Below are 46,520 nucleotides of genomic sequence, written 5' to 3'. Positions count from 1 at the left end.
ACGTGAACCGCCCCTGTCCCACCCACAGGGGCGGTTCACGTCACCCCACGGAAGGGCCACGCCTCGATGTCGCGGTAGCGGATCGGGCCGGGTCCGCGGCCGTAGTTGCTGCCGACCAGGTGCAGACGTTCGGCCTGCCATGTGCGGCCGGTGAACGCGGACAGCCCTGCGGCGGCCTCTACCGCGCTGGAAGCGTCGTCACGGCGGGATCGGGCGAGCGTCAGGTGGGGGTTCAGTGGCCGGTCCATGAAGGTGACGCCGTGTTCCTTGACCAGCGCCCGCACCTCGTCGGCGAGCAGCCGCAGTCCTTCGACGTCCCCGCCGATCCCACTCCACAGCACTCGCCTGTCGAAGTGCCCGCTGCCGCGCAAGGTCAGGTGCAGAGGGTGGCGCCCCGCCGCGAGTTCCGCGAGTGGCGGCTGCAGAAGCGAAACGGCCTGCGTCGGCAGCTCACCGAGGAACGCCAGGGTGATGTGCCAGTCCTCGATACGGTTCCACCGCATGCGCGGGTAGGCGTCATAGGCGGGCCGCAGCGCCCGCGCCAGTTCCTCCTTGGCGCTGTCGGGCGGGGCGAGGGCTATGAAGACGCGGACGGTTGCGGCCTGGTTCTGTTCGTCGTGCATGAAGGACTTCGTACACCACCGACACCTGCGGCTGTCGCACGCGGCCGGCTGTTGGGCCATCCCCGCTTGAGCCGGCAGCTGCGTGGTCGCCGAGGCCGACTGGCGACTTTCGCTGAGCCCTCGGGATGACCTACCGCCTCGAGCACACGCAGATGACCTATTGCCTCCAGCGCATCCACGAGCTCACGGGCGCCGACCCGGACGACTGGCCCGGAGCGGTCCACCCTGCGCACATCGTCGGCACCACAACCTCGCCTGCCCCGTACAACCCTTCAGGCTCACCAGAGGTCATCTCCAAGCCGCACGTGTGTCCTGGAGGAGAGAAACCCATGTCCCGGTCCCATCACAAGCGCTCCCGGCGTCCCGTCGTCCTGGGCGCCACCGCCGTCGCGGCTGCCCTGGCCGGTGGCCTGCTCATCGCCCTGCCCGGTGGCGCGAGTGCCGCCCCGTCGGGCCTCGCCGACGACTTCAACGGCGACGGCTACCGCGATCTGGCGACCGGCGCCCCGGGTGCGGTCGTGGGCGGGAAGGCGAAGGCGGGTGCCGTGGTCGTCAACTACGGTTCGTCGAGCGGTGTCAGCGCCGCGCGCCACAAGACCGCATCGCAGAACTCCTCCGGCGTACCGGGTGCCTCGGAGACCTCCGACCGCTTCGGCACCGAACTCGCGCACGGCGACCTCAACAACGACGGCTACGGCGATCTCGTCGTGGGCACACCGCTGGAGGACATCAGCGGCGATGTCGACGGCGGTTCGGTCACGATCCTGTGGGGCGGCTCGTCCGGCCTGTCAGGCGGCACGACGATCAGCGACCCGAACGCGTCGGGCCACGACCGGTTCGGCCAGTCCCTCGCGGTCGGCGACTTCACCGATGACGGGAAGGCCGATCTGGCGGTCGGTTCCACCGGCAAGGACGTGTGGATCTTCAAGGGCGGCTTCACCAAGTCCGGCGGCGCGGCCGGGAAGCTGCGCTTCGATGGGCAGATCGAGTCCGGCGCGTACCCGAACGGCGCCGTCGATCTGGCCGCCGGCGACTTCGACGACGACGGCGCGGACGACGTGGTGGTGGGCTCCTTCGCCGGCGCCTTCGTCCACCGGGGCTCCTCGGCCGGGCTCACACTGCAGACCCAGGTGAGCGACGACAACCCCGCCTCGCTCACCGCGGCCGACTTCGACAAGGACGGCCACGACGACCTCGTCATCGGTACCGACGACGACCCGATCGGGGACCAGACGGCGCTCGGCGGTTACGTCACCGTGTACTACGGCGCCGCGGCCGGCGTCGACACCTCCCGCACCGGCGTCTTCAGCCAGGCCACTGAGGGCGTGCCGGGCGCGGACGAGTCGTGGGACCTGTTCGGCAGCACGCTCGCCGCGGGCGACACCAACGGCGACGGCTACCCGGACCTCGCCGTCGGCGCCCCCTTCGAATCCATCGGATCCGCAGACCACGCCGGCAACGTCTGGGTGCTGCGCGGCGGCGCCTCCGGTCTGACGGCAACCGGTGCCCAGTCCTTCAACCAGGGCACCTCGGGCGTCCCGGGCGCCAACGAGTCGTCGGACCTGTTCGGCGACGCCATCCACCTCGCCGACCACAACAAGGACGGCCGCGCCGATCTGTCGGTGGGCGCGGGCGGTGAGAACAGCGACGACGGCGCAGTGTGGGTCCTGCGCGGCTCCACCACAGGCGTCACGGCCACCGGCGCGGTGAGCTTCGGTGCGTCGTCCATGGGCATCGGGAACTCGGGTGAGGACCCCATGTTCGGGGACGCCATATCGGGCTCCTGAGCACGTAGCCAGACAGCCTGAAGGGGCGGCGCCGGAATCCTCCGGTGCCGCCCCTTCCGCTGTGCTGACGTATGACTCTGCAATCGTGTTCGTGGCCACGTCAGGTTGCACGGGGCAGCAGTTGCCCGCTGCGTCGTTCGGGCCCTTGGGGGCGACGGCACATCGGCGCTTTGCCGAGTGGACGGAGGCCAGGGTGTGGGCCAAGCTGCACTCCGCCGCCTTCCGAAGGGGGATGCGCTCGTTACTGGGCCGCCTGGCCCCCGCCGCAAGCCTGGCCGGCCTCGCCCGCCTCGCCGGAGACATCGCCTGAAGAGCGTGTCTCACGTGGTGCTGTGAAGGTGCTGCTCCCGGCGTCGCGTCATACGGTGCGCCGCTATGCTTGCCGCGTGGGCGAGATCGTGGTGGTGCGCGATGGCGCTGGGCCGGAAGTCCTGCTTGTGCACGGCGGTGCCGGCCCGCGGACGACGTGGGGCGCTTTCGCTCCGCTGGCCGATCGGTGGACGCTGGCATATGTGCATCGCCGTGGCTATCCGCCGAGTCCACCACCACGGGAGGGCCAGGACTTCGAGGTGGACGCCGTTGACCTGGCGCCGTTGCTTGTTGGCCGCCCGCACGTTGTCGCCCACTCCTACGGCGTCCTGGGGACGTTGATAGCGGCCGCTGCGGCACCGGGCAGCGTGCGCTCGCTCACCCTGATCGAGCCGCCGCTCACCTGCCTTGTCCCTGACGATCCGGAGGTGGCGCGGCTCGAGCGCATCGGCCGTGCGGTCCTCACCCAGGGGATGGATACCGACCCGATCGAGCTGCGCGAGTTCCTCCGTCTCGCGGGCGCGCCCATCGGCGACGGCCCGCTCCCCGAGGAAGTGGTCGCGGGCGTTCGGCGGGCGCACGGTGGCCGGCCGCCCAGCGAGGCGCGCCCGCGACTTGACGCGATCCGTGACGCCGGCGTCCCAGTGCTCGTCGCGTCCGGAGACCATGCGGCCGCGCTCGAGCGGATCTGCGACGCTCTCGCGGAGGCGCTCAGCGGCGAGCGCAGCGTGCACCCGGGCGCCGGTCACTTCGTCGCCGAAGCACCTGGCTTCGCCGAACAGCTCGAGACCTTCCTGCGCAAGAGCGCCACATAGCGAGCTCCCCGCGACAGGTGAGCGTGCCGGCGAGGACGAGGACCGCTCACATCACTCGGGGCCAGAAGGGCCCGCAGGCGGAGGACATCACGTCGGTTTGATCCCATAGGCGAGCGCAACAGCCATGCCGAGTTGGGCACGCAGTCGCGCCGGGTAGCGGCTCGATCGAGGTGGGCCCTGTGAGCGCCGCAGCACCCGCGATCGGTCACGTACGGCAGACAGGGTCACTGCGCTCGAGGGCCCCAGCCCCGCGGACGGTCTGCACGGCAAGCACCGGGCCTGTGGGCGGTACCAGCTTTCCGGTGGCGACTGTTACAAGGTGTGCCAGAGCATCGCCGTTGTTGTTCAAGACGCTCACCCGCGCGGCCGCCAACCTTCCCGAGCGCCTGCGTCTGCCGCGCGGTGAAGTCTCCGCAGGACCTCCCGGTACGCATCGGCGGCTGACCGCACGGCCCCCTGCGTGCCGCATGCCGCAGGTGGACGGCATCGTCCGGCGATGAAGTCGGATCGACGCGGCTACGACCGCTGCGCGTCCCCCTACGAACAGGCCGTCGGCTGAGATGACTGTCACCCGTTAACGCAGGCGAGCTGCAGGGAGTTGGACCGCTGCCTGATGGGCACGCCATCTGCCGGGGAGGTCACCGCCACTCCGTGGACGGTCGCGGACCCATTCTCCGTATCAGGCAACAGCCTGATCCCGGCCTGGTGACGAACGAGATCCGGCCACTGACCTTCGGTACCGGCCCGCGCTACGTTGACGCCAGACACCAACGGCGGCCGGTGAGCGGTGCCTTGTCAAAAGGAGATAGGACCATGCGCGGAGGCGGCGGAACCCCCGAGGCCCTCAGACGGTCGCTGGCTGTGCTGATCCTCTGCGCGGCCCTGGCCCTGACCGGATGCAAGGCGAAGGACGGCGCCGCGCCGAGCGTCGACGACGGGACGCCTTCCGCCTCGGCCACTCCTGTCACCCCCGCCCCGGGAGCGAGCGCTGCCGCCCCGGGCACCGCGCCGGCCGCGAAACCCTCCAAGGCCGCCAAGCCCACGCTGGCCGGGGGCTCAGCAACCATGCGGGCTGTGGAGAAGCCCAAGCCGCCTGCGCCGAGCACCACGAGCACCTGCGACCACAAGATGCCCATCTCGCCGGACGAGATCGCCGTCTACCGCTACACCCCCGAGGGCGGCTTCCACAGCCTCATCGTCAAGCACGGCAACTGGGGCTGCGGTGCGCCCGACACAGACGGCGCACCCTTCGAGACAGTCGGTGTGGAGACTTTCATCCCTATCGCGGAGGACGCGAAGATCACGGCCGTCACCCCGATCGTCGAGAGCACCGAGAACGAGAAAGTCACTCTCCAGCAGCTGATCGACTGGCTCGTCTCCCACCCCGACCAGGGGCTCGTGTTCCGCTACCACCTCGGCCCGGGCGCGGAGATCGACACCCTGGACCAGGTCTTCACCCCCTGAACGAACCGGCCGGCCCGCCCTCGCAACTGCGCGCGTACCGAGTCCGTGCTGCGGTCGACGCAGGCTGGGCACACCCCTTGAGGTGCATCGGCGCAGTCCGTTGTGCCTGCCTCCGCCCACGTCGAGTGCGCCTTCGTGTGCGTGGTGGAGCAGCCTGCGCCGCACAGCTGTTGGCGAAGGCCCAGGGGGAGTGGGTCAGTGCGTCCAACCGGCGTACTGCCCAACGAACGGACAGCGAGGGCGGATCGGGGGCACGACGGCGTGTGCGAGAGCGAGTTCTGCCGACAGAGGGACTCGTACGTCTTGCCGCCTACCCGCCGCCCCGAGAAGCGCCTCGACCTGGTGACGACCGAGCCGGCCCGGTGGGCTGGGGCACCGGTGGGTCGGTCCGCATGGCGGTCGGCTCGTGGCTGTGCTCCGTCGCATCAGCAAGCCGGTCAATACAGTTGGCCGCAAGGCCGGCCAGGATCGCGGAGGCGATGACTTGGTTCCCCCGGTCACCCCGTACACCACAGGGGTCTCAGGGTCGGTGGCGGTCCATGAGCCATGACTGGGTAAGGTCACCGTTCGTGACGAAGATCAATCTCGCCCGGGCGGCGACCACGACCGCAACCACCCTCGCCCTCCTCGGCGCCACAGCCCCGGTACCCGCTCTCGCGGACGGCGGCACGTCCGCCCCTGCGGTGACGACCGGTGCCCTGTTCAACGACCCCACCAGCCCCGACTCCGCACGGACCGACGCGATACCCACGCACCTCGCCCGGCTCATCGACGGCGCGGTGCCCGGGTCCGACATCATCATCTCCACGTACGTGTTCGGCTCCAAATGGGTGGTGGAGCGGCTGAACGCGGCGCACCTGCGCGGGGTGAACGTTCAGGTGATTCTCGACAGTGAGACCCGCCGGCACTGGGAGGGCGGTCCGACGTACGACCTGCTCGCCGCCGGACTCGCGAAGAAGCCGGCCGGCTCGGGCGACTCCTGGGTGCGGCTGTGCGCCGACAAGCAGGCATGCCTGGCGAAGGACCCGAACCCGGCGGACGGCTGGCCCAGCGTCAACCACAACAAGTTCTACCTGTTCTCCAGGACCACGGGCAGCGCCACCGCCACCGTGCCGGTGGACAACGTCGTCGTGCAGTCCTCCGCGAACATGACCACCTGGGACCGGCGGAAGTCCTGGAACGACGCCCTGACGGTGGTCGACAACCAAGCCCTGTACGGCGCCTACGCCGCCTACTTCAAGCGTCAGGCCGAGGCGCAGGCGGACCCGTCCAAGCAGGTGTCGGATGTGCTGATGGACACCCAGGCGGGCCGCGCCAAGGCCTACTTCTTTCCCCGGGCGACGACGGACGTCATCGTCAACATCCTCAGCACGGTGGACGACCCGGTTGACGGCAAGCCGGCCTGCCACGGCAACGACACCGGCCACGGAACCACCGACGGCCGCACCGTGATTCGCGTCGCGATGCACGGCATCACCCGTCCTGAGGTCGCGCGGAAGTTGTGGGAGCTGGACGATGCCGGCTGCTACGTGGACATCGTGTACCGCGAGCTCGACGGCTCGGTCGAGCAGATCCTCAACACGCCCACCCGGTACGGCGGTATCGCACAGCACAAGTTGGACGACGAGGCGGGCGGTACGCACACCGCCACCCACACCAAGTACCTTCTCGTCGAGGGCACGTACAAGGGCAAGAACAACCAGAAGATGGTCTTCACCGGCAGCCACCCCTACACGAAGTCTGCCCTGATCGGTAACGACGAGGCGCTCCTGAAGTGGGACGACTCCACGGATGCTGGGCACCCCACTGCCTCGGTGTACGACGCCTACCGGGAGAACTTCCGCTCCCAGCGTGCGGTCGCCGATGCGCAGAACACACAGCCGTAGCGGTCAAGCGACCGGGCCGGGGTGGCCGAAGGCGGAAGTCACCTCGGCGAACAGGGTTGGCAGCTCATCGGCGGCCACCGGCCGCGGCCGCCCAGGCAGCCGCGAGCCCTGGACGTCGGCGTGACCCGGCCGCGGACCGGCCTCGCACCACCCACTCGACACCCTGGCCTCCCGCGACAGGCTCGCTCTCCGTGCCGGCATCGGCAAGGCGGCTGCCAGCCCGGGCCTGGGTGAACGCGGCGGCCCGGGGGCGCGGCCAGGGTGCGCAGGCCACGCCGCGGAGGGTGTTGGCTACACGGGCGCCGACACAGTGGAATCTGCCTGCGCCACGATTCCGGCGGCCTCTCGGAAGGCCGGCGCGGACCGATCCGCACGTGCGCGAGCAGTCAGGCACGTACTTGCCCTACCGGCAGGGCGCGCGAACGGGCGCCAGAAAACGAGCGGGGACAGCGTCGTCCGGCCCACTCCGCGGCAGGAGTCGGAAGGGCGTACCGCCCGGGACATGCCCTGCGCCCGGCAGGTCGCCCCTCAGCCGGACACGGTGAACTGGCCGGTCCCCACGACCGCGAGGAGGGCGAGGCGTTCGGCGGTGTCGCTTCCGGCGGGCGGGGTGCACAGGACCACGCGCTGGTCTCCCGCCGGGGCGAGCAGCACCTGGCAGTCCAGGTCGACCGGGCCGATCAGCGGGTGCAGGACGCGCATGCGCGAGGCCCGGCGTACAGCGACCTCATGCAGCTCCCACAGGGCGGTGAACTCCTCGCTGACCTCTTTCAGCCGCTCCACCAGGCGGGTCGCGGCAGGGTCCCCGGCGCGTCGGCCCACGGCCGCCCGCAGGTCCGCCACGTGCAACCGGCTGTAGTACGCGTGCTCCTCCGGCGGGTACGCGGTGCGCTGCGCGGGGTCGGCGAACCAGCGCCAGACCACGTTGCGTCCGTGCTCCGACACCGAGCACACCCCGCCCAGCAGCGCCTCGGCCAGCGCGTTCTGGGCCAGGACGTCGCCAAGGTCGCTGAGCACCTGGACTGGCGTGGCCGGCAACTGGTCCAGCAGGTGCAGCACCCCCGGGCTGACGTGGTCGCCCGAGCTGCCGGCGGCGGGTGGGCGCCGGCCGGCCAGGAGATGGAGGTGGTCCCGTTCGTCGTCGGACAGGCGCAGGGCGCGGGCCAGAGCGGCCAGCATCTCCGGCGAAGGGCTGCGGGCCGCGGGCCTGTTCAAGGCGGATGTAGTAGTCGGCCGACATGCCCGTGAGCTGGGCGACCTCCTCGCGGCGCAGACCCGGCGTGCGTCGCCGGGGGCCGATGGGCAGGCCGACGTCCTGCGGGCTCAGCCGTTCGCGGGAGCGACGGAGGAAATCGGCGAGTGCCTCACGGTCGATCTTCATGCGGTCATCATGCCGGACGGTCCGGGCCCCAACCAGGGACTGCCGATCCCAGGGTCGGTACGGCTCTCCCGGCCCTTGCGCGGTGGCGGCAGTGTGGGTCGAGCCGGAGCAGGAACGCCCCGGTCCATCACACGGCACAAGCACACGAGCAGGGAGCATGCCATGGCCACCGTCACCGTCAGCGGCGCACAGGTCCACTACGAGAAGACCGGCGCGGGCCCCACCCTGGTCCTGGTTCACGGCACCGGATCGGCAGGCGCCGCCGTCAACTGGGGGCAGACCATACCCCGGTTCACCTCCCGCCACACGGTGATCACCCCCGACCTGTCCGGCACCGAGGCAACCGTCGACGACGGCGCCCCGCTCACCGCCGAAGGACTCGCCGCACAGGTCATCGCCGTCATCGAGGACGCGGCGGACGGGCCGGTCGATCTGCTGGGCTTCTCCATGGGCGCCACCGTCGCCGCCACTGTCGCCGCACTCCGGCCGGACCTGGTGCGGCGACTGGTCCTCGTCGCCGGCTGGGCCCACACCGACAGCGACGCATACGTGCGCAGCCTCTTCACTCTCTGGCAGGATCTCGGCACCTCCGACCCGGCCTCCTTCGGCCGGGCGGTGGCGACGACCGGCTTCAGTCGCGGGTTCCTCAACTCCATCGGACGCGCCCAGTTCGAGGAGCTCATCACCAACATGCCGCCCACGCAGGGCACTCTGAGCCACATCGCGTACGACCTGCGGGTGGACATCCGGCCTCTGCTGGCCCTCATCGAGGCACCCACCCTCGTGATCGGAGGCACCCAGGACATCACGGTCCCGGTCGAGCACAGCCGCGCCCTCCATGCCGCGATCAGGGACAGCTCCTACGCGGAGATCGACGCGGGTCACGTCATGTTCATCGAGCAGCAGGACGCCTTCACCAAGCTGGTGACCGAGTTCATCGAACTCCCCGCTGCGATCGGCGCGTGAGCGGAGACCGTCCGACAACACCATCGGGTCCGACAGGACTCGGTCCACGTACAAGCACGATTTCAGCGGCCGTCTTGAAACTGAGCCCCCTGGTCAGCTTCATCGCCGACCCTGACGACCAGTACGACGCCCGGGAGCCGCTGGGCATCGCGGACCGGCCACCCAGCGGTTCGATACAGTGATCACGGGCCGCGCGACCTGTGAGCCGGGCTGGAAGCCGGAGACCAGCCCGTTCGCCGCCCTCAGGCAGTACGTCGTCTCCCGTGGCCCCCGCCCGCCATGGGAACCTTCGACTCCGGCATTGGTACCGGCACCTTCTCGAAGGTGCTGCCTTGAGCCAACGAGCAGAGCTGAGGGTCCCGTTGACGACTTACCCGGCGCCGAGGGCGCCCGCGAACTGACGTGGACACGATGACCGCCGCTGCTTCGCACACCAGGTACGCCCCGGGTGCCTTCCGAGTGGCGGACCGCACCATCGTCGGCCGAGGCCGGCATTCACAGAAATGAGTCATGGAAATGCGTGTGTTGTTGATGGTGTACGGGTCGCGCGGGGACATCGAACCGCTGGCGGGACTCGCTGTGGAACTGAAAACGCTTGGCGCGGAGGTGCGGGTGTGCGCGCCGCCGGACGAGGACTTCGCCCAGCGGTTGGCCGGGATCGGCGTGCCGATGGTGCCGGTCGGCCCGTCGGCCCGCGCTCTGATGAAGGCAGGGGCGCAGCCGTCGTCCCTGCCCCGGCGCGCAGCCGAGATCATCGCCAGCCAGTTCGAGGCGGGCGCCGCGGCGGCCGAGGGGTGCGACGTACTGCTGGCCACCGGCGCGATGCCGGCCGCGGCCGGAGCCCGGTCGGTGGCCGAGAAGCTGGGCATCCCTTCCGTCTCCGTCACTTTCCAGCAGCTGACCCTGCCGTCGCCGGCGCGCCCGCCGCTGGCGTACCCGGGGCGGCCGTTCCCGTCGGAGGTGACCGACAACCGGGTGCTGTGGGATCTGGACGCCCGGAGCATCAACGCTCTGTTCGGCGACGCGCTCAACTCGAACCGGGCGTCGTTCGGGCTGCCGCCGGTGGAGAACGTGCGTGACTACGTCTTCGGCGACCGGCCGTGGCTGGCGACGGACCCGGTCCTCGATCCGGCGCAGGAGGCGCTGGGCTTCGACATCGTCCAGACCGGTGCGTGGATCGTCCCCGACCCCAATCCGCTCCCGGCCGAGCTGGTGGCGTTCCTGGAAGCCGGTACGCCGCCGGTCTACGTGGGCTTCGGCAGCATGCCCCTGCACGGGTCGGCGGACGCCGCCCACGTGGTCATCGAGGCGGTCCGGGCGCAGGGGCGCCGCGTGATCGTGGCCAGTGGCTGGGCCGGCCTCGCCCTGACCGACGACCGGGACGACTGCTTCGTCGTCGGCGAGGTCAACCAGCAGGCGCTGTTCCCCCGGACGGCCGCCGTCGTGCACCACGGCGGTGCGGGCACCACGACGACGGCCACCCGGGCCGGCGCACCGCAAGTGGTGGTGCCCCAGATGGCGGACCAGCCCTACTGGGCAGGTCGGGTGGCCGAGTTGGGCATCGGCGTGGCACACGACGGTCCCACCCCGACCTCCGATTCTCTGTCGGCCGCGCTCAGGACGGCGCTGACCCCCGAGACCCGCGCGCGAGCGCAGGCCGTGGCAGGCACGATCCGCTCCGACGGGACGACGGTGGCCGCGAAACTGCTGCTCGACATGGTCAGTCAAGGAAGGCCGTCAGTATCGGCTCTGTCCGAAGAGTGATCACCACCGGGCAGCCCCGTGCCGTGCCCCGGATCAACGGCTTTGCCTCGCCGCACTCATCATGTGGCTACGTGCCCGACCGTGAGCATTCGGCAGACGCCTCCTAGGTGAGAGGGGGTGTGCGCAGCGCGATCATGGCGACGTCGTCGTCGTTGTCGTTGGGGCGGACCTGGTCGAGCAAGGAGTCGCAGAAGGAGTCGAGGGGGCGGTGGGCGAGGGCGGCTGCGTGTCGGCGCAGCCGGTTCAGCCCATGGTCGATGGAGTGTTTCGGGGACTCGACGAGTCCGTCGGTGTAGAGCAGGAGCGTGGCGCGGGGCGGCAGTGTGGTGACGGCATCGGGGCGAGGTCTGTTGACACCGGTTCCGAGCAGGATGCCGTGAGCTTCGTTGAGGTAGTGGGCCTGACCGTCGTGGGTGATGAGCAGGGGCGGCGGGTGGCCGGCGTTCGTCCAGCGCAGCCGCCACAGTGTGTCCTCGCCGAGTGTCAGCCTGGCGAGGATCATGGTGGCCATGGGCACCTCGGCAACGTGCATCACGGCCTCGTCGAGCTGTCTGACGACGTCACTGGGGGCGGACTGCGGATGGGACCAGGCGAAGGCACGCAGCATGTTGCGGATCTGGGCCATACCCGCTGCGGCATCGAGATCGTGTCCGACGACATCGCCGATGACCAGGGCGTGGGCGTGGGCGGCCAGAGCGAAGGCGTCGTACCAGTCACCACCCACGGCGGAGGCGTCCGGAGCGGGCAGGTACCGCGCGGTCATCTCCAGCCCGGGCAGGGTGGGGAGTTGGGGCAGCAGGTGGCGTTGCATGGTTTCGGCGACTTTGCGCTGGCGCTGGTACAAGCGTGCGTTGTCCAGGGCCAGGCCTGTCCGGCGGGTGAGGTCCTCCAGCAGCGGCAGGTCGGTGGGCGTGAAGGCGTCATGACGCTGTGAGCGGCCCAGGGTCAGGGCGCCGAGCACGTCGCGCAGGCCCCGGATGGGTGCGATGGCAGCGGAGTGCATGCCCGTCTCGGTGAACAGGCGCTGCTGCTCGACCGCGATGCCCGAATCGGGCGGGCCCTGATAGGTGGAGGGGCCCGCGAGGGAGGACGCGGCGCCACGCAGAGCCCGCGACAGAGGCATCGGGGATTCTTCTGGTACTGGGGGCATCGGGCCCTGCAAGTCGTCCCGCTCGACCAGGATCCCGTCCTTGTGCTCCATCACCAGGACACGCCGTACCTCGCCGTGCTCGGTGAGCAGGTCGAGCACCGCCCAGTCCGCCAACCGGGGCACCGTCAGGGCCGCCAGCCGGTGCAGTGCCTCGTCCACATCCAGGGTGGACGTGAGCTGGGTCGTCGTCTCCGCCAGCAGGGCCAGGCGATCCAGCTCCGTCAGCGGTGCGGAGTACCCGACATCGCTGGGGTGCACCTGCTGCTGCTTCGGCTCGTACAGCAGTGTCAGCGCACCCCACACCCCGGGGACGGGTACGTAGGGCGTGACCAGCCAGGACAACTCGACGAGAGAGCCGTCCCCGCAGGCGAACCACTCGGCGTCACCGTGCCTGGTGTCTCCGGTGAGAGTCGCCTTCCTCATCTCGCAGCGAGTGCGGGGCACAGCGTGCCCGTGGCTGTCCCGATGCAGCAGATCATGGAAGTCCTGACCGATGAGCTCCTCGACCCGTCTGCCCAGCAACCTCTGGGCTGCGCTGTTGGCCGCGACGATGAGGCCGTCGTGATCGACCACGATGGCGGACGTCTGCATGCCTTCCAGCGTTTCGTCGAGCAGGGCGCCAGAGCGCGTCAGGTTCCCGGGCACGGGGATGTCCCCCGAACCGGGATAGGCGACGTCGTTCATGTCCCTCCTCGTTCGGACGCGAATGTACCCGCGTACCCCAGAAGGACCATGACATGCGACCGGCCTCGGCGCCTGGGCCGGGTGAAAGGGGTTCTGTCCAGTTGGCCCGGATGATCCTTGGATCTCCCGTGCGTCACTGACGACGTCGAAACACTCGTCCACCGAGCGGTTAGAGGGCCCGGATCACCACCCTGGAGCAGGCGATCGACCTGGAACTGAATCTCCGGGAACGCCGCACTTCAGAGGCATACCGCGCTGTTCTGCCAGCGGTGAACACCGGCTCGACCGAGCTCGGCAATCACTACGGTCCAGTCTCATGACGATTACGCCGCGTACGGTCGAGTACCAGGCCGACGGTCTGACGATGATCGGGCACCTCGCCGTTCCGGCCGGTGTCGACCGCCGGCCCGCGGTGCTGCTCGGGCCAGAGGGCATGGGGCTCAGTGACGTCGAGCGCCGCCGGGCCGATGCTCTTGCCGAGCTGGGCTACGTAGCGCTGGCCTTCGACCTCCACGGCGGGCGCTATTTGGGTGACCCCGAGGAGATGCTGGCCCGTTGCATGCCGCTGCTCGCCGACCCCGACCGGATGCGGGGCATCGGCCGCGCGGCGCTCGACGTGCTGCGCGCCGAACCGCGGACCGACCCCGACCGGATCGCCGCGGTCGGCTACGGCACCGGGGGCGCCGTCGCGCTGGAACTCGGGCGCGACGGCGTCAACCTGCGCGCGATCGGGACAGTCAACGCGACCACCACGGGCCGACCGGGCGAGGCGGCGCGCATCCGCTGCCCGGTGTGGGCCGGGGTCGGGTCGGAAGACCCGATCATGCCGCCCGCGCAACGGGACGCGTTCACCGCCGAGATGCAGGCAGCGGGCGTCGACTGGCGCCTCGTGGTCTACGGCGGCGCCTTGCACGCCTTCCACCACCCGCCGGTCGACCACCCCGTGGTTCCCGGCGTCGGCTACCACCCACGGCACGCGCAGCGCGCCTGGCGCGACGTCGTCGACCTGCTCGCCGAGTGCCTGCCCGTTACGGAGTGATCCGGTCGGCAACCGCGATTCCGGGCCTCGAACCAGGCCGGTCGACCGCCACCGGCTCCGGTTTGCGACGTGGTCGCGAAGGCGGCGGTGACGTGGGCCGGGGAGCGGGGCAGGGACAGGGTTACTTCACCTGCGACCTGCGGCGCTGCCACAATCCGGGCAGAAATCGCCCAGCAGGAGACATTCTTCCGCCGCAGTCGACGACCTTTTCCGGGCTGCGGCTATCGGAGCTTGCCCGGTCATCGTCTTCGGCCGTGCGTATGCCCCAGTCGGCGCGGTGACCAGTCCTCTGTCGCGCTTGGGGGCGGCGTCGCAGTGTGGAACCTCTGGCCCGGCTCATGCCGCCTCGGTGACCGGCTGCTCCCTCGGCTCGACCTGGCGGTAGGGACGGCGACGTCCGCGACCTGCCGCGCGACAGCCCACACAGTCCCGGTGGCCCTGTGCGGCCGCCCGGTCCCTTGCGCGCCACCGCTGATCCGCGCGCGGGCGCGGGCCGCCCGGTTTCCCCCAGCCGCTCAGATGGAGCACCCAGGTGACGAGGGCGGCGAGGGCTGTCACACCGAGTCCGAGCCAGAAGCCCGAGGTCCACCCGGCGACCGTCGCGACGCCGGAGAGGGTGAATCCGACGACGGCCAGGGAGGTGCCTGTCCATCCTGCGACCGTATGACCGAGGTCGTGGTCGCCGTGCATGCCGCTCATAGATCTCCTCGGCGGGTCGTCTGTATCTTCGCAACGGAAGCAGCTCTTTTATCTCACGAGCTAAGTAACTTAGATGCTAAGGAGAATTCTGGTGAAGGGCAAGCCCCGCCCGGAGGCGACACCGCAGCAGGCGCTGGACGCGATGGATCAGATGATCGCGCTCGCCCTTGTCTCGCAGCACGACATCGCTCAGCGGCTGGGACTGAACGTCACCGACTTGACCTGCCTAGGCCATGTCATGGGTGCCGCGGAGCAGCATCTGACCGCGGGCGACCTGGCGGAGCACGCCAACATCACCACCGGCGCCGTCACCGGCGTGCTCAACCGCCTCGAACGCGCCGGATACATCCACCGCCGTCCCGACCCCAACGACCGCCGACGCGTCCGCGTCGTCCTCGATGAATCGGCGGCCGCACGGGTCCTCGCCGTGTACGGCCCGCACTACGAGCGGCTCGGGACTCTCTTCGCCGACTACACGCCCGACGAGACAGCAGTGCTCGCGGATTGGTTCGCCCGTGCGCGCGCCGCGATGCAGCTCTCGCTCGACGAGATCAGAGGAAAGTGACCGAGGAGGGCAGGAGCGCGACGAAGGGCAGCAACTCGGCACGGGCGAAGGTGAGTCACGCACACTGGTCGGCGTGAAGTGCGGGTGAACCGATCTCCAACGGGCCGCTGTTCCTGCGGGACAGCAAGGACACCGCCGGCAGAGAGGCGGACGCCATGGGCTGCTCGGCCCGGCGAACGTTGAGCGCCATACCGGCAGCAGCTTTTCGACGCCGAAAGGCCCCTGCCGTACACGCTATGCTGCAAGCGCCCCGCGGGGGAAGTCCGGTCGAAGTCCGGCGCTGACCCGCAACGGTAGGCGGAGCCAACACGCGGCCCCGTAAGCCCGATTACCCGCGGTGGTGGAGGCTCCTGTCAATTCGCCGTGGACTGCGAGAGGGTGCTGCACAGGGCGCCCCGCGTCCCGGGCCGCTCCTTATCTCACGTGGGTGCACGGCCCGAGGCGAAGGCGAACCGCCCGTGGTCACACCCCTGAGGCGCGAACCCGCGGTGCCGCTCCCGACGGCCCGCGGCGGAGCCGACCCCGCGCAGCCCAAGCGCGTGTCATTGCCGCTCCTCCTTCCAGCCCTGTGCGCCGGGCTCGTGCTCTCCATCGTCTGTGGAGCGGGGATGGGGGCATCGGGACTGTCCTGGGGCCACGTGCTGCGTTTTCTGTGGGCCGGACTGACCGGTGGGGCCATAGCGCAGGACGAGGTCTCGGCTTACACGATCGTGTGGGAACTGCGCTTTCCGCGAGCGGTGCTGGCCGCCGTCGTCGGAGCCGGCCTGTCGGCCATCGGCGTCGCCGTGCAGGCCATGGTCCGCAACGCCCTCGCCGACCCGTTCGTCCTGGGCATATCCTCGGGCGCGGCCGTCGGCGCCAATGCCGTCCTCCTCTTCGGAGCCTTCGGCGCTCTCGGTCTGTGGGCCCTGTCGACGGCGGCCTTCCTCGCCGCGCTCCTCGCCATGACGCTGGTGTACGCGATCGCCCGCACCTCTGATGGTCTGACCCCTCTGCGGCTCGTCCTGACGGGCACCGCGATGTACTACGGCTTCTCGGCCGTCACCACGTTCATGGTGTTCGCGGCCGAGCGCGGCGAGGCGGCCCGCTCCGCGATGATGTGGCTGCTCGGCAGCCTCGGCGGAGCCAGCTGGGCCTCCGTGCCGATCGCCGCGGGAGCTGTGTTCGCCGGCCTCGCCCACCTCACTGTGTCGGCGCGTCGTCTGAACGCCCTGGCCATGGGTGACGAGACCGCGGCCGCCCTGGGGGTGGACGCGGGAAGGCTGCGCAAGGAGCTGTTCCTGGTCTGTGCCGCCGTCACGGGGGCGGTGGTCGCGGTGAGCGGTGCCATCGGCTTCGTCGGCCTGATGGTCCCGCACGCCGCACGGATGCTGGTCGGCGCGGACCATCGCCGGCTGCTGGCCGTCGCCCCACTCGCGGGCGCCGTCCTGCTGATCTGGGTGGACATCCTGTCGCGTGTGGTGCTCGCACCCGTCGAACTGCCGGTGGGTGTGCTGACCGCCGTCATCGGCGTACCGTGCTTCGTCCTGCTGATGCGCCGCCGCTCCTACACCTTCGGAGGCGCGTGAATGCGGATCGACATCGATGCGCTGACGGTCGAGGTCGCCGGCGCGCGGCTGGTGCGGGAGGCCACGCTGCGGGCGGACGGCGGCCAGGTCGTCGGGCTCGTCGGGCCCAACGGCAGTGGCAAGTCGACTCTGTTGCGTTGCGTCTACCGGGCCCTGCGTCCCTCGGCAGGTACGGTCCGGCTCGGCGGTGAGGACCTGCACTCCCTGAGCGCGCGCGAAGGCGCCCGTCGGCTGGCCGCCCTGCCGCAGGAGGCGGTCACCGAGTTCGACTTCACGGTCGCCGAAGTCGTGGCGATGGGGCGGCTGCCGCACCAGCGGTCGGTGGCCCGGGCCACCGACGAGGACCGGAAGACGTGCGAGGCCGCGCTGGTGAGGGTCGGCGCCGCCCACCTCACCGACCGTGGCTTCCTCACCCTCTCCGGCGGCGAGAAGCAACGAGTCCTGATCGCACGCGCACTCGCGCAGCAGCCACGCGTACTGGTGCTCGACGAGCCCACCAACCACCTCGACATCGCCCAGCAGTTGGACGTGCTGGCTCTGGTACGCGGAAGTGGACTGACGGTGCTCACCGCGCTGCACGACCTCAACCTGGCCGCGCTCCACTGCGATCTGCTCTACGTCATCGACAGCGGCCGCATCGTCGCCTCCGGCGCTCCGCACGACGTGCTGACGCCCGAGTTGCTGGCCGAGGTTTTCGGCGTACGGGCGCACCGTGTGCCGCATCCGGAGTCCGGCGCCGTACAGCTGCTCTTCGACCGCCTCCCGCCCACTAATACCGCTTCTTGAGGAGCCATCGCCATCATGCCGAACCTCGCACGCCCAGCCGCACTCGCACTCTCCGCCGCCCTGTTGGCCACCGGTTGTGGCGCGGAGGTCACCTCTCCGGACGAACGGGGTGGTGCCGAGGCACGCGGGGGCCACTACCCGGTGACCGTAGAGAACTGCGGCCAGAAGAAGAGCTACGACAAGGCCCCTCAGCGCGTGGTCACCAATGACGTCGGCATCACCGAGATCATGTTCGCACTCGGACTCGAGGACCGCATGGCCGGCTATGTGATGCCCGACGACAGGGGTGACCTCACCGCCATTCCCTGGAAGGACGGCTACCGGAAGACGAAGTGGCTCTCGAAGAAGACGATCAACAAGGAGCTGGTCCTCGACGCACGCGCCGATCTCGTCTTCGCGGGCTGGAACTACGGCTTCAACGAGGGGGAGGGATTCAGCCCCACCGAGCTGGAGAGGGTGGGCATCGACTCGTACCTGCTGAGCGAATCGTGCCGCAACGGGCGAGGTAAGGCACGCGGCGTCATGCCGCCGCTCGATGCGCTCTACACCGATCTGCGGAACCTGGGCAGGATCTTCGACGTCGAAAACCGTGCCGAGGCGCTCGTCGCGGACTTCGAGAAGCAGGTGGCCGAAGCGCAGGCGAAAGCCCTGAAGGGTGCTGACCGTCCGCGCGTCTTCCTCTACGACGACGGGCAGGACAAGCCGTTGACCTCGGGGTTGTACGCCGGGCCGCACGACATCATCACCAAGGCGGGCGGCGATCACGTCATGAAGGACCTCAAGGACAGCTGGGCTACGGTGGGCTGGGAGACCGTCGTCGAGCGGGACCCCGAGGTCATCGTGATCAACGACTACGGAGACACCACCGCGGACCAGAAGCGGAAGTTCCTGAAGTCCTACCCGCCGCTCGCCGGCGTTTCAGCTGTCAAGAACGACCGGATCGTCGTCCTCGACTACGCCGAGCTGGTGGAAAGCCCGCGCAATCCCGCGGCCATCGCCTCACTCGCCGCGGACCTCAGGAAACTCGCTTCGTGACCTCGTGAACTCACCGGGCACGCTCCCGCCTGCGAGGCCGTACGTCGAGCAACCGCACGCTGCCTTCATCCGGCGGCAGCAGCGCTGTTGGGCCCAGGCGGTGGCATGTTCGACGGAGACGGGGCTGCCGATGTGAACACCACCCGATGCTGGTGAGCCCCCTCGGCGCCGCACGGCCTCCTCGGCCGGCCACCGCTCGTACGCGGTCGCCCGTGTCGATGGCGAAGGGGCCTCACACCGCGGCCAGGAACCCGTCCACATGTGCGACGGGGGTACGAATGGGCGCCTGCGGCGCGACGTGCCGCAGGCCCTCACCAGCACGGACGTCCGAAGCCCTTGGCTGTCGCGCCCATCGGCGTCGAATGCCTGCTTAGTTAGTTGAAACGGTAAACGGAACCCCGTCAGGTGGGTAGGCTTCTGCCGCTCATCATCACTCTTGAGGGGGGACCTCACTTTGCGCATCACCCATGCCGCCGTCGCCGCTGCGATCACGGTCGGATCGCTCGCCGCACTGACAAGCCCGGTCCAGGCCGCCGAGTACTCCTCGGCGCTGAAGGTCCGCGGCGTTCAGTACGACGCACCGGGCCGCGACTCCAACAGCTGCTCCTCGGGGAACACCCGCGAGGAGTACCTGACGGTCAAGAACTACTCGGCATCGGCGACCGTCAACCTGAAGGGTTACGTCGTCAAGGACGCGACCGGCAACCGCTTCGCGTTCACGGTCAACCACTACCTGCAGCCGGGCGACTCGGTGAAGCTGCGGGGCGGCCACGGCACCGACTCCGACGCGAACAATGTCGTTTACCGCGACAACTGCAACTTCATGTGGAACAACGACAGCGACACGATCTACCTCTACAAGCCCTCCGGCAGCCGCGCGGACGTCCACTCCTACAGCAAGAGCGGCAACGACCGCGACGGCAACGGTTACATCACCTTCCACTGACCCCGCACCCGCTCTGGCTCCCCTCGCCCGGTGGTGAGGGGAGCGTGAGCCGACCACCGGCAGGAAGGCATCGACCGGACGCCACAGCTTGCCGCCGCTGCGTTGCACCGTCAGCCGGCGCTTGGGGGCTTGCCGCGCGCCGGGCCGCCGCCGTGAATCAGGGCGTGGCCGTGTGAGCGTGGGGTTCGGTCGGCGAGGTGCCCGTGTCACAGAAGTTCGTAGATGCTCCTGCCGGCCAGCCAAAAGCCCAGGAACAGGGACACCATCACCACGGCCTGGTCCTGGTGGCTTGTCATCCAGCTGAACAGCGCCTGGAGCCTGGCCGCGGCGCGAGCGGGCCGGAACGTGGCGTACAGCTCCATGGTCAGAAGAGTGGCGGTGGCCAGGAGGCAGTACAGCATCAGGGTCAGCCAGGAGGCTGCCCGGGAGAGGTCGGCCTGCATCACGGTCGAGGCCCCCGCTGCGACAAGGGCCCAGGGCTGGATGAGTACCCCCATGCCGGCGGCCGACCAGGGTGAGACGTCGTGCAGCTTCGCCAGCCAGGCAGGGGTCTTCCCCGGCCCGTGTACTTCGCGCCGTTTGCGCACCCCGTACGCGATCAGCCAGATTCCGATGATCAGCTTGACGGCGAGAGCGGTGGTCGAGGGCACCGTGTGCGCTCGGGGAGGTGACCCGTCGGTGAAGAGCAGAACGCAGGCGATGACCAGCACCAGACACGCGAGCCAGCCGAGAATGAAGGCCAGTCCCTTGCGTACTCCGTCGTCCGCGGTCAGCAAGAGAATCAAGGCCATGGCCGGGAGCGGCTCCAATGTGATCGCCAGCCCTATGAGGACCAGGTCGAGGGTCATCTGCCTGCGCTCTCCTCCCTCAGACGCGCCGTCCGTTCGTCAAGGCACCGACGCGACCGACGCGCGGTGGGCCCTCACGTACTGCGGTGGTCCTGGGACCGAAGTCACTGACCCGCAGCGTGCGGGGCTGGTCCGCGGGGAACAGCCGGTGCGCGGGCGCGGGTTGTCGGCGTCACGGTGCCTCCTTGTGTCGCGTGGCGTCGGGCAGCGCCTGTTCGGTCCAGAGCGTCTTGCCCGTCGCCGTGTACCGGACGCCCCACGCCTGCGCCAGTTGCGCGATGATGAACAGGCCGCGTCCGCCTTCGTCGACCGTGTTGGCGTGACGCAGGTGTGGTGCGCCCGCGCTGGCGTCGCGTACTTCGCAGGTCAGGGTGCGGTCGTGGATGAGACGGAGTTCGAGCGGTGGGCTCCCGTACTTGACGGCGTTGGTGACGAGTTCACTGACGATGAGGCGGGTGTTGTACGCGGTCTCGTCGTCCACGTCCCACGCGGTGAGTTGTCCGCGGATGCGGCGCCGGGCGTCGGCCACGGCATGGGGGTCGCCGCCGAGGGGCCATACGGCGAACCGGTCGCGGGGGAAGGAGCGGGTACGCGCGACGATCACCGCGGCGTCGTCCGCGTCGCGCCGGGACGGGAGCGCGTAGACGAGGGAGTCGCACAGGTCCCGCAGCGGGCGGTCGCGGTAGTCCGGTGTCGACGGCAAGGGGCCCGCTGCGTCGGTGAGGGACGAGGTGAGCAGCGGGTCGCTGGCGAACACCAGCACGCTGCCGTCCGGCACGTCGGCGACGTCGGCGGCGTAGGGCGCGTCCTCCACGGTGCCCAGGCGGGGTCCGGCGGGTGTGCCGGGGGCGAAGACGGTGCCGTCGGGGCGCACGAGGAGAGGGGCCAACGCGCCCGCCGCGGCTGTCGTGCAGGTGCCGGTCAGCGGGTCGTGGACCGCGTACACGCAGTCGGCGGTGAGAGGTTCCCGGTGCAGTGGGTCGCCGGGCGGCAGGTGCGCCCGTTCGGAGGCCAGCTGGCGTGCGGTGTCCTGCAGGCGGGCCAGGAGCTCGTCGGGGGCGAGGTCGAACGCCGCCAGGGAGCGGATCGCGGTGCGCAACTGCCCCATGGTGGCAGCCGCGTTCAGGCCACTGCCCGACACCCTGCCGATGATCAGGGCGGTGCGGGCGCTGGACAGCGCGATGGTGTCGTACCAGGCGCCTGGATCCCCGCCGGTTACGGAGAGGTAGGCCGTCTCCAGCGACATGTGGCTTTCGGGGCGCCGGGGCAGCAACTGCCGCTGCACGGTGGCGGCGACGGTGTGCTCGCGCGTGTAGCGCCGGGCGTTGTCGACGCACAGGGCCGTGTGTGCGGCCAGCTCGACGGCGAGCTCCTGGTCGGCGTCCTCGAAGGCCCAGGAGCCGTTGGTGCGGTAGAGGCTGACGAGGCCCAAGGGCGCGTCGCGCAGGGCCAGGGGCACGACGAGGAGGGAGTGGGCCGCCGAGGAGCGGACCGCCTCCGCGACCGGCGGATCGAGAGACAGCCATGAGGCGGCCGGATTCAGCGGAACCACCCGCGGACGCAGATCGGCCAGCGCCTGGGTGAAGGGCGTGCGAGCGGGCAGCCGCCGTACGCCGCCCACCGGGTGCGCGGGCGGCGAACCCGTGCGCCTGCTGCGGAACGCGGTGCGCATCAGGGGCGTGCCGGGTGGCAGCGGTGCGACCGGCGGGTCGTCGCCGCGGATCACGGCGTCCACCACCTCCACCACCGCGATGTCGGCGAACTCCGGAACCAGGACCTCGACCAGTTCCTCACCGGTGACGGCCGGATCCAGCGTGCGTCCCACGCTCCGGCGCACGGAGCCGAGCACGCCGGTACGCACACGGGCCCTCTCCCGTTCGGTGACGTCCACGGCGGTGAGTCCCACGCCGAGCACCGAGCGGTGCGCCCCTTCCAGGCGCAGCGCGGTGACCTCGAAGTGTCGCTCCTGCGGCTGGTCGCCCCCGACGCGTGCCCGCACGACGCGCTGTGTCAGGGGAACCCCGGTGCGCAGTACCTCGTGCAGCAGCGCCTCGGTGTCGTCGTCCTGGACCATGCCGTACACCTCGCTGAACGGACGCCCCAGCAGGGTCTCGGGGGCCACGCCCCGCATGACGGGTGTGGCCGTGTTGACCCGCACCGCGCGCAGGTTCTCGTCCAGCAGGTGGAGGCCGACCGGTGACTGCGTGAACAGGGCCTCCAGCATCGCGGCCGCGATCTCGTCCACCTGCCGGCCGGGATCGAACTGCGCCACGGGACCACCTCCGAGATCCGTCCTGCTCCCTCGGCTGCCGCGAATGCGGGTGCGGGTGTGTGTTCAGCGTTGTCCGTCGTGCCCTCGGCGATGGCCGCCGTGGCGGGGCGCCGGCACTCCCGGATCACCGGGCGGCGGGCACGGGTGGTGCGGGAACCATTGTCCGGCGCCCCGCGGGCGGGGGAGCTCACCCGTGGCGGGGGATGCCGGCGCGGACGTGTGTGGCGATGGTGGCCGACAAGAGGGCGCGATGCGGTGCCCACAGCCCGGTACCGGCACGCCGGTCAGAAGGAAGTGTTGATCATGCGAGGCTATCCGCCGATAGCGGACCACGGGCTTGTCGGAGATCTGCAAACCGCCGCGCTGGTCTCCTCCGACGGCACGGTGGACTGGCTGTGCGCGCCCCGTTTCGACTCGCCGAGTGTGTTCGCCTCCCTTCTGGACCGCGACCGCGGTGGGCACTTCACCGTCTCCGCCAAGACCCACCGCCCACCGGTGCAGCTGTACCTGCAGGACACCGCGGTCCTGGTGACCCGCTTCCTGTCGGAGGCCGGCGTGGGCGAGGTGGTCGACTTCATGCCGGTGGAGCGCCCTGAACGCGCTACGGCCCACCACCGGCTGGTGCGGATCCTGCGGGTGTGACCCGCGGCCGGGTCCGCTTCTCGCTGGAGTGCCGGCCGCGCTTCGACTACGGCCGGGCAGGGCACCGGGTCGACGTGGGCGAGGACACGGTCCACTTCGACGCCCCCGGCGCCCAGGCCCGGCTTCAAGCGGTCGGCCCGGTGCGGTGGAGCGGGCAAGGCAGCGATGTGCGCAGCGAGGTGGAGCTGGGGCAGGGAGAGTTCGCCGCCGTGGTGCTGACCCTGGGCGACACCGGCGACGCCCCCGACCCCGCGCCGACGCAGGCAAGCGTGATGGCACTCTTCGAGGCGACGCGCGACTTCTGGCACGCGTGGGTCCACCGCAGCCGGTACCGGGGGCGCTGGCAGGACATGGTGAACAGGGCGGCGATCACCCTGAAACTGCTCACGTACGCGCCGACAGGAGCGCCCGTCGCCGCGCCCACCATGGGTCTGCCCGAACAGATCGGCGGTGGACGCAACTGGGACTACCGCTACACCTGGGTGCGAGACGGCTCGATGTCGGTCGGCGCGCTGCTCGGGCTGGGCTACACCGAGGAGGCTCATGCCTTCCGCACCTGGCTCGGCGACCGTCTGCGAGCCGGACGTACCGTCAGTGGCGAACCTTTGCAGATCATGTACCGCATCGACGGTGACCCGGAACTGCCCGAGGAGGTCCTCGACCACTTCGAGGGCTACTGCGGTTCCGCGCCGGTCCGCGTGGGCAACGGCGCCGCCGACCAGCGGCAGCTCGACATCTACGGGGAGGCCGTGCTCGCCCTGTCCCAAGGGGTGGAGCACGAGGGGGACGTACCGCCCTACGAAGGCTGGCAGGCCCTGTCCGGAGTGCTCGACTGGCTGGTCGAGGCATGGGACAGGCCGGACGAGGGCATCTGGGAGACCCGCGGCGGGCAGAAAGACTTCACGTACAGCCGCCTGATGTGCTGGGCAGCCTTCGACCAGGGCCTCCGCATGGCCCGTGACTTCGCCCGGGCCCGCCGACCTCGCGGGGTGGAGCGCGGCTCGCGACAGCATCCTGCGCCAGGTCATGGAACGTGGCTGGAGCACGAGGCGGCGGGCGTTCGTCCAGCAGTACGAGGACACCACCCTCGACGCGTCACTCCTGCTGATGCCCTCGGTGGGCTTCATCTCGCCCAAGGATCCGCGCTGGTTGTCCACCCTGGAGGCGATGGGCGACGAGCTTGTCTCCGACAGCCTGGTCTACCGCTACGACCCCGAGGCGTCTCCCGACGGATTGCGGGGCAGCGAGGGCACGTTCTCGCTGTGCAGCTTCCTGTACGTCGACGCGCTCGCGCGGGCGGGGCAGCTCGGTCCCGCCAGGTACGCCTTCGACAAGATGCTCACCTACGCCAACCACGCCGGCCTCTTCGCCGAGGAGGTCGGACCGACCGGAGAGCAGCTCGGAAACTTCCCGCAGGCGTTCACTCACCTCGCGCTGATCACGGCGGCCCTCTCCCTCGATCACCAGATGGACACCGCCGGCTTCTGAGCGGGTCGACCGAGCCCCTTGGCGACCGGGACCGGGCATACGCGGGGCGCAAGACCGGCCGGGACACGCCGCAGCCGGTCCACGGGCCGTGCCTCGTCTCGCCGCGCGCATACGCGCGGAGCACTGCCATCCTGGGGGAGGAGCGTTGTCCACAGCCTGACGAAGGGTGGTGGTGAGCGCCATGGCCGGGCACCCGCAGAACGAGGAGGGCCTCACATCCTCGTACGCCGATCCGCAGGGGGAGCCGTTCCTGCTCACCCGGTTCGCCGTCCCCACACGCCCGGCGACGTTCCTGTCGCGCCCGCGACTCACCCGCCACCTCGACCAGGCACTTCTTACTCCGTTGACCATGGTCAACGGTGCCGCCGGCGCCGGGAAGACCCTGCTCGTCGCCGACTGGGTCGCGGGCAGGGACGAGCCCGTCGCCTGGCTCACGGCCGAGGGGAGCGGCCGAAGCCCCGGAATCCTGTGGGCGTACCTGCTCCAGGCCCTGTGCGTGGCCGGTGTCCCGATGCCCGCCGACATCGGCTGCCCCGCCGACGCGCACCGCGTGGACCGTACGCTGCTGGCCCGCGTCGCGGCCCACCTCAGTGCCCGGTCCGAACCCGTGATCGTGGTGCTGGACGAGTACGACCGGGTGACCGACCCGCAGATCGCCGAACAGCTGGAGTTCGTTGTCCACCACGCGGGGCGAGGGATGCGTCTGGTCCTCGTCACCCGCACCGAACCGCTGCTGCCCCTGCACCGGTACCGGGCGGCAGGCGACATGACCGAGATCCGGGGTGCGGAGCTGGCCTTCACCCCCGAGGAGGCGGCGGTCCTTCTGGAGCTGCACGGACTGAACCTGCCGATGGACGCCGCACGCGCACTCGTGCGGCGCACCCAGGGGTGGGCCGCAGGTCTGCGGCTGTGCGCCCTGGCCGCACAGGAGCGCCCGGACGCGGAGCGCTACCTCAAGGAGTTCGAGAGCGATCGCACCACGGTCGCGGACTTCCTGCTCGCGGAGGTGCTCAAGCGCCAGCCCTCCGAGACGCAGGACCTCCTGCTGCGTGTCAGTGTTCTCGACCGCTTCTGCCCCGACCAGGTGAACGCGCTGACCGGGCGCACCGACGCCGAGGCCACCCTTGTCGCCCTGCACCGGGACAACGCGTTCGTCGAGCACCTCGGGCACTCCTGGTACCGCCTCCACCCGCTGTTCGGCGAGATCCTGCGGGCCCACTTGCGCGTACGGGATCCGGGCCTGCGCCCCGAGCTGCACCGACGGGCCGCCCACTGGCTGCGACGCCCCGGCCCCCTCGAACAGACGCTCGGTCACGGGGCCGCCGCGGGCGACTGGGAGTTCACCGCCGGCGCACTCGTGGACGATCTCGCCATCGGGCAGCTCTTCACCGGCCGGCGCTGCGACGACCTGGCCGAACTGTTCTCCGGGATGGGGCCCGAAGCCGCGAGCCCTGCCGCGGACATCGTGCGCGCGGCGCGTGACCTGGCCCGGAGCGATCTCGACCGGGGTCTGGCCCACCTGCACCGCGCGGAGTCCAACCTGGGCCAGGAGGAGGCGGGCGACCAGGGCGCGGCGCGGCTGAGCTGCGCCCTGCTGGAGGCGCTGGCGGCGCGGCTGGCCGGTTCTCCGGACCGGGCCGAGAGGGCCGCAGCGATGGCCCAGCACGTACGTCACGAGGTCCCTGCCGGCCTCCTGGACAGCCATCCGGAACTCACCGCCCTCCTGCTCTCCCATGTGGGCTCGACGCGGCTGTGGGCGGGGCGCTTCGACGACGCACGCGCCGCCCTGACGCAGGCGGCCGGCGCACCCGGCGGAGCGTCTACGGCACTCCCACGCGAAGACTCCCTGGGGCGTTTGGCTCTCATCGACTACCTGGACGGCTGGCTCGGCCGGGCGGAGCGCAAGGCACAGGAGGCCATCGCCGCGACCCATCGGTTCGGCCTGCCGCAGCCGTCCGGCTCCGGCATCGGGAGGCTTGTCCAGGCAGCAGTGGCCGTCGACCGCAACGAACTGAATCAAGCCCAGGCCCTTGTGGACTCGGTGTCTGCGTCACCGGGTTCGATGCGGGACCCGGTGACCGAAGCGGGCCGGGCCATCGCCACCGCGCGTCTGCTGCTGGCGCGCGGCAAGCCGCGCGCGGCGGTCGAGGCGGCGGAACCGGCCGTTCGTGCCGAGGTGGCCTCTCCCTGGGCATCGGGGCACACGGCACTCATGGCCTCCGCGGCGCACCTGGCCGAAGGGCGGCCGGAGGCGGCAGCAAGGGCGTTGCACGCCGTGCCCGACGGGCAGGTGGCGTGTGCCGTACAGGCCGCGCGGGCCCGCCTCGCCGCGGGCGACCCCGGCGCGGCGATCTCCCTGCTCGACACCGTGCGCCCCGAAGCCCGCGCCGGCCCGGGGGTGACGGTCCGGGCCGTGCTCGTGAGGGCGCAGGCGGCGGACCGGGCGGGGGACGTCGCCACCGCGCGCCGGCTCTTGATCCAGGCCCTGCGGGAGGCGCGGCGCGAGAGGCTGCGGCGTCCCTTCCTGGAAGCGGGTCCATGGATCCGTCCGCTGTTGTGCGTGGCGCCCCTTCGTGGGCTGGCCGAGGGGTGGCTCACCCCCGGCGCCGTACCGCCCGGCCGGACGCCCGGCTCGCCGGACCGGCCTGCGCCGGTCGTAGAGGAACTGAGCGAGCGCGAGCGCGACGTACTGCGACGACTGGCCGAGATGATGTCCACGCAGGAGATCGCCGACGACCTCCATGTGTCGGTGAACACGATCAAGACCCACCTCAAAGGCGTCTACCGGAAGCTGGCGGTCAACCGGCGCACCGACGCGGTGCGTCGCGCCCGCGAGCTGCGGTTGCTGTGAACCGGCGGACAGCGCCGACGTACACCCGGCGCGCCTGCGGCAGGACTGCCGGCGGCGGTGTCCCGGTGTCCGGCTCGCCCGCAGGGGGTGAGGCGCCGCCGGAGCTGCCGCGCTGAGATTGCCGTAATGGCCCGGTGCGTACCGGCCGCCGTCCGGCGGACTCGGAGAGGTGAGCAGCGTGAAGCACTGGCGGGCGCTGATCGTCCTGGGCACCGCCCAGTTCCTGATGGTCCTGGACACGTCCGTCATGAACGTCTCCATCAGCCAACTGGTCGAGGACTTCGACACAGAAGTCACGGCGGTCCAGGCCGTCATCACGCTGTACGCGCTGGTCATGGCCGCCTTCATGATCATCGGTGGCAGGTTCGGAGACATTTTCGGGCGACGCCGCCTCTTCCTCGCCGGTCTCATCGTCTACGGCACGGGTTCCGCCCTGACCGCCGCGGCTCCCACGCTCTGGGTCCTCACGCTGGGCTGGTCGGTCATCGAAGGGCTCGGAGCCGCGATGGTGCTGCCGGCCATGGCGGCACTGGTCGCCGAGTCCTACCGCGGGCGGGACCGTGCCGTCGCCTACGGCATCATCGGGGGCCTGGCCGGCGCGGGAATCGCGATCGGCCCGCTGCTGGGCGGCTGGGTGACGACGTACCTGACCTGGCGGCTGGTCTTCGCCGGTGAGGTCGTGGTCGTCGCCGCCGTCCTGTGCTTCCATCGGGTGATCACGGAAGCCCCCCGGACCGGACCCCGCTCCCGGCTGGACGGCGTGGGCGCGGTGCTCTCGGCGGCCGGTCTGGCGCTGGGCGTGTTCGGGGTGCTGCAGAGCAGCACGTGGGGATGGGTCCAGCCCCGCAACCCGCCGTTCACCGTGCTGGGCTTCGCCCCCACCCTGTTCGTCGTCGGCGCCGGTGCGGCCGTACTGGCCCTCTTCACCCACTGGGAGCGGCACCGGGAAGCCCGTGGCGCCGATCCGCTGGTGCACCTGTCCCTGCTGCGCGGGCCCGTACTGCGCTCCGGCCTGATGGCGCTGGTCAGTCAAAACCTCATCCTGCTGGGCCTGTTCTTCACCATCCCGCTGTACCTGCAGGTCGTTCAGGGTTTCGACGCTTTCCAGACCGGTCTGCGGCTGCTCCCGGTCTCCGTCACCATGCTCGCGGCCTCGCTGATCGCCGCCCGGCTGGGACGGGCGGCGGGCCCACGCCGGGTCGTCCGGCTGGCCCTGCTGACCCTGGCCGGGGCGATCGTGTGGCTGCTGGCCACCGTCGACCCGGTCATCGACGACGCCCAGTTCGCCGGTGCCATGGCACTGCTCGGCGTGGGCATGGGCCTGCTCGCCTCGCAACTGGGCAACGTCGTCCAGTCCAGCGTGGGTGAGGTGGAGCGCAGCGAGGTCGGCGGACTGCAGTACACGGCGCAGAACCTGGGCTCCGCGCTGGGCACGGCGCTCATCGGGTCGCTGCTGATCGGGTCGCTGGCCCACGCCTTCACCACGCAGGTGCAGGACGACCCACGGCTGTCGGACGAAGCACGCCGGCAAACCAGTGTCGCCCTCCAGGCCGGGGTCAGCTTCGTTCCCACCGACCAGGTGCGCTCGGCGGCCGAGCGCGCGGGGCTTCCGCCGCCGGAGGTCGACGCCCTGGCGGACTCGTACGCATCGGCGCAGCTGGACGGCCTGAAGGCGGCGATCCTCGCCACCGGAGGTGTCACGCTCGCCAGCTTCCTGGTCACACGGCACCTGCCGGCCGGGCAGACGGGCCGTACGAAGCAACCCGGCGAGGACGCCGACGCCGACGCGTCCGACCGATCGCACTGAGCCACAGCGGAAGGCAGACGATGTCCAGTTCGGGGAACACCACACCCCGCGTGCGGCCCCGCGCCGAACGCCGGTCCCACGCCGACTACACCGGTGGCGTCTACGGGTCCATGCTGGCCGCCTCCGTGGTCGTCGGCGCCGGCACCCTGGGTTCCTTCCCGCGCCTGGAACTGGTGCTCCTGTTGTTGCTCACCGGCATCGCTTTCTGGATCGCGCACGTGCACGCCCACCTGTTCGGCGCGCGTCTGACGGCGCACGGCATGGACCGCTGGACCGTGCTGCACGTGTGCCGCGACGAGTGGCCGATCGTCAAGGCTGCTGTCCCGCCGGCTCTCGCCGTGGCGGTCAGCCCCCTGCTGGGCCTCGATGTGCAGGGGGCCCTGTGGTTCGCTCTGGCGGTGGCTGTGGCCGGCCAGGTGGGCTGGTCGGCCGCGGCAGCGCGACGTGCCGGCGCGGCCTGGGGGATGGTGTGCGTCGCGGCCTCGGTGAACCTCGTCGTGGGCCTCCTGATCATCTCGTTCAAAATCTTCCTGACCCATTGACACCGAAGCCCGGTGCCGGCTCACGCTCACCTGCACAGGGTGAGGCACAACGCCGTACAGAGACCCACGATGGGAGGGAACGCGAAACCCACACGCCCCGGGCTGCCCGCGGGAGAGCCGCTCATGCGCTACGAGATCCGCGTCGAAGGACACATGTCGGAGCCGCTGACCAGCGCCTTTCCGGAGCTGGATCACGTGGTGATGTCCGGCCAGACCGTCATGTTCGGGTACGTCGTCGACGAGGCACACCTGTACGGGCTGCTGGCCCGCTGCCAGTCACTGGGGCTGCGGGTCCTGGAGATGCGTCAACTTCCGGAGTGACGCGCTGCGCGGTGGCATGCCGTCCCCGTCCCACGCAGGCTGTGGGACGGGGCCGGCTGCTCGGGGCGGCTGGTCGCCGGTTTTCGGCGCGAGGTCGTGCTCGAACGGCCGCAGAACGAGGCGCTTCGACGTCACGGTCGTCGCGGTCGGCGCACTGGTGCGATCACCGCGCCGGCACTCACCACGACGACCCCTCCCACACCACTTCCTTCAAGCTGAATGCCCCTCACTCCGGCGGCGCCGCCCGGCCCTGTCGCCGCAACGCCGCCTGCACCGTACCCGCCAGGACGCGCGCGGCGACGCCCACCAGCAGCAGACCGCCGGCCATCTGGACCATCGTCACCACCCGCCCCGTCTGGGAGTCGGCGGTGATGTCGCCGAACCCGACGGTGGAGAAAGTGGTGAGCGTGAAGTACAACGCGTCCGTCCTGGTCAGGGGTTCACTGAAGGACCCCGGGGCGGAAAGCTCCAGCAGGTAGTAGGCGCTGGCGAAGAGCACCAGATACAACGCCAGGGTGGCGGCCAGAGCTTCGACAGCTCTCAGACGAGGATGAGGCGATCGCACGATGGCCCGTGCCTCCCAAGCGAAGACCAGGGCGACCGCCAGCAGACCGAACACGAGCATGGCCCAGGCAGCGCCCGTTGCCCGTTCGTCCAGAGGCAGCAGGTAGTAGGCAGCCACCAGGCCCACCGACACGCTCACCGCCCGGGCGCCGGACACGGCCGCCGCCCTGCGTCGGCCCGACGGCCCACGACGGGGGGCCCGTCGGGACCCGCCGGGCTCCGGCCGGGCAGTCTCTGGTTCGTCCATGTCGTCCGTCCGTTCCGCGGAGCCGCGCACATCTCCCGGCATCCACCTCACCGCCCCGGGCGGTACGCGCGGATCACCCGCCGGAGGTGACCCCTGCCCTCATCACCGGGTACGACACTGGCCCGGCGAGGTCCACCGGCACTGCCGCGTCGGCGGATCACCGACCACAGGAGGAGGAACGATGACCGTGCCGCGTGGTCCGGCACCGCGTACCGGACAGCAACAGGCTCCGCCGCGCACCGGCGACGAAGGCGTCCCACCGCCACCGGGCGACCCCGCCGAGATCCTGGCGCGACTCGGACGCTCATGGACATGGATCCTCGGTTCGGCGGCGGCAACGCTCGTACCCGGCGTGCTGGTGCTGGTCTGGCCGGGGGAGACCCTGCACGTCCTGGCCGTCCTCATCGGCCTGTACCTGCTCGTGACCGGGGCCTTCCGGTTCGTGGGATCCTTCGCCCGCAGGGAGCCCGGCGAACGGCTGCCCGAACTGCTTCTCGCGGTGCTGTACGTCCTGGCCGGCGTACTGTGCCTGAGGAACCCGTTGCAGACGGTCGCCGCGCTCTCCCTGATCACCGGGATCGTATGGCTCGTCTCCGGAATCCTCACCCTGTACGCGGCCATCGCCACCAAGAACCTGCCCCACCGCGGCATCGTCCTCGGCGCCGCGCTGCTCGCCGTCGTGGCGGGCATCGTGGTCCTGGCCCTGCCGGCCGATTCGGCGCGGGCGCTGACCCGGCTGCTCGGCCTGTGGCTGGTCCTGCTCGGCCTGGCCGAGGTGGCGGTCGCCCTCGCCTGGCGAGCCGCGCTCGCCAGGTCACGACCGACAGGCCCACCGGACGCCCCCACCGGGTAGGTGCAGGGCCCCTACGCCTTCACTGGCCGCCGGGCGAATTCCGGCCGGTGCTCTCACCCGCCTCGGGTGAGGACGCGAACCAATGCGAGGGACAGGCTGGAAGCGGCACAAAAACGGCTGCCGGGCGAAACGCCCGGGACGGAGGAAAGCGATGAACGAGCAGGTGTACCTCGCGTATGACTTTCCGCTGCTGAGCGTCTTCTGGACCATGTTCGTGTTCTTCCTGTGGATCGCGTGGTTCATCCTGCTTTTCCGGATCGTCAGCGACGTCTTCCGCGACGACACCCTGAGCGGCTGGGCCAAGACCGGCTGGCTGGTCTTCGTCCTCGTCCTCCCCTTCCTGGGCGTGTTCGTGTACGTGATCACCCGGGGCAGGAACATGGGCCGTCGGGAGATCGAGCAGGCGCGCGCTCGACAGCACGCCATGGACGACTACATCCGCGAGACGGCCAAGGGCAGCCATGGCGGAGCCAGCAGCGTCGACGAACTCGCCAGGCTGTCGGAGATCCGCTCCCGCGGCGACATAACCGAAGAGGAGTTCCGCCGGGCGAAGGAGCTCGTCCTGAGCGGCTCGGGAGCGTCGGGACGGGCGGGCGGCTCGTCCTTCACGCCTGAAGGCACCGCCCGAGACTGAATCGAGGCAGCGACATGACACCGCTCTCGCACACACGGTCGGCCAAGCGTCAGTGGGCCGGAGGTCTGACGGTATTCGCAGCGGTCATGCTGATGATCGCAGGCGTGCTTGACATCTGCCGCGGCATCATGGCGATCGCCGAGGACGACGTCTTCGTCACGACACGCGACTACATCTTCCAGTTCGACCTCACCAGTTGGGGCTGGATCCATCTCATCCTGGGCGTCGTGGCCCTGATCGTCAGTTTCGGACTCTTCACAGCAGGCACGTGGGCACGTGTCGCAGGCGTGGCCATCGGCGGGCTCCTCGTGATCGCCAACTTCCTCGCCCTGCCGTACTACCCGGCCTGGTCGATCGTGATGATCATCGTGTCCGGGTTCATCATCTGGGCTCTGTGCGTGGTACGGCCGGACGACCTGTGATCCCGCGGTGAAAGCCGCGAACGTCGAGCTGCGGAGCGGAGATGCGCCGGATGGGCCGACACAGCGCTTACCTGGGCGAGCCGGCACGACGACCTGCGGCACCCCGTGACGTGGGCCGTGCGAACTGGGCCCGCCTGGCGCTGCTCGCGCTGCTGGCAAGCGTGCTCGTGGCGCTCGTCAGCGCCGGCCTGCGCAGTGTGTTCTGGGTGCTGGCCGGCCTCGCGGGGCTGGCTGTCGCCGCCATCGGAGTGTGGTGGGTGCTGGCCCACAGCGGTGTGATGAGGGTGGCGGGAGTGGCGCTGTCGGTCATGGCGCCGATTGCGGTCCTGACCCTGTACGCCACGGCCGGCATGCTGTGGCCCGCGCTGTGTTCCTTGGTCCTGTGGGTACTGGCGGTGATGGCGGCCCACAAGGCCGTGGCCCGCGAACACGCTGCTTCCCGCCGTGCGTCTGCGCCCGCTGAGGCACCCCGCCACCCCTGGATCCTCATGAATCCACGCTCGGGAGGCGGTAAAGTGGAACGCTTCCATCTGGTGGACAAAGCGCGGGCCGCGGGCGCCCGTGTCGTGCTGCTCGGTACGGACAACCGAGACCCCGCCGAGCTGGCCGGTGAGGCCGTGGCCGAGGGTGCGGACCTGCTGGCCGTAGCGGGCGGAGACGGCACCCAGGCATTGGTGGCCGAGGTGGCCGCGCGGCACAAAGTGCCCTTCATGGTGATCCCCGCCGGCACCCGTAACCACTTCGCCCTCGATCTCGGCCTGGACCGCGACGACCCGGCAGCGAGCCTCCAGGCCCTCACCGACGGCGTCGAACTCCGGGTCGACCTCGGGTTCGCCGCCGACCGGGTGTTCGTCAACAACGCCTCCTTCGGGACGTACGCGGCCGTCGTGGGTGACCCCGCCTACCGCGGCGAAAAGGTGCAGACGACCCTGCAGTCGTTGCCCCATCTGCTCACCGGCCCGGATGCGCCGACGCTGAGGATGCGGGCCGGCACCGTGCACGCCGACGGACTGCAAGCGCTGCTCATCAGCAACAACCCGTACCAGCGGGCCGTCGACCTGGCCCACCCCGGGCGCAGGGAACGGCTCGACTCCGGCCTCCTCGGCGTGATCGGCGTGCGCGTCGCCAACACCGCCCAGGCGGCACGGATCGTACGCGGCGCCCGTTCCGGCAGTCTCGTCCGGCTTCAGGCGCAGACGGTGGTTGTGGAGACGGAGACGGCCACTGTCCCGGCCGGCATTGACGGCGAGCATGTTCTGTTGCAGGCACCTGTGGTGTGCCGGACCGCCCCCGGGGCGCTGCGGGTACGAGTGCCACGCGGCCGCCCCCACGCGCCACTGAAGGGGCAAGCCGCAGACTGGCGACGCGTTGCTCGGTTGGCGTTCGGATCGCAGCATGACGAGCACGGACGGGGCGGCTCGCGTCGCGCACACATCGACGACGAGTCTCAGAGCCGGCCATCCGCTTGAGAGTACGGTCGCGCTCGCCAACCCAGGACTTGCCACCGGCGACGGGGCGGTGCCCCATCCACCGGGACGTCTCAGCCGCGCCGACACTGGTGCCCATGGCTGCCGGGCTGGTTGAGCGTCAGCCGTCGAGGAACGTGCGGACCGCGGTGGTGAAGAGGGCCAGGGCGTCGTGATGTACGACATGGCCGGCGGGCAGCTCGATGAGGTGGGCCGGGCCGATGTGGCGAGCGATCATCTCGCGGGCATGGTCGTGGGACAGTTCGTCGCTGTGCTCACCTCGGATCAGCAGGGTCCGGCACGCGACAGCCGTCCAGTCCGCCCAGTGCTCCCCGCTCAGGGCCTTCTGCGACGCGATGGTGTCCTGTTGGTCGAAGGAGAAGCCCCACCCTTGATCCGATGGACGCAGGGAGCATTCCAGATAGGGCGCCGCCGGGCCGAGCGCGGCCACCAGAGCCTCGCGCGTCGGCGCTCGATCCGGCAGCCGCTCGGTGAAGCCCGTGTCGATGTCGACGACCGCACCGATGTCCTCAACGATCAATGAGGTGACGCGCTCCGGATGCCGGGCCGCGTACTGATAGGCGTTCACCCCGCCGAGAGAATGGCCGAGCAGCGGCACGGGACCCACGTCCAGGTGCTCATGGAATGCGGCGAGGTCCGCGACGTAGTCCTCCCGACCGTAACCGGCGGCGCGATCGGACTCGCCGTGCCCGCGCTGGTCCAGCGCGACCACCCGCCACTGCGGCGCCAGCGCCGCGGCCGGCGCCGCGAACGCCGCCGCCTCGTTGTAGTGACCATGTGCCGCCAGCAGCACCTGGCCAGGACCACCGAAGTCCAGGTAGGACATCTGCCGACCGTCATGCAAGAAGTAGCTGCGCACGAAGTTGAGCCTAGGTCCCCCCGAGACGGCACACGAACCTGCCCCTGGCACCGACCGATCAGCCTGAGCACCAGTGAGCTTTGCTAGCTCATGCCGGTCCGCTTGGGAAGCAGGAGCATCAGCGCCCACATCGTGACGAGCGTGCCGACGACGTACCAGATGCTGCCGGCGAAAGCGGTGCTCACGTCGGGGCCGCGGGTCACGGCGCTGATGTGTGTGAAGAAGACGACGGTGGTCAGGGCGGTGCCCAGCGCGATGCCGAGCTGGGTGGCGGTGTTGAAGAGGCCGGAGGCCGACCCCGCGTGCTGCTGGGCGACCTTGCCGAGGGTGAGGTCGGCGAGCGGGGCGCCGATCATGCCGAGTCCGAAGCCGACGGCGAGCATAGGGGCCGCGGCCGACACGGTTCCCATGCCCGCGCCTTCGACGGTGATGAGGTGGTGGTAGCCGGACAGGGTGGCGGCGGAGAGCAGCGCCCCGGCCTGCGGCAGGGCTCGTCCGTAGCGCGCGACGAGGCTCATGGCGAGCCAGGCGCCGCCCATCTCGCCGAGCGAGGCGGCGACGAAGCCGACGGCGGCCTGGCCCGGGGTGAGGCCGAGACCGTTCTGCAGGAACAGGACCCAGGACAGGAAGAAGACGCCGGACAGGAGGCCGAAGGCCAGTTGGGTGGCGAGCCCGGCACTGAAGGTGCGGCCGGTGAAGAGGGAAAGCACGACCAGAGGGGAGCCGTCTCTGCGCATCTTGCTCTTCTGCTGGACCAGGAACACCGCCAGGACGAGCAGGCCGGCGGCCATCGTCGCGAACGTCCAGACGGGCCAGTCGTGTTCGCCGCCCATCGTCAGCGGGAGCGTGATCAGCAGCAGGCCGAGCGCGGACAGGAACATGCCGAGCGGGTCCAGGCGCCCGGCGGTGCGGTCGTGGGACTCGGGAAGGTAGCGCCGGCCGAGGACGACGGCGGCGATCCCGATGGGCAGATTGATCAGGAAGATGGGCCGCCAGCCCAGTCCGAACAGGTCGGCCTGGGTCAGGACACCGCCCAGGACCGGGCCGATGACGCTGCCGAGCGACATGACGGTCCCGTACAGCCCGAACGCCTTCGCCCGGGAGCCCTCGTCGAAGGTGACGTGCAGCGTCGCGAGGACCTGCGGGACCATCACCGCGGCCGCCGCGCCCTGGAGCACCCGAGCGGCGATCAACAGGTCGGGACCACTCGCGATCCCGCACAGAAGCGACGACAGCGTGAAGACGGCAGTACCGCCCAGGAAGATCCTTCTGCGGCCGTAGAGATCGCCGAGCCGGCCGCCGGTGATGAGGCCGAGCGCGAAGGTCAGGACGTAGGCGGCGTCGATCCACTGGAGGGCAGCGGTGGTGGCGCCGGTGTCGGCGGCGATGGCGGGCAGGGCGGTGTAGACGACGGAGCCGTCGAGCGCGTTCATCAGCTCTGCGGTCAGGACGACGCCGAGGGTGACGGCCCGGGCACGGCCCGGAGCCGGCGCTCCGGCGCGCGGCGGGCTGGTGGTGGTCTGGTCGGTGTCGTGGGACACGGGAGGGGCTTCCGGTGGGAGTCGGGGATACGGGCAGGCCAGGGCCCCGTACGCCGACTGCGCACAGGAAGAGGGGGCGGGCCCAGGCCGAGAGAAGAGGCGCCGTCGACGCCGACACGTCGGTACGGCACCGCGAGGGTGCTGTCCGCGCCGGGAAGTGGGACGGCTATCGGGCCTGGGCGATACGTCATCACCTCACATCGAGGACCGGCGGAACACGTCCGCACCAGGGAAGGGAACAAGGGAAGACCGGGGCCGGAGACGTACTCACGCCCTGCGGGGGCCGGCGGCCCCCGCCCCCGGCACGGGGCGGCCCGCCCGCCACAGGACGGGCCGCCGACCGTGGCTTCAGGCGGTGTTGACCGCCTTGGGCAGCCGGAACATCAACGCCCACATCACCGCGAGAGCGGCGATGACGTACCAGATGCTGCCCGCGAACGCCTCGGTCACGTTGGTGCCGTGGCTGCCCGCGGGGGAGTGGTGGAAGAACACCACGGAGGCCGTCGCGATACCGAGTGCGGTACCGAGCTGCATGGCGGTGTTGAACAGTCCCGCCGCGGATCCGGCGTCCTCGTGGCCGACCTGGCTGAGGGTGAGGCCGGCAAGACCCGCGCCGACCATCCCGAAACCGGCCCCGACGAGGATCATCGGGGCGACGGCGGCCACGAACGGCATCCCGGTCTGCTGGGCGGAGACCAGCAGCTGGTAGCCGGTCAGGGTGCAGGCGATCAGCACCGCCCCGGCCTGCGGCACGCGCCGCATGTGGCGTCCCGCCCATGTGGAGGCGAGCATCGCACCGGCCATGCCGCCGAGGGAGATGGCGACGGACGCCGGAGCGAACTGCCCGGGCGAAAGTCGCAGGCCCGATTGCATGAACAGCACCCACGTCAGCAGGAACACGCCGGACACGAGTCCGAAGACCAGCTGGGCGGCGAGCCCGCCGGCGAACGCCTTGCTCTCGAAGAGGGACAGCGCGATCAGGGCGGAGCCGCCCTTGCGGGTCTTCGCCCGCTGCTGGGCCACGAATGCCGCCAGCACCAGCACGCCCGTGACGAGCATGACGAAGCTCCACGCAGGCCAGTGCTTCTCGCCGCCCACAGTGAGCGGGTAGGCGAGAAGGAGCAGGCCGGTGCTGGAGAGCAGCATGCCCAGCGGGTCCAGACGCCTGGCCTGCTGTTCCCGCGATTCCGGAATGAACCGGAGGGCGAACAGCGCGGTGGCCAGGCCGATGGGGAGGTTGATCAGGAAGATCGCCCGCCAGCCGAGACCGGCGATGTCGGCAGAGGTCAGGACGGCGCCCAGGACGGGCCCGAGGACGCCGCCGAGCGACATGATCATGCCGTACAGGCCGAACGCCTTGGCACGGGACTCCCCGTCGAAGGTGACCGCGATGGTGGCCATGACCTGCGGCACCATCGCCGCCGCGCCTGCGCCCTGAAGGGCCCGCGCGGCGACCAGGAACTCCGGGCCGGTCGCGATCCCGCACAGCAGTGAGGCCAGCGTGAACACGGCGGTACCGGCGATGAAGACCCGCTTGCGCCCGTAGAGGTCCCCCAGGCGTCCGCCCGTGATCAGGGCGAGGGCGAAGGTGAGGGTGTATGCGGCGGGGATCCACTGCACCGCGGCGCTGGAGGCACCGGTGTCCGCCTGGATGGACGGCAGGGCGGCGTGGACGATCGAGCCGTCGAGCGCGTTCATCAGCTCGGCGATCAGCACCACGACCAGGATGATCATGGCGGCACGGCCGGCCCCTGCGGGGCGTGGATGGCCGTGGGTACGGGTGTCGGTTGACACGAGGAAGGTTCCTGTTCGCGTACAGAAGGAATAGGGGCGGGGGCAGGCCTGGGCATGCCCCCGCACGCCTACAACGCGACAGGGGAAAGCAGGGTGCAACGAGCCCAGGCCATCAAGGAGCACCGCCGTCGAGGCATGCGTCGGGAGCCCGCCATTGCGGACAACCGGAAAGAGCCTCGGAACGAGCGGCTACTTGGCCTGGGAGATACGTCATCACCTCGAAACACAGCGCCGGGCCCCGGAACGGGCACCGGCGGAACCACACGAGGCTAAAACGTCCCCGGCCGTCTTTGCAACGCAATAATTCGCATGCTGCCGGCGGGGCCGCTGTCCTTGGGGTGCCTCGTCGCACGCCGACGCCCGTCGGCTGGTGGCCTTGCTCACCGTACGTCGGTCCTTCGTCCAGCTCGGGTGCGTTCACGTCGCACAGCGAGCGCCGCCCCGTCACTTCCCGGACCGCCGGTCAGATCCATTCCTGGCTTGGCAGGTGCAGGACGCCGTCGGACAATCGGCTTCCAGCTCGTTGACCGTGTGTGGGGACATGCTGCTGCTCGACACTGATGCCGTACCGGTGTCCCAGCGTGGAGCGTTCCACTCCACGCACAACCAAGCGTCCGTGCCGAAGCGCTTCTCGCACGAAGAGCACGCGTCGGGTCTGCGGGCCCGGGTGGGGGCGTGGCAGCTCGGCGGCCTCACCCTCTTCGCGTCGAGCAACACCGGCTGCCCCGGACCGCGTGCCACATACGCCAGGAGGCCGTACCCGTCATCGGCATCGCCCTGCAGAACGAGGGTGTGGGACGCTCGGAGGCCAACGGCGAGCAACGACTGCTCGGACAGGGCGACATCCACCTCTGCAATGAGATGGTCCCCATCACTACGGCTGGTCGAAGCACGGTGCCGCGCAGGCCCTGCTCGTCGATCTCGACCGTCTCGCCGTCTCCAATGGATTCCGTCCAGAAGGCGGCCTCGCGTCTGCGCGCGAGCCCGATGTACTCACTCGTGCACCAGCATCTGCGAAGCCTGTGGCAGGATCCCGGGACCAGTACGGCGGGGCGAGTTCAACTCGGCGGGGAAGAGGAACGCCGGGCGGCAAGTGACATACCCAACCCGGCCGGCACGATTACGATCGCAGGTATGGCTGACGGGATAGTGGGGGCGATCGCCGGTCTGTTCAGCAGCGGACGCAGGCGCGAGGATGAACTTGCCCAGGTCGATGCGGAGATCACCGCCTTCGGTGAGATGCTCGCCGGGCACCCCTTCGCACCGGGCCGGCACCAGGATGATCCTGGTGTCCTCGCTGACTACCAACGGGCGTTGGACGCGTACGAGCAGGCGAAGCAGAACTTCGTCGGCGACCGGAACCTCCGGGACGCCGTCGATGTGCTGCGCGCCCTCGACGAGGGGCGCCATGCGCTGGCCTGTGTGGACGCCGTGGTCGAAAGACGGCCACGCCCGCAGCGGCGTCCACTGTGCTTCTTCGACCCCCGTCACGGACAGTCGGCCGAGGAGGTCCGCTGGGCGCCTTCCGAAGGTGCCGCCCGGGTGATCGCTGTGTGCGCAGCTGATGCCGTACGCCTGGCGGAGGGGATGCCGCCGATCGAGAACGGTCTGCGGGAGCAACGGCCGGCCACGCAGCCCGCGTCGGTCCCGAACGTGGCCGGCGCCGCCGGCGCGAAGAGGCGCACGGAGCGTCTCCCGACCTCGGCCCCTCCGCCCCACCCCTTCTCGCTCGCTTCTCCCGACCCGTACGAGACCTGGCCCCGGCGCACGAGTGTGCGGCAGCGCTGGGAAAGCCGCGGCTCTACGGGAGCCCAGCTGGTTCGTACTGACCCTCGGAAGCCGGCCCTGCTGGTGGTCCAGCTGGAGCGGGCCACGAACTCGTGGGTCGAGCTGACCAGCCCGGCCGGCGACAACAGGCGGCCCAGACAGATCCTCACGCACGGCTCCCCGCTGACGCGGGTGATCGTTCCGATCGAGTCCGACGGCCGGGATGCGATACGTCTCCAGATGAACACCAAGGGACGGTGGCGGATCTGGTTGCATCCGCCGGAGGAGATTCCGCTCCTGGAGGGAGAACTGGGATCGACCGGCTCCTATGTCCTTCGGCACCTTGGCGGCCAGGTGCCCCTGCGGGTCACCCAGCACGACGGGACCGCTTTCTCACTCCACGAGCTTCGGCCGAACTTCAGGCTCGGGGCGCTCCTGTGCCAGGGGAACGGTTCGTTCACGGCAACGGCCGTCGCCCCGAGGAAGGCCGGCCTGCTGTACGTTCAGTCGCGCGGCGCCTGGAGCATCGCCCCACCGGGAGGCGTGCACAAGGCGCACACCACACCGTGAACCTGAGGGCGGCACCTGGCGGAGCTCGCCAACCGAAGTGCTCTGGCACAGGCATTGCCGCCCTCCGGGCGGCGGTACAGGGCCTCACAGGCGCTTTGCGGGGCGACGGGCCCAGCCTGGGTCATGGCCTGAGGCTGAACTGGCGAAAGAGGTGGCTGACCTGGTGCATGAGCTTGTGGGCATGAGCGAGGAGAGTCTGCTCTCCACGCCGGGTTCCCATGGCGCTCACTGACCACGACCTCATCACCTGTCTGCTGGTCAGCCTCCTCGAAGATCCCGAAGACGCTGCGGCCCTTGCGGACCACCGCCGACGAAGCTGGACGGAACTGTGACCAGTACGCCGTACCCCGCCACCGTCGAGCAGACTCGCAACGGTGTCCGTGACGCAGGAGGAGTGGACGGCGCTGCGCCAAAGTGCCCTGCCGCATGACGCGAGCACGTTCAGCGGGGGAAGATCCGCATGCACTGGCCCTACCGATACAACGGAGAAACCGGATGAGCAAGAACAACAGCGAAGCGGCAGACGTCACGTCCGCGTGGGCCCGCGTCGAATCCTGGTTACGGGAGTACGCCCCTACCTCGCACGCTTCGATTCTTCCCCCGGCCACCGAGGCCGAGATAGAGGAAGCGGAAAGCCGGCTCAGGCATCACTGCGGGTACGGCTTCCCGCCCGAGCTGATCGCCCTGTGGAAGGTGGCCGGCGGGGTGCGGCAGCTCGACATCGACGAGTACGACGAAGAGGGCGAGGTGGGTACGGGGCAGTTCCTGCCTCACGGGCTGCTGCTCACCCCCGCTCAGTCGATCCGGCCGCGGCTGGCCGGCTTCGACTACCAGGGCAAGGACTATTGGGAGGGCGCACAGTGGGCTGCCCCCTTCGGCAACTACTCCGAAGCGACCGACACCGGCCTGTACCTGTCGGCCACCGGGCTCGGTAAGTGGAGCAGCTACGAGGGCATGTTCATGGGGGAGCCGCTGTACCCGTCGATCGCCGCGTACTTGGAAACCGTCGCCCGGACCCTCGTCGAGGGCCCGGCCGAGCGGATGGGTTCCGATGTACCTGGGATCGTGTACGGCTGTCTGATCTGGCAGGACCCGCAGTCTCCGCGACTGGACGAGACGGCCGCCGACTGGCGGCCCGTGCACTAGAAAAGGGGCAGCCCCCACCCGGTCCCGGATGGGGGCTGTCCGTTGCACCGCAGTCGGTTCAGGGTGCGGGCTTGGTCATGGTGCAGATCAGATCGGCCTTCGAGGGGTCGCACCCCTTGAACCAGTCATTGCCCGGGTCCAGGAAGTAGCCCTGTTCGTCGAGCAGCCGCATCTCTCTCGCGAACGTTCCGAATGGTTGCATCGACCCCTGGTTGACATCACCTGACATCGAGGACCGTCCGCAGTTCTCGTTGAACGTCGGGGCGTCGTACCGGGTGTCGTCGAGGAAGTGCACGCTTCCGTCGTCCGCGGTGGCGGACACGGTTTGCATACAGTCCGCGCCGCCGTTCAGCGCCTCGTTCTTACCGCCGGCGGTCTGCTTCATACCGGCGGACTGGTACGTCGAGGCGAACGGGAACTCGTCGCAGTTGACTTCGTCGAAGTGCGGTCCGTTGTGGTGCAGGGCCGTCTTCGGGTGGGGCAGGAACGTCTTGCGCGGAACCCATCCGGTGCCCGCCGACTTCGGCCCCCTGTACCTGGTACACATCGCATCGCGGCTCTTCTGGGGGTCGTACGCCTGCTTGTTCCTGGTCTCCGGCGGCAGGTACTGGAGCGGAGACTTCCAGCTCTGCCCGATGCCCTTGACCTTCGACTTGTTCTGGATCAGCCAGGCGTGCGCGGCTGCCTCCGGGTAGGCGGCGGTGTTGAAGTGGTACGTCGGTGCGTACTGCGGCAGCACACAGCCCGGGGTGCCGTAGGAAGCGACCTTGTCACAGGTCACGACGAGCGACGGGGACTGCCAGGACGCGTAGTCGTCCCTCCATTCACCCTTCCTGCCGTTCAGGCCGGGAGGTGCTTCCACCTCGGTGACAGGACGGCCGGAGAAGAAGACGGGCATGCTCTTCGACTGGTCGTTGTCGGTGGTGCCGGAAGCCTTGTTGACGTTGCCGTTCCACTTGTGGTCGGCCGTGCCGGTGGCCATGTGGGTGTCGACCGGGCTTGAGCCGTTCATGCCTCCCTTCCAGGTGAGGTCACCGAAGAAGTCGAAGTTCTGCCGGGCACTGTCGCCGCCCGTGTTGCATCCGTCGCTCACACACATCGAGTCGAACCAGGCACCCGGGTTACCGGCACCCATCACGACCGCGCGCTCATCGCCCGGGAAGTTGTTGAACACCGGATTGATCTGCACCCAGGTCTTGATGGCGTCGCCGTGGGCGTCGGTCTTGACCTGGAAGTGGACCTCGAAGTTGGCCCGGTACTTCACCGGGACAACGCCGTCCTCGAACTTGCTCTCCGCGGTGAACTGGAGATCGAAGAACACGCACGCTTCGGTGCGGGTCATCAGGGATTTCTGCGCGGCGCCGTACAGGCTCGGCTGGCACCAGGCATCAGCGACGACCGGATCCGGGTACGAAGGGGCGAAGGCGGTGAGGCGCTTCGCGGCCTTCCTTGTGAACGCCAGAGATGCCTGGTCCTTCGGGGTGATCGTGACCTGGGTGCCCTTGCCGGTCTTGAAGGTGCTGGCCTGACCGCCCTGCTTCCACGGGTCCCATGCGGGCTTCGGCGGGTCGGACGGATCCGGCTGCTGCGAGGTTCTGTCGTTGGCCGGAAGCTTGATGTTGATCTTCTGCGCCCGGTTGTAGTCCCGGTTTCCGGCGGTGAACCCGTAGTCGCGGATCGGGGAGACGTTCATGGCCCGGTCCACGGAGACGGTCTGCACTACGTGGTTGCCGTCCGCTGCGGGAGTGAGTGTGTAGGCGGCATCAGCAGCCGCGGCCCTGCTCGACGCCAGCGGGGCACTCGTGCGCACCGTGGTCCATCCGACGTTGGCCGGATCATCGGAGTACGGGTCGAGGCGGTAGCGAACCTCATAGGCGTCCGGCGCACCGGTGGTGACGTCGAAGGAACCGGCGACACCAGCGCCTCCACCGCCCCAGTTCTCCGGGTACGTGGACGAGGCTACCGACGCCGGGCGAACCGGCGCGGTGGTGTCGACGACGAACTGCACCCACGGCGACCACTCCGTGTTGTAATGCGTGCCGTCGTACGGAGAACTGCGGAACTTGTACGTCTTGCCGTCCTTCAGCTGCCCGGCCGGCACTGTCGCGGGGGCCCATGCTCCGGGCTCGACGAACGGAGAGACGATCACTCCGTCACCGGCTGGGGTGACGATCGGCGTGTTCGTCGCAGCATCGTAGATCTGGTAGGTCCCATTGACCTTGTCGCCGTCCTTGTCGGCGAACTTGTCCCGCAGGACCGGGGTTGTGGTGTTGACCGCCCACACACCTGCGTATGACCTGAACGGGGCACCGGCCTGCTGTGCTGTCCCGGTCTCGGGGCGGAAGTTGTAGGTGACCGAAAGCTTCGGCTGGTTCGCCGTGTTGTTCGCGGAGTTCACCCGCTTCCACTGCGCGATCACTGATTCGCTCGTCGCGCGCAGCCCCATGCCGGCCTTCGCCCACTTCTGCGCGGCCCAGTGCTGGGCAAGGCTGGTGACATTGGCGGTGATCCACCCGTCCGCTCCGCACGAGGGGTTACCGCGGGTCGCCGTGGACGTGGCGTACTTCTGTGCCATCGTCGGCTGGCTCGTCCACCGGCTGGCTGTGGTGGCCTGGTTCGCCGACCACACTTCCCACGGCTGTGCGGTGCAGTCGTCGTTGCCGCTGTGGAAGTTGTACAGGGACAGCGTGGCCGAGGACACGAGAGAATCCGCGATCGGCTCGGTGTTCCACGTGATGAAGGAGCGGGCCGTGCGGTAGGTTCCGTTCGCGTTCTTCGTCCCGGGGTTGCCCAGGTCGAGTTCCGTATCGGCCGACCAGTCGACAGTCTCGCCCTGCTGGACGTAGGTGTCGAACGTGTTCCCCAGGGCAGAGGTGGACGGGTCCACGGTCACCGGGTACTTCGTCGCGGGGTCGGCGAGGAACTTCGCACTCGGGGTGACGACCAGGTCAACCTCCCCACGCCCCTTGTCGATGACCTTCATGGCGACCGGCGCGCGGCGGGTGTGCTCGCCCGAGCGCTTGTCGACGGTCGAATCCCACATGACCGGGGCGGGCATCGTCGCCCGTACCTCGCCGGTCTTCGTGTCGGTGAAGGTGACCGAACCGTCCCTGTTCGGCTTCGCCTTCAGGCCGTCGGTCTTGACCGGCAGCGTGTACGTGTACGCACTGGCGGCGGCCGGCTTCGAGGCGATCTCGACGAACTGCTCGAACCCGGTACGCGTCGCTTCGACGATGACGTCCGCGCCGGGCACCGCGTTCTCGTACCGGGCCCGGGTGCCGTCGAGGACCGGGGTGGGAAGTCCGCCCTTCCACTGCAAGGTCACCTTGTCGTCGCCGGATCCCAGCGTGACCAAGTCCCGTGCGGGGGCGTCCTTCGCGGCCAGGAGCGAGACGGGCGCGGATCCGCCGCTCTTGCCCGACAGGCGCAGACCGGTGGGGTGATTCTTCGCCGTGACTGTTCCGTCCGCACCGGCGGCGAGGGAGATGTCGACCTTGTGCCACTTGCCGCCGCGCCAGACCCGTTCGGGGCCGGAGGTGAGTTCCGTGGTCAGGGTGCCGTCGGGGTTGGCGACGGTGTACGTGGTGGCATTCGTTTCGTCGGTGGCCACCACCTTCTTACCTGTGCGCTTGGCCTGGACGACAGCCCATGCCTTGGACCCTTTGGCGTGCTTGTGAGCCCACGCCATGTCGGCCTTGAGGTTGTCCGCCCGGGTGGGCTGGGCCGGCGTGACGGCTTTACTGGCGGGCTCGGGTTTGGGTGCGGCGGCTGCCTGAGTGCCGGTGATGAACGCGGCTTCGGCGACCAGGAGCGCCGCGGCGCCTAACGCGAGGCGGGGATACAGGCGTCTGCTGTGACGCGTCCCGGCCAGGTTCTTGGATGGATACACGAACGGTCTTGCCTCTCTTCGGACGAAAATTCAAACGTGTGTGCGATGCGCACAAGCGCAGGACCTTACGCCGTGGGGGTGTTCGCCGCTAGGACTTTCGAGAGAACGCCCGCAGTGCGAGACGGAGTTGGCCTGCCGGTACCGGTACCGAGAGAGGGAGTGGAGCTGGGCCCGCGCCTGCGCAGCCCGTTCACGCCGGACGGCCACCGTGAAGGGAGGGGTCGGCAAGCTCCGTGAGCGCCCGCAGGACAAGCACTTGCAAGGAGGGTGAGCGGTGGCCGGCGCTGGAGCGGCCGACCTGGCGTCCGTCCGTCCGGGCCGTCGTCATCAAGTACCCGTTTGAGCCGGAGCGCGACAGTTGTCACCAGCGGCAGGCTTGTTGTCACCGAGGCGGAGCAAGTGGGGTCGCAGTATCTCGCCGCATTCCGGTTGGCGGGTTCGCTGTCTCCCGTGTCCGGTGGTCAGGTTGTTCGGCGCGGGCGGTCGCCGGGGGTGCGGCGGGGCACCAC

Annotated in this window: 32 protein-coding genes, 3 pseudogenes and 1 riboswitch; of the genes and pseudogenes, 24 read left to right on the top strand and 11 right to left on the bottom strand. The window is 69.9% G+C overall.

Annotated features, from left to right (window positions below; genetic code table 11):
• Nucleotides 1–35: 35 nt before the first annotated feature.
• On the bottom strand, nt 36–623 hold the full coding sequence (thpR, locus tag E2E34_RS03075) for an RNA 2',3'-cyclic phosphodiesterase (protein WP_138900328.1): 588 nt from the start codon (nt 621–623) through the stop codon (nt 36–38).
• Between the two features lie 329 nt (nt 624–952).
• On the opposite strand from thpR, the gene E2E34_RS03070 reads away from it, so the two are divergent.
• The 5 genes and pseudogenes from E2E34_RS03070 (at nt 953) to E2E34_RS03050 (ending at nt 6,884) form a co-directional block, all read left to right on the top strand.
• Nucleotides 953–2,410, top strand: coding sequence for an FG-GAP-like repeat-containing protein (locus tag E2E34_RS03070; RefSeq protein WP_138900327.1), 1,458 nt, complete (start codon nt 953–955; stop codon nt 2,408–2,410).
• Between the two features lie 79 nt (nt 2,411–2,489).
• Nucleotides 2,490–2,621 (top strand): annotated as a pseudogene (locus E2E34_RS03065) (transposase); the annotation flags it as partial.
• A 175-nt stretch (nt 2,622–2,796) separates the two neighbouring features.
• Nucleotides 2,797–3,534, top strand: a complete 738-nt coding sequence (locus E2E34_RS03060; RefSeq protein ID WP_138900326.1) for an alpha/beta fold hydrolase — start codon at nt 2,797–2,799, stop codon at nt 3,532–3,534.
• 813 nt (nt 3,535–4,347) lie between these two features.
• A complete protein-coding gene (locus tag E2E34_RS03055) occupies nt 4,348–4,998 on the top strand; it encodes a hypothetical protein (RefSeq protein ID WP_138900325.1) in 651 nt (216 codons plus the stop codon).
• 569 nt (nt 4,999–5,567) lie between these two features.
• Nucleotides 5,568–6,884, top strand: a complete 1,317-nt coding sequence (locus E2E34_RS03050) for a phospholipase D-like domain-containing protein (protein WP_244315480.1) — start codon at nt 5,568–5,570, stop codon at nt 6,882–6,884.
• 528 nt (nt 6,885–7,412) lie between these two features.
• Here E2E34_RS03050 and E2E34_RS03045 read toward each other — a convergent pair.
• Nucleotides 7,413–8,265, bottom strand: a pseudogene (locus E2E34_RS03045) (helix-turn-helix transcriptional regulator).
• 162 nt (nt 8,266–8,427) lie between these two features.
• Here E2E34_RS03045 and E2E34_RS03040 point away from each other — a divergent pair.
• Together E2E34_RS03040 and E2E34_RS03035 are read left to right on the top strand one after the other, a co-directional pair.
• Nucleotides 8,428–9,231, top strand: coding sequence for an alpha/beta fold hydrolase (locus E2E34_RS03040; protein WP_138900323.1), 804 nt, complete (start codon nt 8,428–8,430; stop codon nt 9,229–9,231).
• Between the two features lie 516 nt (nt 9,232–9,747).
• Nucleotides 9,748–10,995 carry a glycosyltransferase gene (locus tag E2E34_RS03035; protein ID WP_138900322.1) on the top strand — a complete coding sequence of 416 codons (1,248 nt, stop codon included), beginning with the start codon at nt 9,748–9,750 and terminating at the stop codon, nt 10,993–10,995.
• 103 nt (nt 10,996–11,098) lie between these two features.
• On the opposite strand, the gene E2E34_RS03030 is transcribed toward E2E34_RS03035, so the two are convergent.
• Entirely contained in the window at nt 11,099–12,829 is a 1,731-nt protein-coding gene (locus E2E34_RS03030) for a SpoIIE family protein phosphatase (RefSeq protein ID WP_138900321.1), read from the bottom strand.
• Nucleotides 12,830–13,145: 316 nt separating this feature from the next.
• Here E2E34_RS03030 and E2E34_RS03025 point away from each other — a divergent pair, with 316 nt between their 5' ends.
• Nucleotides 13,146–13,868 carry a dienelactone hydrolase family protein gene (locus E2E34_RS03025; RefSeq protein WP_138900320.1) on the top strand — a complete coding sequence of 241 codons (723 nt, stop codon included), beginning with the start codon at nt 13,146–13,148 and terminating at the stop codon, nt 13,866–13,868.
• Between the two features lie 336 nt (nt 13,869–14,204).
• Here the strand turns inward: E2E34_RS03025 and E2E34_RS03020 are convergent, their stop codons facing one another.
• Nucleotides 14,205–14,567 carry an HGxxPAAW family protein gene (locus E2E34_RS03020; RefSeq protein WP_244315479.1) on the bottom strand — a complete coding sequence of 121 codons (363 nt, stop codon included), beginning with the start codon at nt 14,565–14,567 and terminating at the stop codon, nt 14,205–14,207.
• Between the two features lie 91 nt (nt 14,568–14,658).
• Here E2E34_RS03020 and E2E34_RS03015 point away from each other — a divergent pair, with 91 nt between their 5' ends.
• The 5 genes from E2E34_RS03015 to E2E34_RS02995 all read left to right on the top strand — a co-directional run bounded on the left by E2E34_RS03015 (nt 14,659) and on the right by E2E34_RS02995 (nt 19,467).
• On the top strand, nt 14,659–15,132 hold the full coding sequence (locus E2E34_RS03015; protein ID WP_208765128.1) for a MarR family winged helix-turn-helix transcriptional regulator: 474 nt from the start codon (nt 14,659–14,661) through the stop codon (nt 15,130–15,132).
• A gap of 208 nt (nt 15,133–15,340) precedes the next feature.
• A riboswitch (cobalamin riboswitch) is annotated at nt 15,341–15,486 on the top strand.
• 134 nt (nt 15,487–15,620) lie between these two features.
• Entirely contained in the window at nt 15,621–16,700 is a 1,080-nt protein-coding gene (locus tag E2E34_RS03010; protein ID WP_167518195.1) for a FecCD family ABC transporter permease, read from the top strand.
• Nucleotides 16,701–17,486, top strand: a complete 786-nt coding sequence (locus E2E34_RS03005; RefSeq protein WP_138900318.1) for an ABC transporter ATP-binding protein — start codon at nt 16,701–16,703, stop codon at nt 17,484–17,486. It begins immediately after the preceding gene.
• 15 nt (nt 17,487–17,501) lie between these two features.
• On the top strand, nt 17,502–18,521 hold the full coding sequence (locus E2E34_RS03000) for an ABC transporter substrate-binding protein (protein ID WP_138900317.1): 1,020 nt from the start codon (nt 17,502–17,504) through the stop codon (nt 18,519–18,521).
• Between the two features lie 454 nt (nt 18,522–18,975).
• Entirely contained in the window at nt 18,976–19,467 is a 492-nt protein-coding gene (locus tag E2E34_RS02995) for a lamin tail domain-containing protein (protein ID WP_138899826.1), read from the top strand.
• Between the two features lie 206 nt (nt 19,468–19,673).
• Here the strand turns inward: E2E34_RS02995 and E2E34_RS02990 are convergent, their stop codons facing one another.
• Nucleotides 19,674–20,315, bottom strand: coding sequence for a GAP family protein (locus E2E34_RS02990; protein WP_138900316.1), 642 nt, complete (start codon nt 20,313–20,315; stop codon nt 19,674–19,676).
• 172 nt (nt 20,316–20,487) lie between these two features.
• A complete protein-coding gene (locus tag E2E34_RS02985; RefSeq protein ID WP_244315478.1) occupies nt 20,488–22,587 on the bottom strand; it encodes a SpoIIE family protein phosphatase in 2,100 nt (699 codons plus the stop codon).
• A 303-nt stretch (nt 22,588–22,890) separates the two neighbouring features.
• Here E2E34_RS02985 and E2E34_RS02980 point away from each other — a divergent pair.
• The 5 genes and pseudogenes from E2E34_RS02980 (at nt 22,891) to E2E34_RS02960 (ending at nt 30,238) form a co-directional block, all read left to right on the top strand.
• Nucleotides 22,891–24,717, top strand: a pseudogene (locus E2E34_RS02980) (glycoside hydrolase family 15 protein).
• Nucleotides 24,718–24,898: 181 nt separating this feature from the next.
• On the top strand, nt 24,899–27,568 hold the full coding sequence (locus E2E34_RS02975; RefSeq protein WP_138900315.1) for a winged helix-turn-helix domain-containing protein: 2,670 nt from the start codon (nt 24,899–24,901) through the stop codon (nt 27,566–27,568).
• A gap of 178 nt (nt 27,569–27,746) precedes the next feature.
• The gene (locus E2E34_RS02970) at nt 27,747–29,375 is read left to right on the top strand and encodes an MFS transporter (protein WP_138900314.1); all 1,629 of its coding nucleotides are present in this window, start codon (nt 27,747–27,749) and stop codon (nt 29,373–29,375) included.
• Between the two features lie 20 nt (nt 29,376–29,395).
• Complete coding sequence (locus E2E34_RS02965; protein WP_138900313.1) at nt 29,396–29,917, top strand: hypothetical protein; 522 nt, start codon at nt 29,396–29,398, stop codon at nt 29,915–29,917.
• 123 nt (nt 29,918–30,040) lie between these two features.
• The gene (locus E2E34_RS02960) at nt 30,041–30,238 is read left to right on the top strand and encodes a DUF8691 family protein (RefSeq protein WP_138900312.1); all 198 of its coding nucleotides are present in this window, start codon (nt 30,041–30,043) and stop codon (nt 30,236–30,238) included.
• Between the two features lie 226 nt (nt 30,239–30,464).
• On the opposite strand, the gene E2E34_RS02955 is transcribed toward E2E34_RS02960, so the two are convergent.
• Complete coding sequence (locus E2E34_RS02955) at nt 30,465–31,049, bottom strand: potassium channel family protein (protein WP_138900311.1); 585 nt, start codon at nt 31,047–31,049, stop codon at nt 30,465–30,467.
• Nucleotides 31,050–31,230: 181 nt separating this feature from the next.
• Here E2E34_RS02955 and E2E34_RS02950 point away from each other — a divergent pair, with 181 nt between their 5' ends.
• The 4 genes from E2E34_RS02950 to E2E34_RS02935 all read left to right on the top strand — a co-directional run bounded on the left by E2E34_RS02950 (nt 31,231) and on the right by E2E34_RS02935 (nt 34,427).
• Nucleotides 31,231–31,902, top strand: a complete 672-nt coding sequence (locus E2E34_RS02950; RefSeq protein ID WP_138900310.1) for an HdeD family acid-resistance protein — start codon at nt 31,231–31,233, stop codon at nt 31,900–31,902.
• Nucleotides 31,903–32,053: 151 nt separating this feature from the next.
• A complete protein-coding gene (locus E2E34_RS02945) occupies nt 32,054–32,536 on the top strand; it encodes an SHOCT domain-containing protein (RefSeq protein WP_138900309.1) in 483 nt (160 codons plus the stop codon).
• Between the two features lie 14 nt (nt 32,537–32,550).
• Nucleotides 32,551–32,958, top strand: a complete 408-nt coding sequence (locus E2E34_RS02940) for a DUF7144 family membrane protein (RefSeq protein ID WP_138900308.1) — start codon at nt 32,551–32,553, stop codon at nt 32,956–32,958.
• A gap of 50 nt (nt 32,959–33,008) precedes the next feature.
• Entirely contained in the window at nt 33,009–34,427 is a 1,419-nt protein-coding gene (locus E2E34_RS02935) for a diacylglycerol kinase family protein (RefSeq protein ID WP_138900333.1), read from the top strand.
• Nucleotides 34,428–34,545: 118 nt separating this feature from the next.
• Here the strand turns inward: E2E34_RS02935 and E2E34_RS02930 are convergent, their stop codons facing one another.
• From E2E34_RS02930 to E2E34_RS02920, 3 genes are all read right to left on the bottom strand, one after another.
• Entirely contained in the window at nt 34,546–35,304 is a 759-nt protein-coding gene (locus E2E34_RS02930; RefSeq protein WP_244315476.1) for an alpha/beta fold hydrolase, read from the bottom strand.
• Nucleotides 35,305–35,387: 83 nt separating this feature from the next.
• Entirely contained in the window at nt 35,388–36,845 is a 1,458-nt protein-coding gene (locus E2E34_RS02925; RefSeq protein WP_208765127.1) for an MFS transporter, read from the bottom strand.
• A gap of 348 nt (nt 36,846–37,193) precedes the next feature.
• Nucleotides 37,194–38,639, bottom strand: coding sequence for an MFS transporter (locus E2E34_RS02920; RefSeq protein ID WP_208765126.1), 1,446 nt, complete (start codon nt 38,637–38,639; stop codon nt 37,194–37,196).
• 1,134 nt (nt 38,640–39,773) lie between these two features.
• On the opposite strand from E2E34_RS02920, the gene E2E34_RS02915 reads away from it, so the two are divergent.
• Together E2E34_RS02915 and E2E34_RS02910 are read left to right on the top strand one after the other, a co-directional pair.
• Nucleotides 39,774–40,976, top strand: a complete 1,203-nt coding sequence (locus E2E34_RS02915) for a hypothetical protein (protein WP_138900307.1) — start codon at nt 39,774–39,776, stop codon at nt 40,974–40,976.
• 495 nt (nt 40,977–41,471) lie between these two features.
• Nucleotides 41,472–42,122 (top strand): SMI1/KNR4 family protein, encoded by a 651-nt coding sequence (locus tag E2E34_RS02910; protein ID WP_138900306.1) that lies wholly within the window; start codon nt 41,472–41,474, stop codon nt 42,120–42,122.
• Between the two features lie 58 nt (nt 42,123–42,180).
• Here E2E34_RS02910 and E2E34_RS02905 read toward each other — a convergent pair whose 3' ends face one another.
• Nucleotides 42,181–45,810, bottom strand: a complete 3,630-nt coding sequence (locus tag E2E34_RS02905) for a DNRLRE domain-containing protein (RefSeq protein ID WP_208765129.1) — start codon at nt 45,808–45,810, stop codon at nt 42,181–42,183.
• Nucleotides 45,811–46,520 lie beyond the last annotated feature (710 nt).

This window comes from Streptomyces albidochromogenes, assembly GCF_005981925.1.
Taxonomy (GTDB): Bacteria; Actinomycetota; Actinomycetes; order Streptomycetales; family Streptomycetaceae; genus Streptomyces; species Streptomyces albidochromogenes.
The sequence above is the reverse complement of the archived record's forward strand: the minus strand, read 5'-3'. Positions and strand labels throughout refer to the sequence as shown.

Coding starts and splice junctions, on each gene's coding strand:
- E2E34_RS03035 (WP_138900322.1), top strand. CDS start 9,748: ATGCGTGTGTTGTTGATGGTGTACGGGTCGCGCGGGGACATCGAACCG.
- E2E34_RS02950 (WP_138900310.1), top strand. CDS start 31,231: ATGACCGTGCCGCGTGGTCCGGCACCGCGTACCGGACAGCAACAGGCT.
- E2E34_RS02990 (WP_138900316.1), bottom strand. CDS start 20,315: ATGACCCTCGACCTGGTCCTCATAGGGCTGGCGATCACATTGGAGCCG.
- E2E34_RS02955 (WP_138900311.1), bottom strand. CDS start 31,049: ATGGACGAACCAGAGACTGCCCGGCCGGAGCCCGGCGGGTCCCGACGG.
- E2E34_RS02940 (WP_138900308.1), top strand. CDS start 32,551: ATGACACCGCTCTCGCACACACGGTCGGCCAAGCGTCAGTGGGCCGGA.
- E2E34_RS03020 (WP_244315479.1), bottom strand. CDS start 14,567: ATGAGCGGCATGCACGGCGACCACGACCTCGGTCATACGGTCGCAGGA.
- E2E34_RS03000 (WP_138900317.1), top strand. CDS start 17,502: ATGCCGAACCTCGCACGCCCAGCCGCACTCGCACTCTCCGCCGCCCTG.
- E2E34_RS02945 (WP_138900309.1), top strand. CDS start 32,054: ATGAACGAGCAGGTGTACCTCGCGTATGACTTTCCGCTGCTGAGCGTC.
- E2E34_RS03030 (WP_138900321.1), bottom strand. CDS start 12,829: ATGAACGACGTCGCCTATCCCGGTTCGGGGGACATCCCCGTGCCCGGG.
- E2E34_RS02915 (WP_138900307.1), top strand. CDS start 39,774: ATGGCTGACGGGATAGTGGGGGCGATCGCCGGTCTGTTCAGCAGCGGA.
- E2E34_RS02935 (WP_138900333.1), top strand. CDS start 33,009: ATGGGCCGACACAGCGCTTACCTGGGCGAGCCGGCACGACGACCTGCG.
- E2E34_RS02960 (WP_138900312.1), top strand. CDS start 30,041: ATGCGCTACGAGATCCGCGTCGAAGGACACATGTCGGAGCCGCTGACC.
- thpR (WP_138900328.1), bottom strand. CDS start 623: ATGCACGACGAACAGAACCAGGCCGCAACCGTCCGCGTCTTCATAGCC.
- E2E34_RS02905 (WP_208765129.1), bottom strand. CDS start 45,810: ATGGCGTGGGCTCACAAGCACGCCAAAGGGTCCAAGGCATGGGCTGTC.
- E2E34_RS03055 (WP_138900325.1), top strand. CDS start 4,348: ATGCGCGGAGGCGGCGGAACCCCCGAGGCCCTCAGACGGTCGCTGGCT.
- E2E34_RS03025 (WP_138900320.1), top strand. CDS start 13,146: ATGACGATTACGCCGCGTACGGTCGAGTACCAGGCCGACGGTCTGACG.
- E2E34_RS03040 (WP_138900323.1), top strand. CDS start 8,428: ATGGCCACCGTCACCGTCAGCGGCGCACAGGTCCACTACGAGAAGACC.
- E2E34_RS03005 (WP_138900318.1), top strand. CDS start 16,701: ATGCGGATCGACATCGATGCGCTGACGGTCGAGGTCGCCGGCGCGCGG.
- E2E34_RS02910 (WP_138900306.1), top strand. CDS start 41,472: ATGAGCAAGAACAACAGCGAAGCGGCAGACGTCACGTCCGCGTGGGCC.
- E2E34_RS02975 (WP_138900315.1), top strand. CDS start 24,899: ATGGCCGGGCACCCGCAGAACGAGGAGGGCCTCACATCCTCGTACGCC.
- E2E34_RS02965 (WP_138900313.1), top strand. CDS start 29,396: ATGTCCAGTTCGGGGAACACCACACCCCGCGTGCGGCCCCGCGCCGAA.
- E2E34_RS03070 (WP_138900327.1), top strand. CDS start 953: ATGTCCCGGTCCCATCACAAGCGCTCCCGGCGTCCCGTCGTCCTGGGC.